Here is a 52,249-nt window from a genome sequence, read left to right on the forward strand (position 1 = left end):
CGCCCCGGGCGCCCGGGGGTCCGGCGGGGCGGGCCCGGGTCACCGTGACCGCGCTCGCCGACGAGCGGGAGCTGCTGCTGCGGGTCGCGGACACGGGCGCGGGCATCGGCCCGGAGGCGGCGGACGAGGTGTTCCGGCGCGGCTGGTCGACGCACGGGTCGGGGCGCGGGCTCGGCCTGGCGCTGGTGCGGCAGGCGGCGTACCGCAACGGGGGCACGGTGGAGCTGGACGCGGGTCCGGACGGCGGCGCGCGGTTCACCGTACGGCTGCCGCTCGGGGACCGGACGGCGGCGGGGGTTCGGGCGAAGGAGGTCACGGCATGATCCGGGTCCTGGTGGTGGAGGACGATCCGGTGGCCGCCGACGCCCACCAGATGTACGTCGAGCGGGTGGAGGGCTTCACCGTGACCGCGGTGGCGCACACCCGGGCGGCGGCGGTGCGGGCGCTGGAGCGGACCCCGGTGGACCTGCTGCTGCTCGATCTCTATCTGCCCGACGGCCACGGGCTCGGGCTGCTGCGCTCGCTGCGCGCCTCCGGCCACGGGGCGGACGTGATCGCGGTGACCTCGGCGCGGGACCTCGCGGTGGTGCGGGAGGGGGTGTCGCTGGGCGTCGTGCAGTACGTGCTGAAGCCGTTCACGTACCCCACGCTGCGGGACCGGCTGGTGCGGTACGCGGAGTTCCGGGGGGCCGCCGGGGAGGCGAGCGGGCAGGAGGAGGTGGACCGGGCGCTGGGGGCGCTGCGGGTCGCGCATCCGGCCGCGCTCCCCAAGGGGCTCAGCGGCCCGACGCTGGAGGCCGTGACCGGGGTGCTGAAGGAGTCGCCGGAAGGGGTGACGGCGGCCGCCGCCGGGGAGCGGCTCGGCATCTCGCGGATCACGGCCCGGCGGTATCTGGAGCACCTCGTGACCGTCGGCAGCGCCGCGAGGCGTCCGCATTACGGTCAGGTCGGCCGACCGGAGCTGCACTACCGCTGGCTCGCCTCGGGGCGCTGACCGGGCGCGGCGGATGTGGCCGACAAGCGCTTGCCGGTCGGTTTCACGCCTCAGCCGCGCCGCTGCGGGGGAGCAAAAGAAAGCGCTGGTGGGGCGGTGTTCGCGTACCGCCCGCCCGGTTCGCAGCTGGAGGTTCCTACGAAGCGTGATCTGTGGGGAACGTACCGTAGCCACGGCGGAAATGGGCTCCTACGGTGGGCCCGTGCACCCCACCCCGCCATTCAACGCCCCCGCCGCGCGCCGTCTCCGCGAGGCTCTGGGGATGGCTCCCGGCCATGTCGCCTACGGGCTCGCCGCCCAGTACGGACTCCGGATCAGCGCAGAGACCGTCATCGCCTGGGAGCGCGGCCTCGCGACGCCCGGGGAACGCGAGCTGACCGCCCTCGCCGGCGTCCTCTGGTGCGCGCCCGGGGAGTTGCTGGCAGCCGCCGCCACCCTGCGCGAGCACCGGATGACCCGGGAGCTGAGCGTGGACGAACTGGCCCGCCGGCTGGGCATGACCGGCGCCTCGTACCTGCGGATGGAGGAGTCGGGACGCTGGCGGGGCAACGAGAAGCAGTCGGCGGCCCTGTGCCGGGCGCTGGAGCTGACCGCCGCGCAGTTCCTGACGGCGACGGGCCGCGACGAGGAGCTGGCGGAGCTGCTGAGCAGCGCGGTCACCACGCGCTGGCAGGCGTACGTCCGTCCGGTCGCCAAGGTCGTCCCGCTGGACCGGGGGCTGATCCAGGACGTGCTGGAGCAGCTGCACGCCGACTACCAGGCCCTGATGGTCTCCACGCTGAGCTGGAGCAGCACGGGCCAGGAACGCGCCGGGTCGACGGGCGACGCGGGCCGGGCGTTCCTGGCCCGGGTGGTGGAGCAGTTCTGGCGGACCGCCGGAGTGTGACCCCGCACGGGCCGCCCGTGCGGCCCGTGCGGCCCGTGCGGTTCCGGGAGGGCGCGGGTCCGCCGGAACGGCCGCCGGAGGGCCGGATCCGCCTCGCGCGGTTCCGGCGCGTGCGGGGTTCCGGCGGCCGCGGGTCCTAGAAGACCGACTCCGCCTCGTACATCCGCTCGGCGGGCACCCGCTTCAGCTGGGTGACGGCCTCGGCGAGCGGGACCATGGCGATGTCGTTGCCGCGCAGGGCGGTCATCCGGCCGAAGTCGCCGCGGTGCACGGCCTCCACGGCGTGCCAGCCGAAGCGGGTGGCGAGCACCCGGTCGTACGCGGTCGGCGTGCCGCCGCGCTGGACGTGGCCGAGAATGACCGGCCGGGCCTCCTTGCCGAGCCGGGTCTCCAGCTCGATGGCCAGGCGGTTGCCGATGCCCTGGAAGCGCTCGTGGCCGTACTGGTCGATCTCGCCCTTGGCGTACGGCATGGAGCCCTCCGCCGGGTGCGCGCCCTCGGCGACGCAGATGACGGCGAACTTCTTGCCGCGCGCGAACCGTTCCTCGACCATCTTGACCAGGTCGTCGACCTGGAAGGGGCGCTCGGGCAGGCAGATGCCGTGGGCGCCGCCGGCCATGCCGGACTCCAGCGCGATCCATCCCGCGTGCCGGCCCATGACCTCGACGACCATCACGCGCTGGTGGGACTCGGCGGTGGTCTTGAGACGGTCTATGGCCTCCGTGGCGACGCCCACCGCCGTGTCGAACCCGAAGGTCCGGTCGGTGGAGGAGATGTCGTTGTCGATGGTCTTCGGGACGCCGACGACCGGCATGCCCGCGTCGGAGAGCATGCGGGCCGCGGTGAGCGTGCCCTCGCCGCCGATCGGGATGAGCGCGTCGATGCCGTAACGGCGGGACAGCTCCTCGCAGTTCTCGGCGGCCTCGCGCAGCCGGTCGCGCTCCAGGCGGGCCGAGCCGAGGATGGTGCCGCCGCGGGCGAGGATGCCGCTGACCGCGTTGAGGTCGAGGGGGCGGAAGTGGCCGTCGAGCAGCCCCTTGAAGCCGTCCTCGAAGCCGATGACCTCGTCGCCGTGGCCGACCACGGCCCGGTGGACGACCGACCGGATCACTGCGTTCAGGCCGGGGCAGTCGCCGCCCGCGGTGAGAATTCCGATGCGCATCGAGGTGTGTCTCCTGCTCGCTAGTCGCGCTTTTCCGGGAGACCGACCGTGGCGGCCTCCGTGCCCTGAACCAGGACGATTGTCCCACGCCCGGCACGGGCCCCGCGCTTTCGGCGGCCTCCGGAGGGTAGGAGGCCCTCCCGGACGGGGATACGCGTCCCCGCCGGGGCGGGGCCTCCGGCGGGCGGCATAGCGCCCCTCGCAGGTATCGTCAAGAGGCAATGCAGGCCCATGCCGCACCCGGCGGATCACCGGCGGGCACGGGGGCGTCACCGCACGTCCGGACGCCCACGGGTCGCGGCACCGAACACAAGGACGGGAGAGCACGCGTGGCGCGCAGTGTGTACGTGACCGGGATCGACCGGGGGGACGGCCGGCAGGTCGTCGAGCTGGGAGTCATGGAGCTTCTGACGCGTCAGGTGGACCGGGTCGGCGTCTTCCGTCCGCTGGTCCACGACGGACCCGACCGGCTCTACGAACTGCTGCGGGCCCGCTACCGGCTCTCCCAGAGCCCGGCCTCCGTCTACGGCCTGGACTACCACGAGGCCTCCGCCGTGCAGGCGGAGAAGGGCACGGACGAACTGGTCTCGCGGCTCGTCGAGCGCTTCCACCGGGTGGCCCGCGAGTACGAGGTGGTCCTGGTCCTGGGCAGCGACTTCGCCGCCACCCAGCTCCCGGACGAACTGGCGCTGAACGCCCGGCTGGCGAACGAGTTCGGGGCCTCGGTGATCGCGGTGGTCGGCGGCAAGGGGCAGACCGCGGAGTCCGTCCGCGCCGAGACCCGTAACGCGTACCGCGCCTACGCGGGCCTCGGCTGCGACGTGCTGGCCATGGTGGTGAACCGGGTCGCCGCCGAGGACCGGGCGACGATCGCGGAGCGGCTCGCGGCCCGGCTGCCGGTGCCCGTCTCCGTCCTGCCGGACGACCCGGCGCTCTCGGCGCCCACGGTCGCCCAGATCACCGCGGCGCTGGACGGCACGGTGCTGCTCGGCGACGACTCGGGGCTCGCGCGCGACGCGCTGGACTTCGTGTTCGGCGGGGCCATGCTGCCCAACCTGCTGAACGCGCTGACGCCCGGCTGCCTGGTGGTCACCCCCGGGGACCGGGCGGACCTGGTGGTGGGTTCGCTGGCCGCGCACAGCGCGGGCACCCCGCCCATCGCGGGCGTGCTGCTGACCCTGAACGAGCGCCCCGGCGAGGAGATACTCACGCTGGCCGCCCGGCTCGCACCGGGGACCCCGGTGGTGTCGGTGGCCGGCGGCTCCTTCCCCACCGCCGGCGAACTCTTCGCCCTCGAAGGGAAGTTGAACGCGGCGACGCCCCGCAAGGCGGAGACCGCCCTCGGTCTGTTCGAGCGCCATGTCGACACCGGCGCCCTCCTCGACCGGATCTCGGTGGCCCGCAGCGGACGCGTCACACCGATGATGTTCGAGCACGAGCTGCTGGAGCAGGCCCGCTCCGACCGCAAGCGCGTGGTGCTGCCGGAGGGCACCGAGGAACGGGTGCTGCGGGCCGCCGACGTGCTGCTGCGCCGGGACGTCTGCGACCTCACGCTCCTCGGCGACGTGGACGTGATCCGCAAGAAGGCCGCCGACCTCGGCATCGACCTCGCGGACACGCAGCTGATCGACCCGCACACCTCGGAGCTGCGGGGCGCCTTCGCCGAGCGGTACGCCGAACTGCGCGCGCACCGGGGGGTCACCGTGGAGCTGGCGCACGACGTGGTGGCGGACGTGAACTACTTCGGCACGCTGATGGTGCAGGAGGGCCTGGCCGACGGGATGGTGTCCGGGTCGGTGCACTCCACCGCGGCCACCATCCGCCCGGCGTTCGAGATCATCAAGACCAAGCCCGACGCGAGGATCGTGTCCTCCGTCTTCTTCATGTGCCTGGCCGACAAGGTCCTCGTCTACGGCGACTGCGCCGTCAACCCGGACCCGAACGCCGAGCAGCTCGCGGACATCGCGGTGCAGTCGGCGGTCACGGCGGCCCGGTTCGGCGTGGAGCCCCGGATCGCGATGCTGTCGTACTCCACCGGGACCTCCGGCTCCGGCGCCGACGTCGACAAGGTGCGCGAGGCCACCGAGCGGGTGCGGGCGGAGCGGCCCGAACTGCGGGTGGAGGGGCCGATCCAGTACGACGCGGCGGTCGAGCCGACGGTCGCGGCCACGAAGCTGCCGGACTCGGAGGTGGCGGGCCAGGCCACCGTGCTGATCTTCCCGGACCTGAACACCGGCAACAACACCTACAAGGCCGTGCAGCGCTCGGCGGGCGCGGTGGCGGTCGGCCCGGTGCTCCAGGGGCTGCGCAAGCCGGTCAACGACCTGTCGCGCGGCGCGCTCGTCCAGGACATCGTCAACACGGTGGCGATCACGGCGATCCAGGCGCAGGGCGAGGAGCGCCCCGCATGACGCCCCCCACTCCCCCGGCCACCCCCTCCGGAAACGAAAGCACGGCAGCCCCTGTGGAACCGCACCGCGTCCTCGTCCTCAACTCCGGCTCCTCGTCGGTGAAGTACCAGCTCCTCGACATGCGCGACCGCTCCCGGCTCGCCTCGGGCCTGGTCGAGCGGATCGGCGAGGAGACCTCGCGCCTGGCACACACGCCGTCGGCCGGCGGCGGCGCCGAGCCCCGGGAGCGTACGGGCCGGATCCCGGACCACGACGCGGCGCTCAAGGCGGCTGCCGAGGAGCTGGCGGCGGACGGCCTGGGCCTCGACTCCCCCGAACTCGCCGCGATCGGGCACCGGGTGGTGCACGGCGGGCTGAGGTTCAGCGCGCCGACCGTGATCACCGACGAGGTGCTGGAGGAGATCGAGCGCCTCGTGCCGGTCGCGCCGCTGCACAACCCGGCCAACATCACGGGCATCGTCACGGCGCGGGCGCTGCGGCCCGACCTGCCGCAGGTCGCGGTGTTCGACACGGCGTTCCACACGACGATGCCGGAGGCGGCGGCGCGGTACGCGATCGACGTGGAGACCGCCGACGCGCACCGCATCCGCCGCTACGGATTCCACGGCACCTCGCACGCGTACGTCTCCCGGAAGACGGCCGAGCTGCTGGGCCGGGCCCCCGAGGACGTGAACGTCATCGTGCTGCACCTGGGCAACGGGGCGTCCGCCTCGGCGGTCGCGGGCGGCCGGTGCGTGGACACCTCCATGGGGCTGACACCCCTGGAGGGGCTCGTGATGGGGACGCGCTCCGGGGACATCGACCCGGCGGTCACCTTCCACCTGAAGCGGGTGGCGGGCATGTCGGCCGACGAGATCGACGTCCTGCTGAACCAGAGGAGCGGGCTGGTCGGGCTCTGCGGCGACAACGACATGCGGGTGATCCGCCGCCGGATCGACGAGGGCGACGAGCGGGCGGCGCTCGCCTTCGACATCTACATCCACCGGCTGAAGAAGTACATCGGCGCCTATACGGCGGTGCTCGGCCGGGTGGACGCGGTGGCGTTCACGGCGGGGGTCGGGGAGAACGCGGCCCCGGTGCGGGAAGCTGCCGTCGCGGGCCTGGAGGAGCTGGGCATGGCGGTGGACGCCTCGCTCAACGCCGTACGGTCCACGGAGCCGCGGCTGATCTCGCCGGAGTACGCCCGGGTGGCGGTCGCCGTGGTGCCGACGGACGAGGAGCTGGAGATCGCCGAGCAGACGTTCGCGCTCGTCGGGGACCGCGGCCCACGGTTCGGACAGGTCGACAACTGAGCACCCCCGCGCCCCTTTGTATCTTCCACCAGCCGGAATATTCCGCAGCGAAACAAACCGATAGGATCCGCCTCATGCGCCGTTCCAAAATCGTCTGCACCCTCGGTCCCGCCGTCGACTCCCATGAGCAGCTCGTCGCTCTGATCGAGGCCGGCATGAGCGTGGCCCGTTTCAACTTCAGTCACGGCACCCACGAGGAACACCAGGGCCGTTACGACCGCGTCCGCAAGGCGGCCGCCGAGACTGGCCGCGCGGTGGGCGTGCTCGCCGACCTCCAGGGCCCCAAGATCCGGCTGGCGAAGTTCGCCGAGGGCCCGGTCGAGCTGGTCCGCGGGGACGAGTTCACCATCACCTCCGAGGACGTCCCCGGCGACAAGTCGATCTGCGGCACGACCTACAAGGGTCTGCCCGGCGACGTCGTCAAGGGCGACCCGATCCTGATCAACGACGGCAACGTCGAACTGAAGGTCGTCGCGGTCGAGGGCCCCCGGGTGAGGACCATCGTCATCGAGGGCGGTGTCATCTCCGACCACAAGGGCATCAACCTGCCCGGCGCGGCGGTCAACGTCCCGGCCCTGTCCGGGAAGGACGTCGAGGACCTGCGCTTCGCGCTGCGGATGGGCTGCGACCTGGTCGCCCTCTCCTTCGTCCGCGACGCCGACGACGTCAAGGACGTCCACAAGGTGATGGACGAGGAGGGCCGCCGGGTCCCCGTCATCGCCAAGGTGGAGAAGCCGCAGGCGGTCGAGCACATGGAGGGCGTCGTCGCGGCGTTCGACGGTGTGATGGTGGCCCGCGGCGACCTGGCCGTGGAGTATCCGCTGGAGAAGGTCCCGATGGTGCAGAAGCGCCTGGTGGAGCTGTGCCGGCGCAACGCCAAGCCGGTGATCGTGGCGACCCAGATGATGGAGTCGATGATCACCAACTCGCGCCCGACCCGCGCCGAGGCGTCCGACGTCGCCAACGCGATCCTGGACGGCGCGGACGCGGTCATGCTCTCCGCCGAGTCCTCGGTGGGCGCGTACCCGATCGAGACGGTCAAGACGATGGCGAAGATCGTCGTCGCCGCGGAGGAGGAGCTGCTCTCCAAGGGCCTCCAGCCGCTGGTCCCCGGCAAGAAGCCCCGTACGCAGGGCGGTTCGGTGGCCCGCGCGGCCTGCGAGATCGCGGACTTCCTGGACGGCAAGGCCCTGGTCGCCTTCACCCAGTCCGGCGACACCGCCCGCCGCCTCTCCCGCTACCGCACGGCCCAGCCGATCCTGGCCTTCACCACGGACGAGGGCACCCGCAACCAGCTCGCCCTGAGCTGGGGCGTCGAGTCGCACGTGGTCCCGCACGCGGACAACACCGACGCCATGGTCGACCTGGTCGACGCGGAGCTGCTGAAGCTGAACCGCTACAACGACGGCGACACGATGGTCATCACCGCCGGCTCGCCCCCCGGCATCCCCGGCACCACCAACATGGTCCGGGTGCACCACCTGGGCGGCGGCGAGCGGGACTGACCCGCACCCGCGCCACCGCATGACCGTGGGCCGTACTCCCGGTGAGGAGTACGGCCCACGGTGCTGTGCGGCTCCCGGACGGGTTCGGGGGCGGCTGGGGGTGCGGGTCAGGGTGTCCGCTCCCTAGGCCCCGTCGAGGTAGTTCTTCAGTCCCGGAACGGTGAGCGTGCCGCCGAACTGGCCGGCCTGGACCACCTTCACCGCGGTGAAGACGGCGAAGGGGACGTTCAGCGGCGGCGGGGTCTCGGGGCTGAAGGTGACCGGGATGAGGCCGAAGAGATTGCCCTTCAGCTCCTCCGTGTACATCGTCACCTCGCCGTCGCGGATCTCCGACGTCGAGCCGGGGCGCGACTTCACATGGCCCGTCGTGCCCGCGGGGCCGACGGTCAGCTGGTGCAGGTCCTTGATGTCGATGGAACTGGCGGTGAACTTCAGCACCTTCTTGATGCTGCCGTCCGCCTTCCTCACCTCGACGATGCCGTGGTAGTCCAGGCCGTTGAGGGTGAGCCGCGTCGACTCCAGGATCCACGGGTCGGACGGGAGCAGCGGGATGCCGGGCTCCAGTTCGGCCGCGGCGAGCGCGTCCGGGTCGGGCTCGGGGCACGGGAAGCGGGGTTTGGCGCCGTCCGGGATGTCCTCGTCCTTCTTGGGGTCGAGTCCCTTGACGTCCTCGTCGAGCTCCTCAACGTCCTTGCCCGCCTTCCCGGCTGCCTCGCGGATGGCGTCGGCCGTCTTGTCGGACGTCTCCTTCGCGCGGTCCGCGGCGTCCCCGGCCGGGTCCTTCGGCTCGTCGGACGGCTTCGGGGTCCCGGTCGTGGGGCTCGGGGACGGGCTCGCCGGCTCCTGGGTCCCGGCCTCGTCGTCCGGCCCGTCGAAGAGGTCCCTGAGCGCGTCGCCGACCCCGAGCGGGTCCAGCGGGTTCTTCGACCTGGTGGGCGTCGGGGTCGCGGAGGGCGACGCCGCGGGCGCCTCCCCGGCGGACCGCGCCGACTTGTCCGCCTCGGGCGCGGGGTCCTCGTCGGGGCCGGGGGCGGAGCCGCCGGCCGAGGGCTTCGGAGCCGCCTCGTCGCCCTTGCCTGAGGCGTCGTCCTTCTCGTCCTTCGCCGTGGCCGACGGGGACGGGGTGGCCTCGGGCGACTCGGACGCGCTCGGCTCGTCGGACCGGGTGACGCACGGTCCGGGCGCGAACGGGATGTCGGCGCGGTCGTCGGCCAGGGCCAGCTTGGGCGTCAGGCCCATGCCCACGAAGACCGCCGTCGGCATCGCCGCGAGCGCCAGCGCCTTCTTGCCGCTGGGCAGGTGCAACTTGGTCAGCAGCGACTTCCTGGGGGCCGCGTGACGAGGGCCCTTGCGCTCGCGGAGGTCGTCGCCGGGGTGGGCGTTCGTCAGCTGTCCGTCGTCACCCCGCACGATGCCTCCCGCCGTCGGCGTCGGCTGCCAGGTCGTACCCGGAGCCCTGCTGCTGCGGTACGGCCGCTGCCTGGAGCTCGCCCTCGGGACGCTCCGCGTCCGGAACCTCGGCGACCGGGGCCTTCCCGTCCGCGTCCACCGGCTCGCCCGGGGCCCAGGAAATGGACAGGGCTCCGCCGAGGAGGGCGAAGACGAATCCGATGACGAAGCCGCCGATGTTGGCGACCGGGATGGAGATCAGCGCGAGCAGGATGGCCGCGACTCCGGCGAAGACCCGCACGATGCTGTGGTACCACATCGTCAGACCCAGCGTGATGAGCAGGACCCCGATGATCAGGGACCCGGCGCCGGCCGTGGTGGACATGGCCAGGGTCATGTTGCCGAGCTTCATGCTGGCGTACGGGAAGTAGGCGATGGGAATCCCACCGGCCATGGTGAACAGTCCGGCCCAGAACGGCCGGTGGCCCCGCCACGCGCGGAAGCGTCGCCGAAGGACGCGGATGTAGTGCTCGTTCTGCCCTGTGGACTCGGGGCTCATGGAAAACAGCTCCCTGGAACCGGTACTGCCGTGAGATGGGGAGGGTGGGTGGCCGGAAAGCCCCGCGGGGACGATCCGGCCACCCCGGCCGGAGTGCTAGAAGCACTCCTTGACGCCCGTGTGCAGCCTCAGCTTCAGGTCGCTGAGCTTGAAGGTGCCGGCGGTGGTCGCCCACGCCGTCTGCTCGACCTTGGTCAGGACGGCGTGGTCGGCGCGCTGCGCGAAGCCGGCCTCGTTGGCCTGGGTGCCGGGCTGGATGCCTATCCCGTTCGGCCGGTCCTTCTTCTTCAGCTCGCCGGCCGCGACACCGATGTCGATGTTCGTGAACTCGGCGTCGGCGTCCAACTCGGAGACGTCCAGGTAGAGGTTGGTCGCCTTGACCGGATTCTTCGGGTTGGTCCCGGCGTTCAGCTCAAGGCTGATGCTCTTGCCGATGAACGGAACCTTCGGCGTGACCACCGACTGGCACATGTTGGTGATCGTCGCGCTGCTGAAGCCCGACACCGCGACCGCGTGCGCCGCCTTCTTGCCTTCGAGGTCCTTACCGACCGCGACACTGCCGTACTGGACGAAGTCCTCGCCCTCCAGCCTGTCGGTGCTGACCTTGAAGCTCTGCCCCGACACGCTGAACGACGCGGCGAGCGCGCCCTGTGCGAGGCCGACGCCCACCGCCGCCGTGGCGACGACGCTCGGCACCATGACCAGAGCGAACCGCTTCCATCTCGTCCCACCGCGAACCTGGGAACTCATACTTGCTCCTTCTTCTCGGACGTACATCTCCGGCCGGGCTTCGTGCCCGTCCTGGGATGGGAGAAGTGCTACGTCCTCGGGAAGGAGAGCGCCCCGTATCGGAGACGTGTCCCGCATCCGATCCACCGGCGTTCACCCCCGAGCGACAACCACTGGCCACACGTTCCGCGCGGCCGGCCGGACAGGCCCCGCCCGTGGGCGGGAACCCCCCTGTCCGCGGTCGGCGCCACTGCCGCCGACCACTCGGTGGGGACCCAACAGCCCCTCAGCCACCGGCTGGAGACCGGACTGGAGGTATTGGACCGAGCGTGGCCGATCGTGGTCCATTCACGGCCGTGACACAAGGGGGATCGTTACTGGCTAGTAACGGCCCGATAACCACAGGACGACAGGGCGGCATCACACGGCGACACAGGGTGGCACGAAAGGGACATCGGAATCGCGGGAAACTCCATGGAAACGGGACAGAGCCCCCAACCCGCCTTACTGCGAGTAACAGCTTGCATCTTTGTCAAGATTTGGTAAAGCGAAGGCTTCGCGGGCACTTCTTTGGCGTCAGGACGGCAAAACGGCCGCGCCACCCGGAGGGCGGTGCGGCCGTCTTGTCACATCGGAACAATCGGGCGCGTCCGGAGCGGACGGCGGGCGGTGCTCAGAACAGGACGCGGGCCAGCGCGGTGCGCGCCGAGGTGACCCTGGGGTCCTCCGGACCGATCACCTCGAAAAGCTCCAGGAGTCGCAGCCGGGCGGTGTTCCGGTCGTCCCCGGCCGTGCGGCGGACCGCCTCGACGAGCCGGCCGAAGGCGTCCTCGACATGGCCGCCGACCAGGTCGAGATCGGCGGCGGCGATCTGGGCGTTCACATCGCCCGGGTGGTCCGCGGCCTCCTTGCGGACCGCCTGCGGGTCCATGCCCTGGACGCGGCCGAGCAACTCCGCCTGGGCCAGGCCGAGCTTGGCCTCCGGGTTGCCCGGGTCGTCGGCGAGGACGTTCTTGTACGCCTGGACCGCGCCGCCGAAGTCATTGGCGTCGAGCGCGGACGCGGCGGCCTCCAGCGCGGCGTCGTACGGGCCGGCCGGCGCCTCGGCGGGAGACGCGTCCGCGGGGGCGGCGTCCGGGTCGACGGCGATCCCGGTCAGCCCGAAGCGCTCCTCGCCGACCTGGATCAGCTGGTCCAGCGTCTCGCGGATCTGGGCCTCGGGGGCCGCGCCCTGGAACAGCGGGAGGGCCTGCCCGGCGACGACGGCGAAGACCGCCGGGATGCCCTGGATGCCGAACTGCTGCATCAGCATCTGGTTCGCGTCGACATCGACCTTGGCCAGCAGGAAGCGGCCGTTGTACTCGACGGCCAGGCGCTCCAGCAGGGGGCCCAGCTGCTTGCACGGCTCGCACCACTCGGCCCAGAAGTCGATGACGACGGGGACCTCGGCGGAGCGCTGGAGGACATCGCGCTCGAAACCGGCTTCGTCGACGTCGATCACCAGGGCGGTGGGCGCGACGGCTCCGGCGCCTCCGGTACGGGCGGCCGCCGCGCGGGCCTGCTCCGCCTTGGCCTTGGCCTCACCGGCCGCCTTGACGGCGGCGAGGTCGACAACGCCGCTCATGGACATGTTCCTAGGCTGCATACGTACATCCTCCCCCCTGAGCACACCGTTCCGGAAAGCGAGTGCGAGAACCGGACCGGCCCGAGCGCCCCCACCGGCGTGCGGGAGCGGACGGGCCGAGGCGGCCCCGGCTCCCCGAAGCGCCCGTGGGGCCCGGAGGAACCGGTCGGGCCCCTGAAAGACCCTGGCTGGAACTGACCGGACCCCGAAAGGCCCGGGTGGACCTTCCGGATCCCCATCCGGCCGGTCCGTGCGGCTCCGGGTCCCCACCCGGCGCCTGGGATCTCCGTGGGGATCCCGGTGGCTGTCGCTCGTTCGTTCCGTGGCGCAGGGGGCGATCCGGCCGCCTTCCTTACGCTACGACCCGTAGCGTAACTGCCGATCACCCCGCCCGGACAGGTGATCCCGGTGATCTGTCTCACGGAGACCGGGGCACAACCGTTCGGCCTACCGGCCGGTATGGTCACCGCATCATGAACGACAGCGACCCCCGAGCCACCCGCACAGGACGTCCGCGGAGCACCGCGGCCGATGCCGCGATCCTCGAAGCGACGCGGGCTTCCCTGGTCGATCTCGGCTGGTCGAAGCTGACGATGAGCGATGTGGCGAACCGGGCCGGGGTCGCGAAGACGACCCTCTACCGGCGCTGGGCGGGCAAGAACGAGCTGGTCGTGGACGCGGTCGCCGTCCTCTTCGACGAGCTGGAACTGCCCGACCGGGGCAGCCTGGCCGCCGACGTGCAGGGCGTCGTGCTCCAGTTCGCCGCCCTGCTGGAGCGACCGGAGGCCCGTACGGCGCTGATGGCGGTGGTCGCCGAGTCCACCCGCGACGACTCGCTGCGCCTGCGGATCCGCTCGGCGATCGTGGACCGGCAGAAGCGGCTGGTGCTGCTGGGCCGGGAACGCGCGCAGGCCCGCGGTGAGCTGCGGTACGAGGACGACTCCTCGGCCGCCGCGCGCAACGCGGACCTGATCTTCGACGTGATCGCCGGAGCCGTGGTGCACCGCACCCTGGTGAGCGCGGAGCCGGTGGACTCCGCGTGGGCGAGCGGCTTCACCTCGCTGCTCCTGCTGGGGCTGGCGGGCGCGCAGGCCGGATAGCCGGGCCCGGCCCCGGAGGCGCGTCGCCCCCGGCACCCCGGCGGGAAGCCGGGGCACCGGGGGCGGCGGTCCCTCAGAAGCCCGGCGGCTCGGTGTAGACGCCCCACTCGTCGCGCAGCACTCCGCAGATCTCGCCGAGCGTGGCCTCGGCCCGGACCGCGTCGAGCATCGGCGCGATCATGTTGGAGCCGTCGCGGGCGGCGGCGAGCATCGCGTCCAGCGCGGCGGCGACCTTCGCGTCGTCGCGGGCGGCCTTGCGGTCGGCGAGCTGGCTGACCTGGTCGCGCTCGACCTCGTGGCTGACCCGGAGGATCTCCAGGTCGCCGGTGACCGAGCCGTGGTGGACGTTGACGCCGACGACCCGCTTGTCGCCCTTCTCCAGGGCCCGCTGGTACTGGAACGCGGACTCGGCGATCTCGCCGGTGAACCAGCCGTCCTCGATGCCGCGCAGGATGCCGGAGGTGATCGGCCCGATGGGGTGCTGCCCGTCGGGGTGGGCCCGGGTGCCGCGCTCCTTGATCTGGTCGAAGATCTTCTCGGCCTCGGCCTCGATCCGGTCGGTGAGCTGCTCGACGTACCAGGAGCCGCCCAGCGGGTCGGCCACGTTGGCGACGCCGGTCTCCTCCATCAGCACCTGCTGGGTGCGCAGGGCGATCTCGGCGGCCTGCTCGGAGGGGAGCGCGAGGGTCTCGTCGAGGGCGTTGGTGTGCAGCGAGTTGGTGCCGCCGAGGACGGCGGAGAGCGCCTCGACCGCGGTGCGCACCACGTTGTTGTACGGCTGCTGCGCGGTGAGGGAGACCCCGGCGGTCTGGGTGTGGAAGCGGAGCCACTGCGCCTTGTCGGTCTTCGCGCCGTACGTCTCCTTCATCCAGCGGGCCCAGATGCGGCGGGCGGCGCGGAACTTGGCGATCTCCTCGAAGAAGTCCAGGTGGGCGTCGAAGAAGAAGGAGAGTCCGGGGGCGAAGGTGTCGACGTCCAGACCGCGCGAGAGGCCCAGCTCCACGTAGCCGAAGCCGTCGGCCAGCGTGTACGCCAGCTCCTGCGCGGCCGTCGCCCCGGCCTCGCGGATGTGGTAGCCGGAGACGGAGAGCGGCTTGTAGGCGGGGATGGAGGCGGCGCAGTGCTCCATCAGGTCGCCGATGAGGCGCAGGTGGGGCTCGGGCTGGAACAGCCACTCCTTCTGCGCGATGTACTCCTTGAAGATGTCGGTCTGGAGCGTGCCGTTGAGCACGCCCGGATCGACGCCCTGGCGTTCGGCGGCGACCAGGTACATGCAGAAGACGGGCACGGCCGGGCCGCTGATCGTCATCGACGTGGTGACGTCGCCGAGGGGGATGTCCCCGAAGAGGACCTCCATGTCGGCGGCGGAGTCGATGGCGACCCCGCAGTGGCCGACCTCGCCGAGCGAGCGCGGGTCGTCGGAGTCCCGGCCCATCAGCGTCGGCATGTCGAAGGCGACGCTGAGGCCGCCGCCCCCCGCCGCGAGGATCATCTTGTAGCGCTCGTTGGTCTGCTGGGCGTTGCCGAAGCCGGCGAACTGGCGGATCGTCCAGGTGCGGCCCCGGTAGCCGGTGGGGTGCAGCCCGCGGGTGAAGGGGTACTCCCCCGGCCAGCCGATCCGCTCGAATCCCTCGTACGTGTCACCGGGGCGTGGCCCGTACACGGGCTCGACCGGATCGCCGGAGAGCGTGGTGAAGTCCGCGTTCCGCTTGCGGGCCTTGTCGTAGCGGGCCTGCCAGCGGAGGCGGCCTTCCTCGATCGCGTCAGCGTCCATGCTTCGAATTTACTAGGACGTCCTAGTAAATGTCGATGGCAAACCGCCCGGCGCTTCGCGCGCGGGGCGGTTCGGGCCGGTCCGGCAGTCCCGGGGCTCAGACCTTGGCGGTGACCGGTGCGGGGTCGGTGACCAGGGCGCGGGCCTCCCGGCTGACCTTCGGCTCGACGAAGAACGAGGCGAAGGGGATGCAGCCGGCGGCCAGCACCCACAGGAGCTTGCCGAAGGGCCACTTCGCCTTGGAGCCGAGATCGAACGCGAAGACGACGTAGACGATGAACAGCACGCCGTGGATCTGCGAGATCAGCATGGTGTCGCCGGTCTCGAAGCCGTACTTCGCGATGATCGCCACGGTGAAGACGAGCAGCCAGATGGCGGTGACGTAGGCCATCACCCGGTAGCGGGTGAGCACGTTCTGTTTCATGGCTACGAGCGTAACGGGACGACCGGCGCGATCTTCGCGCGACCCCGGCCTCACCGGAGGCCCGCGTTCACTTCTCCTCGAAGTCCTGGGCCGCCACCCGCAGCGGACGCAGCATGGCGAAGATCTCGGCGCACTCCTCGGCGTCGTACACCCCGAGCCCGAAGTCGATCGCGACCAGGTCCCGGGTGGCCGCCTCGACGACGTCGCGGCCCTTGCCGGTGATGGACGCCAGCGTGCCGCGGCCGTCGTTGGGGTTCGGCCGCTTGTCGACGAGCCCGGACCTGACCAGCCGGTCCACGGTGTTGGTGACCGAGGTGGGATGCACCATCAGCCGCTCCCCGATCTTGGACATCGGCAGCTCACCGGCCTTGGAGAAGGCGAGCAGCACCAGCGCCTCGTACCGGGCGAAGGTCAGCCCGTACGGCTTGACGACGGCGTCGACCTCGGCGAGCAGGATCTGCTGGGCCCGCATGATCGAGGTGATCGCCCCCATCGAGGGCACGGGTCCCCAGCGCTGCTGCCAGAGCTCGTCGGCGCGGGCGATGGGATCGAAGGGAAGACTGAGCGGCTTCGGCACGGCACCGACCTTACCGACTGGTCACATGCCGGTCAGCCCCGTCTCGTCCTTCGGTATCGGACATCCGTCCGGGGGCTGTCCCGCGGACCTCGGCGACCAGCAGGAGCGTGCAGACGGTACCGATGATTCCGGATCCGGCGACCACCTGGTGGACCGGGAAGAACTCGGCCGCGAGCCCCGCCAGCGCCATCCCGAGGCCCTGGACGGTCATCAGCCCGGCGGTGAGCAGCGTCATGGCCCGGCCGCGCAGCTCCTGGGGCACGGCGTCGACGAACCACTGGTCGAGCCCGATCACATAGGCGGCGCCGGCGCCGGCCAGGGCGAGGGCCGCCAGGGCGAGCGGCAGCCCGGGGCGGACCGCGTACACCAGTAGCGGGAGGAGACCGGCGGCGGCGACCGGCAGGACGATCCGGGAGCGGTTACGGGGGCTGAGCGCGGAGCCCACGAACAGCTCGGCCCCGATGTGCCCGACGGCCATCGCGCAGAGCAGCAGCCCGAGCGCGGCCGGCGAGGCCCCGATCGCGTCGGCGTACGGGGCGGCGAGCGCCTCCGGGGCCACCACGAACATCGCCGGCAGCCAGAACAGCAGCATCAGCGCCCGGACCCGGCGGTCGCCCAGCACCAGACGGGCCCCGGAGAGCGACTCCTTCAGCAGCGTCCCGCCGCCCTCGCCGGCGCCGGCACGGGCCGGGCGGTCGCGGGTCCCGAAGCGGAGCAGCGCGGCCGAGCACAGGAAGGTCACCACGGTGACGGTGATGGCACCGCGCGGCGACAGCACGGTGAGCAGCACCCCGCCGGCGCCGAACCCGATGAGCATCGCGCTCTGCGAGACGATCCGCAGCAGGGAGCGGCCCAGGACGTAGAGGTCGCCCTCGCCGAGGATGTCGGTGAGGGCCGCCATCCGGGTCCCGGTGAAGACCGGAGCGATGGCGGCGACCAGGCAGCGCAGGGCGAGGAGCCCGGCGACCGGGGTGGCGGGCACCAGCATCACGGCGACGCAGGCCGCGCAGAGCAGGTCGCAGACGACCAGGACGCGGCGGGCCGGGTAGCGGTCGGCGACCCCGGCGAACAGCGTCCCGCCGATCAGGTACGGGAGCAGCCCCAGCGCGAACGTCAGCGCGCTGAGCAGCGGGGATCCGGTGAGGTCGTAGACGAGCACGGTGAGCGCCAGCTCGCTGACCACGACGCCGAGCAGCGAGAGCAGGTGGGCGGCGAAGACGGCCCGGAACTCGGTGACGGCGAAGACGGCCCGGTAGCCGCGCGGTGGGGCGCCGGGATCCGGGGCGTCGAGGCCGGGCGCGGCGGCCTCCCGGAGCGTGGGCCCGGGGCCCGGGTCGCGGTGGGCGGCACGCTCCGGGGACCGGGCCGGGACCGGCGCCGCCTGGGCGGGCGGGGTACGGGGTGTGTCCGCCGGGGCGGGGCTGTCGGTCTCCATGGGACGAGCCTGGGGCCGGGGCGCGGCCGGCTCTAGACTTTCGGCTGGAGACGAATGTCCGGCGCGAGGGGAGGAGGGGCATGCCGTTCCGGCTGCACTTCGGCGAGAGCGATCTGCTGCGCTGCCGGTTCGCCCTGTCACCGCTGTTCGAGACCCAGGAAGCGGTGCGCACCCTGCACCGCACCGGCCGCCACGGGTACCACCTGCCGTGGCTCCGGCGGATCCGGGAGGCGTCCGAGGCGCTGGACCTGGAGCCGTTGTGGCTGCTGATGCCGTCCGGCGGCCACAACCCGGACTTCATCTGCCCGCCGCCGATCGGGCCGCTCGCGACGTTCGAGGAGGAGATCGCGGCCGTCCGGGCGGTCGATCCGGAGGTGGCGCGGGCCGACATGGCGCAGGCGCTGGCGGACCGGCCCGGCGGGGCCGCGTCGGCGGCGGGCCGGCGGCTGCTGGCCGATCCGGCGCGGGCCGTGCGGGAGCTCGCCGATCTGCTGGAGCGGGCCTGGCAGGCGCTGATCGAGCCGTACTGGCCCCGCCTGCGGGCGCTGCTGGAGGCGGACATCGCCTACCACTCGCGGCGGCTCGCGGACAGCGGGCTCGAACAGCTGCTGGGCGAACTGAACCCGCGGCTGAGCTGGCAGGGCGCGACGCTCACGGTGGCCGGGACCCAGGGCGACCACGAGCGGGTGCTGGGCGGGCAGGGGCTGGTCCTGATGCCGAGCGTCTTCGTCTGGCCGGAGGTCGTGGGCGGCCACGAGGAGCCGTGGCGGCCGGGGCTGATCTACCCGGCGCGCGGCATCGGCGGGCTGTGGAGCCAGTCCGCCGAGCGGACCCCGGGGACCCTCGCCCGGCTGCTGGGCCAGGTCCGGGCCGATGTGCTGTGCGCGCTGGACGAACCGGCCGGGACGAGCGTGCTGGCGCACCGGCTGGGCCTCGCCCCCTCGTCCGTGTCGGCCCATCTCTCCGTGCTGCGCGGGGCGGGACTGCTGACCTCGCGGCGCTATGGACACCAGGTGCTGTACGAGCGCACCCCGCTGGGGATCGCGCTGGCCGCCGCGGACTGACGGAGACGGCGCCGAGCGGCTCGGGGCGGCGGGGGGGCTTCGGCCGCCCCGGGACCGGCACGCCCCGGGGCGTCGCGGCGTACGGGTCACGGACGGTGTCGCACCGCCACGCTCCGTGACCGCTGTGTCACGATTGCCCCACCTCCCTGTGCTCCGTGTCCGTGCGTCACCACCGTCCGAGGGGTCTGGATGTCCGGCCGCAGAATCGTCCCCCGCGCTCTCCCCCGCACGCTCCCCGTCCTGGCCGCCGTCTGGCTGGTGACCGTTCTCACCGCGGGCTGCTCGACACCGGAACCGCGCGTCACCCGCAGCGCCGAGGCGGCGGACGAACTCGTCCGGGGAGAGCCCGCCCCGAGCGCGGCCTCCCCGTACTGGGTCGACCCGAACAGCGACGCGGCCCGCCAGGTGCGCGCCTGGGAGAAGGAGGGGCGCGACGCCGAGGCGAAGATCCTGCGGCGCATCTCCGGCCGGCCGGTGGCCGACTGGCCCGCGTGGGACGACCCGGCCCCCGGGATCCGGGCCGCCGTGAAGTCCGCCGCCCGCACGGACAAGACCGTCCTGCTGGTGGCGTACAACATCCCGCACCGGGACTGCGGGCTCTACTCCGCGGGCGGCGCGAAGGACGCGGACGCCTACCGTTCCTGGATCGGCGAGTTCGCCGCCGCCATCAAGAACGCCCCGGCGACCGTGATCCTGGAGCCGGACGCCCTCCCCCACATCACGGACGGCTGCACCCCGGCCGAGCACCACGCGGAGCGCTACCAGCTCCTCTCCGAGGCGGTCGACGCGCTCAAGGCCCTGCCCAAGACCCGGGTCTACCTGGACGCGGGCAACCCGGACTGGATCGACGAGCCGTCCAAGATGGCGCAGCCGCTGCGGCAGGCCGGCATCGACCGGGCCGACGGATTCTCGCTGAACGTCTCCAACTTCCAGTCGAACGCGAGCGTGAGGACGTACGCGAAGCGGCTCTCCGACGCCGTGGGCGGCGCGCACTTCGTGATCGACACCAGCCGCAACGGCAACGGCCCCCTGTCCGGGGGCCGTGACGAGGCCTGGTGCAATCCGCCGGGCCGGGGGCTCGGCACGCCGCCCACCACCGACACCGGCGACGACCGGCTCGACGCCTATCTGTGGATCAAGCGGCCGGGCGACTCCGACGGCACCTGCCGGGGCGGCCCGCCGGCCGGCGACTGGTGGCCGGAGTACGCGCTCGGCCTGGCGAGGCGCGCCGCCTCCTGACCCGGCCGCGGCGCTCCCCCGGGCTCACGCGACCTTGACCCACTTCGCCTCGGAGGGAACGCCGTCGGTGTCGGTGACGAACAGCATGTACCAGCCGGGCGGCACCAGCGTGGGGTCGTCCGGCACGTTCAGGCTCACCTTGCCGTCGCCCTTCTCCAGGCCCAGCTCGATGGAGCGCTGCTCCACGTCGGTGGTGTGGGTGACGGCGCTCGGCCGCATCAGCCGGGCGGTGGCGATCCGGTCCGCGTCCGCGCTCCCGTAGGTGACCGTCGTGCCCCGCTCGGCGTTCTCGGGGCCGTCGCCGATGACCGGGCGCTCGTCCTTGCCGCGGTGCAGGGCGGGCGGGGTGTAGACCTCCATGCGCTGCTCGAACTTGCCGAGCTTGGTGTTGTCCTTGTCGCCGTAGAGCGAGTCGGAGCCGAAGGTCGCCACCCGCCCGTCGGGCAGCAGCAGCGCCTCGGAGTGGTAGTTGCGCCCCACCGTCGGCTCGGCCGCCTCCTTGAAGGTGTTGGTCTTCGGGTCGTAGGACTGCGCCTTCAGGATGTTGCTGGCCCCGCGGCCCCGGTAGTCCTCGGATCCGCCGCTGGTGAAGACGGTGTCGTCGGGCATGATCACGCTGTTCAGGTAGCGGGTGCCCTGCGGCAGGTCGGGACCGGGCTCGAAGGCCGGGTTGTCCTGCGCCAGGTCGATGACCGCCGTGCGGGCGGTGGACTTCTTGGACTCGCCGACCCCGCCGCCGCCCAGCACCATCACCTTCTGGTCCTGCACCGGCGGCAGCATCAGCGAGGCCGCCGTCTCCAACTGGTCGGTGTCGGTCAGTCCGGGCACCTGGGTGAACGTGTTCTTCTTGATGTCCCAGATGCCGGGCTCGCGCCCCTTGTCCGCGGGGCCGTAACCGGCGTTGGCTCCCGGGTAGAAGAGCTTGCCGCCCTTGGTCAGGAAGAGCGCCGGGTAGGTCGGGAAGTAGTGGAAGGGGCCCTTGGACCACTTCTTCGTCTTCGGGTCGTAGATCTCGTTGTCGCCCGGGAGGATCGCGCCGACGTCGTCGAGGCCGGAGACGGAGAGCACCCGGCCGTCCTCCAGGCCGACGAGCGTCGGATACCAGCGGGCCTCCTTCATCGGGTCGACCTTGATGTACTTCTCGGCCGTCGGGTCGAACTCGTAGGCGGCGCGGATCCCCTGGAAGTCCTGCTTGTCCATGGTGATCTTCTCGGCGAGGCCGTAGGAGTTGTCGGCGGCCTTGCCCTTCAGCCCGACGATCTCGTACTGGGCGGCGTCCGTCGCCACCGCGTCGGGTCCCTCGTCCACCGCCTCCACGAAGACCCGCTGCTCGGAGGCGGTCACCTTGGTCTTCCACGGCTTCATCCGGCCGCTCTCGAAGTAGTCGACCTCGAACTCGCGCTTGGCCTTGGGGACGATGACGTCGAACTTGGCCACGTACTCGGCGCCGGAGGGCGAGCGGAAGACGGTGCCTTTCTTGAGCTTCAGCGGCTTGTCCGGATTCTCGTTCTTGACCCGCATACCGCCGCCGGCCCGCTTCACCTTGTCGTCGAGCACCTCGTAGCGGGCGGTGCCCCCCGCGATCAGGAGGCGGCCGTCGGGGAGCTGGGCGTGGCCGCCGCAGAAGAAGTCCTCGGGGGTGGGGATCTTCTGGAAGGTGTTCTCGGCCGGGTCCCAGAGCACGGTGTCGAAGGTGCCTTCGTCGAAGTGCGCCTGGTCGTTGCCGGAGCCGGCGACGATCAGCACCTTGCCGGTGTGCAGGAGCGCCGCGTGGATCGCGTTGGTGCGGTACTCCTTCGGGATGTCCACCCGGTCCCAGGAGCCGTACTCCGCCTTGTACTCCGGCTGGTCGATCTTGTACGCGTGGTACCTGTCCTCGGCGAAGGACAGGGCCGCGGGAGCGTTCAGCCCGGCGAGCAGCACCACCGCGCCGCCTCCCAGGAGCGTCTTCCTCATCTGCTTCGAGGGCCGGTAGGCCATGGGTCAGTTCCCTCCTGCGGTGGTGGTGGCGGTGGTGCCGGCGCTCGCCGCGGTGGGCGCCGTCGGGGCGGGGCCGGCGGCATAGGCCGGTTCGGGCTGCGGGGGCGCCGGGACGGGGACGGCGCGGGCGGCCTCGGCGCGCCGGTCCTGCCGGACGGTCCAGGCCCAGATGGCGACCGGGCCGAGGGAGACGGCCAGCCCGAGCACCGCCCAGGTCCGCATCGCCGCGTGGGTGTGGTCCAGATACACCGACGCCGCGAGCGAGGAGAGCAGGACCGCCGCCCAGAAGAGGTGGATACGGAAGGTGAGCAGCCGGTCCGGGGACGCCTGGCCGCCCTTGGGCGTGACGACGAACCGGCCGTCGGCGCGGAGCACGGCCGAGCCCAGCGACTTCAGGTAGATCGGGGCGGAGAGCGCGGACATGGCCATGCCGGCGAGGCCGCCGGAGCCCTCGGGCTCGTGCGGGGAGACGTTGTGCCGGCGGTTCCAGAGGTAGAGCCCGATCTGGAGGGCGGCGGCGTCGCTGTAGAGCATCAGCCAGATGGAGGCGGAGACCTGGGTGCCGGACGCCCCGAACCAGAGGAACAGCACGCAGCTGCCCACGCCGAGCAGCCAGTTGACCGCGGTCATCGGGTAGTAGACGAGCATCAGCGTGTAGCTGAGGAGGCGGCCGGGGGGCACCCGGAACAGCGCCTTGCCGTACTGCTTGAACAGCGTCTCGTACGTGCCCCGGGACCAGCGCAGCTGCTGGGTGAAGAAGTCCGTCCAGGAGGCGGGGCCCTCGCCCACGGCGAGCACGTCGGGGGTGTAGACGGACCGCCAGTGGCGCCCGGTGCGCGGGTTGCGGCGGCGGTGGATCTCGAAGCCGGTGGCCATGTCCTCGGTGATCGAGTCGTACAGGCCGCCGACCTGCCGCAGCGCGGCGATGCGTACGACGTTGTTGGTGCCGACGAACATCGGGGCGCCGTAGCGGTTGCCCGCGCGCTGGATCAGGGCGTGGAAGAGGAACTGCTGCGATTCGGCGGCCTTGGTGACGGCCGAGTCGTAGTTCCCGTAGACCTGCGGCCCGACGACGAAGGCGACGTCCGGGTCGCGGAAGTAGCCCATCATCCGTTCCAGGAAGTTGGGCGTCGGCACGTGGTCGGTGTCGACGGAGGCGAAGAAGTCGTAGTCGCCGCCGTGCAGGGCGATCCAGGCGTTGTAGTTGCCGTGCTTCGTCCTCGCCCGGTGGACGCCCTTGTCGCGGTTCCACTCGGGGACCCCGCGCCGGGTGAAGTGGTGGACGCCCAGTTCGGCGCAGAGCATCCGGGCCCCGGGGTCGTCGCCCTCGTCGAGCAGCCAGACGTCCAGCGGGCCGGAGTGCCGCAGACGTACGGCGCCCTTGAGGGTGGCGCGGACCATGGAGAGCGGTTCCTTGCCGGGGACGTACGTGGTCAGGAAGGCGACCCTGGTGCCGGGCTCGGGCGTCACCGGGACGGGGTCGCGCGCGACGAGCGTGGCGTGCGCGATGGAGACCACGTTGACCAGCATGAACAGCTCGATCAGGGCGATCGACACCAGCATCACGGTGTCGGCGACGACCAGCCAGCGCTCCCCGTTCTCCCGCTCGGTCCAGTGCGTGGGCCAGACCAGGTACAGCAGCAGGACGCCCGTGAGCACCGGGGCGAGGGTCATCAGGAGGACGGCTCTTATTCGGTGCTTCTCCGTCGAGAGCAGGCTCTTGTACCGCACCCGGTACCCCGTCGGCTCCGGCTCCGTGAGCGGACCCGCGAGCCGGCTGTAGGTGTCGTAGTCGTAGCCCTCCGACCGCACCGTGCCTCCCACTGTCGAACGGGTTGATATCCCCACAGAAGGGGACAGCTAACGGCGTGTCGACTTGGCGGGTCCGAGTGAGCGGTTTTTGGTCCGGAGCCGGAAAAACCCCCGACCGTGTGGTGCCGGGGGCTTTTCGGGTGAACGGGGAAGGGGTCCGCGCGGACGGTGCGTCAGGAGGTCACGATGCCCCGAGGTACCGCTCCACGGTCTCGACCTTGGAGGTCAGGCCGTCGGTGACGCCGGGCCGGATGTCGGCCTTCAGCACCAGGGAGACGCGCCCGGCGCGGGCCTCGACGGCGGCCACGGCGCGCTTGACGACGTCCATGACCTCGTCCCACTCGCCCTCGATGGAGGTGAACATGGCGTCGGTGCGGTTGGGGAGCCCGGACTCGCGCACGACCCGCACGGCGTCGGCGACGTACTCCCCGACGTCCTCGCCGACACCGAGGGGGGAGACGGAGAACGCGACGATCATGCGCTGACCGTGCCCTCGCGGCGGGCGCGGGCGGCGATGACGCCGTCGGCCTCGTACTTCTTGAGCAGCTTGTCGCCGTAGAGCCCGCCGAAGGGGATGACCGCGAGGAAGAAGAAGAGCGCCACGCGCTTGAGCGGCCACTTGGCCTTCGTCCACACGTCCAGCAGGAACACGGCGTAGATCACGAAGAGCGCACCGTGGAGCATGCCGAGCGGCATCATCAGGAAGTCGATGTCCGAGACCCGGCTGAGGACCGAGCCGAAGAGGATCAGGGCGGGGAAGGACAGCGCCTCGGGAATCGAGATGAGGCGCAGCCGGTGCAGGGCGGAAGCGGTCTTGATGTCCACAGGGGCACCTTCGGTGGGAGGGTCGCGTGGGCTTGTGAACAGACGCACAAGCCGCCCCCATTGTGGCATCGCGCCGGGGCGGTCACGGCGGCGGGGGCCGACCCGGTCCGCCGGGGCGCGTATCGCCGCATAACAGGCCCGGTCCGCGCGCGCATCAGGGACGTAACGGTTGCGGAGCCTCTGGCCCGGGCGCGGCGCGGACGGCTACCGTCGTCGCGTGGCGATGTTCCGACTTCAAGGCAGCAAGACGCTCGCCGTCGACCTGACGGGCGATGCCGTCAGGGCGAAGAACGGCTCGATGGTCGCGTACGACGGCCGGATGTCCTTCAAGAAGATGTCCGGCGGCGGTGAGGGAATCCGCGGCATGGTGACCCGCCGGCTGACCGGCGAGCAGCTCACGGTGATGGAGGTGTCCGGGCAGGGCACCTGCTACTTCGCCGACCGGGCGAGCGAGATCAACCTGGTCGCGCTGCACGGCGACACGCTGTACGTGGAGGCGAGCAACCTGCTGGCCACCGACGCCGGGCTGCGCACCGGCACGACGTTCACCGGGCTGCGCGGCGGGGCGAGCGGCAACGGCCTGTTCACCACCACGGTGGAGGGCACCGGACAGGCGGCGATCATGTCGGACGGCACGGCGGTGCTGCTGCGGGTGTCGCCGCGGTATCCGCTGATGGTCGACCCCGGCGCGTACATCGCCCACCAGGGCCGGCTGCAGCAGAGCTTCCAGGCGGGGGTGAACTTCCGGACGCTGATGGGCGAGGGCTCCGGCGAGGCGTTCCAGATCCGCTTCGAGGGCGAGGGGCTGGTCTACGTGCAGCCCAGCGAGCGCAACACCGTCGGAGGCGATGTCTGATGCCGTTCCGGGAGATCAACTCCAAGATGGTCGAGGCCACCCTGGCCCCGGGCCAGAAGCTGTTCAGCCAGCGCGGCGCGATGCTGGCGTACCGGGGCGAGGTGTCCTTCACCCCGAACATCCAGGGCGGCCAGGGCGGCGTCGCGTCGATGATCGGCCGCCGGGTGGCGGGCGAGGCGGCACCGCTGATGACGGTCGAGGGATCGGGCACGGTGATGTTCGGCCACGGCGGCCACCACATCCAGGTGATCGAGCTGGCGGGCGACACCCTGTACGTGGAGGCGGACCGGCTGCTGGCGTTCGACGGGACGCTCCGGCAGGGCACGATGTTCATGGGCTCGCAGGGCGGGGTGATGGGCATGGTGCGCGGCCAGGTGACCGGCCAGGGCCTGTTCACCACCACCCTCACGGGGCACGGCGCGGTCGCGGTGATGGCGCACGGCGGGGTGATCGAGCTGCCGATCGCGCCGGGCCGGGACGTCCACGTGGACCCGCAGGCGTACGTCGCCCACCACGGGGAGGTCCGCAACAAGCTGTCCACGGCGGTCGGCTGGCGGGACATGGTGGGGCGGGGCTCCGGCGAGGCGTTCCAGCTGGAGCTGAGCGGCAGTGGTGCGGTGTACGTCCAGGCGTCGGAGGAGAAGCTGTGAGCACGCCCGTGGTCCTCGACCCGACGACGCTGCCGTCGGACGACAACGTCAACTCCTACACCTTCTGCGTGGAGCTCAAGGGGAGCCGGTGGTTCCTCCAGAAGGGCAAGATGATCGCCTACTACGGGCAGATCCAGTTCGACGGCATCGGGCACGGCCGGTTCGAGCGGCTGGTGCGTTCCAGTTTCCACTCGCCGCTGCACGCGAGCGACTGGGTGGTGGCCGAGGGCAGCGGCAAGATGCTGCTGGCGGACCGGGCGTTCGACGTGAACTCCTTCGACCTGGAGGACGGGAACCTCACCATCCGGTCCGGGAACCTGCTGGCCTACCAGCCGACGATGGCGCTGAAGCAGTCGATCGTGCCGGGGTTCGTGACGCTGATCGGCACCGGGAAGTTCGTGGCCGCGTCGAACGGCCCGGTGGTGTTCATGGAGCCGCCGCTGCGGGTGGACCCGCAGGCGCTGGTGGGCTGGGCCGACTGCCCCTCCCCGTGTCACCACTACGACCACGGGTACATGACCGGCGTGATGGGCGGCATCCGGTCACTCACCGGGATCGGCGGGACATCGGGAGAGGAGCACCAGTTCGAGTTCGTCGGGGCGGGCACGGTGCTGCTCCAGTCGAGCGAGGCGCTGATGGCGGAGCAGGCGGCGGGCGCGGTCCCGAACGAGCCGGGCGTTCCGGGCGGCGGGGGTCAACCCGGGTCCGCTCCGCGCATGCCCGGCCAGCTGGGGGACCTCCAGCGTCGCTTCGGTTGGTGAGCGGTAGTCTGCGGAGTGTGACGTCGAACGCCTGCGCCCAGCCGTCGGTGCTCGTCGACGGGCCCGTACGCACTCCCGCCGGCCGGGGGTGCCGGTCGTCACACCCCTCAATTTCGTCCGGCTTTCAACTTCTTAGGTAGAATCCATATATGGAGACCGAGACGGCCACCCGCTGGCTGAGCGACACGGAGCAGTGCGCCTGGCGCACCCACCTGGACGTCAGCAGGCTGCTGATGCACCAACTGGAGAAGGACCTCCAGCCGTTCGGCCTGACCATGAACGACTACGAGATCCTGGTCAACCTCTCCGAATCGGACGACCAGCGCATGCGGATGAGCGACCTCGCCGCAGCCACCCTCCAGTCCAAGAGCCGGCTCTCCCACCAGATCACCCGGATGGAGACCGCCGGGCTGGTCCGCCGCACCCACTGCGAATCGGACCGGCGCGGACTGTTCGCGGTCCTCACCGAGCACGGCGCGGAGACCATGCGCAAGGTCGCCCCGCACCACGTCGCCTCGGTGCGGCAGCACTTCATGGACCTGCTGTCCCCGGAGGCGCTCGCCGACCTGCACGCCGCGCTGACCCCGATCGCGGAACACCTGCGCGGCAAGCGCGGCAAGCTGTAGGCCCCGGGGCCGTCAGGCGGAGCGGGGCAGCCACAGCCGGAAGGCCGCACCGCCCTCGGCCGCCGCGTGCACCGTCAGCGTCCCGCCGTGGCGCGCGGCGACGTCCCGGGCGATGGCCAGCCCCAGCCCCGCGCCGCCGTCGTCCCGGCTGCGGGCGTCGTCGAGCCGGACGAACCGTTCGAAGATCCGTTCCCGCTCGTCCTCGGGAACGCCCGCCCCGTCGTCCCTGACCTCCACGCGTACGCCGCCCCCGTCGGCCGCCACCGACACCGCGACGCGTCCGTCGGCGTGCCGCTGGGCGTTGTCCAGCAGATTGCCGACCACCCGGGACAGCTGCCCCCGCGACCCGCTCACCTCGAACGCGCCGTCCTCCGGCGCCTCGACGCTCACCGCGATCCGGTCCCCGGTCCGCTGCGAGACCTCCTCCCGGACCAGCGCGCCCAGCTCCACCGTCGCGCTCCCGGGCTTCTCCCCCGCGTCCAGCCGGGCCAGCAGCAGCAGATCCGCCGCCAGCACCTGGAGCCGTACGGTGTCGGCGACCGCGCCCGGGAGGTCCAGCAGCTCCGGGTGGGCCTCGGCGACCTCCAGCTGGGTGCGCAGCGAGGCGATCGGGGAGCGCAGCTCGTGCGAGGCGTCCGCGACGAACCTGCGCTGCCGCTCCACGGACGCCTCCAGGACCGTCAGCGTCTCGTTGGTCGTCCGGGCCAGCGCCGCGATCTCGTCGCGCGAACCGGGCTCGGGCACCCGGCGGGCCAGGTCCTCGGAGGCGGTGATCGCCGCCAGCTCGCGGCGGATGCCCTCGACCGGCCGCAGGGCCCGCCGGGTCACCAGCCAGGTCACCCCGGCGACGACCACCAGAAGCAGCGGCAGCCCGGTCAGCATCGCCCCGCGCACCGTGTTCACCGCCTCCTGCTCGGCGGCCAGCGGCGCCCCCGCGTACACGGTCAGGGTGACGCCCTCGGGGGTGGTCGCCTCGACCGCGGCGAAACGGTAGTCGGCGGTGGTGCCGTCGACGGTGGCGGTGCCCTCGGAGAAGTCCGGGTCGTCGGAGGAGACCTCGCCCCGGCCGGGGCGGGCGCCGTCGTCGCCGTCCTCGTCCCCGTCGTCGTCATCGTCGCCGGGCGAGGGGGAGGCCCCCGCCGGGGCCGAGGAAACCGGGGTGACGCCGCTCGTGCCGGTGCCGGTGACGGCCCGCAGGTCCTTGGAGACGAGGACGACGCGGCCCTCCTCGTCGGTCACCTGGACCGGGTGGTCCTCCTCGTCGTCCAGCTCCACCTCGGCGTACGGGGTGCCCGTGGCCAGCTCCCCAGCCACCTCGCGGGCCGCCACCTCGGCCTGGAGGTCCGCCTGGTCGATCAGGTTGGCCCGCAGGACCAGGAGCACGGCGAGACCGGCCGCCACCAGGGCGACGGCGACGACGAGGGTGGCCCCGAGGGCGGCCCTGGCCCGTACGGACCTCACTTCGCCTCCAGCCGGTAGCCCGCGCCGCGCACGGTGCGGATGGCACTCGCGCCGAGCTTGCGGCGCAGGGTGGAGATGTAGACCTCGACGATGTTCGGATCGCCGTCGTACGCGAAGTCCCAGACGTGCTCCAGGATCTCCGCCTTGCTGACGACCTGGCCCGCGCGCAGGGCGAGCTGCTCCAGCACCGCGAACTCCTTGGCGGTGAGCGTGATCTCGTCCTCGCCGCGGATCACCCGGCGGGCGGCGGTGTCGACGCGCAGGGCGCCGACGGTCAGGACGGGCGCGGCGGTGCCGGCCCCCCGGCGGCGCAGCAGGGCGCGGACCCGGGCGACGAGGACGACGTAGCTGAAGGGTTTGGTCAGGTAGTCGTCGGCGCCGGTGTCCAGGCCCTCGGCCTCGTCGTACTCGCCGTCCTTGGCGGTCAGCATGAGGATCGGCACCTCGTGCCCGGCCGCGCGCAGGTTCGAGCAGACGCGGTAGCCGTTCATGCCGGGCAGCATGATGTCGAGGATCACCAGGTCGTAGGCGCCCTCGCTCGCCCGGTGCAGCCCCTCCAGGCCGTCGTGCACGACATCCACGGCGAAACCCTCGGCGGTCAGCCCCCTGGCCAGGGACACCGCGAGGCGCTTCTCGTCCTCCACGATCAACAGGCGCATGCGCACAGCCTCGCAAACCCGACCTGAAGGCGCCTTCAGGTGGCTTCAGGTTGCGTTCAGCAACGTCCCGGCAGTGTGGGTCACGTCGAACAGCAGCAGCACTCGGGAGGAACCCTCATGAAGCGCAACGTCACCATCGCGGCGATCACCGCGGCCGTGCTCATCGGCGGCACCACCGCCGCCACCGTCGCCTTCGCGGACGACGGTGACCGCCGGGGCGGCACTTCCGCGCAGCAGCCGGCCGGCACGGACCGCGACGACCGCGACGACCGCGACGACCGCGATGACGACCGGTCCCCCGCCGGTGCGGAGGCCCCCCGGACGGACGGCGGCGCGAAGACCGCCAAGATCACCCTCGACCAGGCCGTCGCCGCCGCCCTGAAGAACGTCCCGGGCACGGTCACCGGGGCCGAGCTGGACGATGACGACGACGACCGCGGACGCGCGGTCTGGGAGCTGGACGTCCGCGGCTCCGACAAGAAGTGGCACGACGTGACGGTGGACGCCGCCAACGGCAAGGTCCTGAAGACCCGCGACGACGACAACGACGACCGCGACCGCCACGCCCCCCGCTCCTCCACCGTCACCCTGGACCGGGCGGTGGACGCGGCGCTGAAGACCGCGCCGGGCAGCGTCACCTCGATCGACCTGGACGACGATGACGACGACCGGGGCGACGTCCTGCGCTGGGACGTCGAGATCACGGGCAAGGACGGCGAGCAGCACGAGCTGCACGTCGACGCCAGGACGGGCGAGGTCACCGTGGACCGCGACGACGACGGCGACGACGACCGTGACGACCGCGCGGACGACCGGGACGACCACGGCGACGACCGGGACGGCGACGACGGCTGACGGGCGCGCGGGACCGGTCCCGACCGGCCCCGCGCGTGCTGAGGCCCCCGGAACGGCGTCCACGCCGCCCCGGGGGCCTCAGCACGCCCTCAGGAGCTTCCCGTCAGCCCCGCCACCAGCTCGTCCGCCGCGGCGTACGGATCCAGGGACCCCGCCACGATGCGCCCGGCCAGCGCGTGCAGCCTGCGGTCGCCGCGCAGATCGGCGATCCTCTCGCGGAGCGCGGTGACGGCGATCGTCTCGACCTCGCGCGCGGCGCGGGCGGTCCGGCGCTCGGCCAGCACGCCGTGCTCCTCCATCCAGGCCCGGTGCTTCTCCAGCGCCTCGACGACCTCGTCCGTGCCCTGGCCCCGGGCCGCGACCGTCTTCACGATCGGGGGGCGCCAGTCGCCGGGGCCCCGCGCCTCCCCCAGGCCGAGCATGTGGTTCAGCTCCCGGGCGGTGGCGTCCGCGCCGTCCCGGTCCGCCTTGTTGACCACGTAGACGTCGCCGATCTCCAGGATCCCGGCCTTGGCCGCCTGGATGCCGTCGCCCATGCCCGGGGCGAGCAGCACGACGGAGGTGTCGGCCTGGGAGGCGATCTCCACCTCGGACTGGCCGACGCCGACCGTCTCGACGAGGACCACGTCGCAGCCCGCCGCGTCCAGCACCCGGATCGCCTGCGGCGCGGACCAGGCGAGGCCGCCCAGGTGGCCCCGGGTCGCCATCGAGCGGATGTAGACGCCCGGGTCGGAGACGTGGTCCGCCATCCGGATCCGGTCGCCGAGCAGCGCCCCGCCGGAGAACGGCGAGGACGGGTCGACGGCGAGGACGCCGACCCGCTTCCCCGCCCGGCGGTAGGCGGAGACCAGGGCCGAGGTGGAGGTGGACTTGCCGACGCCGGGCGAGCCCGTGAGCCCGACGACGTAGGCGTGGCCGGCCAGCGGCGCCAGCGCGGCCATCACCTCCCGCAGCTGCGGGGACGCTCCCTCCACCAGCGAGATCAGCCGGGCCACCGCACGCGGCCTGCCTGCTCGCGCCTGCTCGACCAGCGTGGGGACGTCCACGTCCACGTTCACCGCTCCGTATCTCTCGCTCTGCCCCGGGGCCCGTGCGGGCCCGGAATCCGTACGCGTACTACTTGCCCGGAACGCGGATGATCAGCGCGTCGCCCTGACCCCCGCCGCCGCACAGCGCGGCCGCGCCGGTGCCGCCGCCGCGCCGCTTCAGCTCCAGGGCCAGGTGCAGGACGATCCGGGCGCCGGACATCCCGATGGGGTGGCCGAGCGCGATGGCGCCGCCGTTGACGTTGACCTTCTCCGAGGTGACGCCCAGGTCCTTCATGGACTGGACGGCGACGGCCGCGAACGCCTCGTTGATCTCGATCAGGTCGAGGTCCTCGACGCCGAGGCCGTCCTTCTTCAGGGCGTGCCGGATGGCGTTGGAGGGCTGTGACTGGAGGGAGTTGTCGGGGCCCGCGACGTTTCCGTGGGCGCCGATCTCGGCGATCCAGTCGAGGCCCAGCTCCTCCGCCTTGGCCCTGCTCATCACGACGACCGCGGCGGCGCCGTCGGAGATCTGCGAGGAGGTGCCGGCGGTGATCGTGCCGTCCTTGGCGAAGGCCGGGCGCAGCTTGCCGAGGGTCTCCTCGGTCGTCTCGGCGCGGATCCCCTCGTCCTGGGAGAAGAGGACCGGGTCGCCCTTGCGCTGCGGGATCTCGACCGGGGTGATCTCGGCCTCGAAGAGACCGTTCTTCCGGGCGGCGGCGGCCCGCTGGTGGGACTGCGCGCCGATCGCGTCCTGGGAGGCGCGGTCGAGACCGAGGCGGCCGTTGTGCTTCTCGGTGGACTCTCCCATCGGGATGTTCTCGTACGCGTCGGTGAGACCGTCGTACGCCATCGCGTCCAGCATCTCGATCGCGCCGTACTTGTGGCCCTCACGGGACTTGGGGAGCAGGTGCGGGGCGTTGGTCATGGACTCCTGACCGCCCGCGACCACCACGTCGAACTCCCCGGCGCGGATGAGCTGGTCGGCCAGCGCGATGGCGTCGAGTCCGGACAGGCACACCTTGTTGACGGTGAGCGCGGGGACGTTCATCGGGATGCCGGCCTTGACCGCGGCCTGCCGGGCGGGCATCTGGCCGGCGCCGGCCGTGAGCACCTGACCCATGATCACGTACTGGACCTGGTCGCCGCCGATGCCGGCCCGGTCCAGGGCGGCCTTGATGGCGAAGCCGCCGAGGTCGGCGCCGGAGAAGCTCTTGAGGGAGCCGAGCAGGCGGCCCATGGGCGTCCGGGCGCCCGCGACGATCACTGAGGTGGTGGTACCGGTCGTTGCTGGCATGGGCACGGCCCCTTGGGATCGGATGTGAACGAGGGTTTACCTGAATGTACTGAGAGCCATCGCGCCCGTCATCCGGCAACCGGTGTGACGGCGCGCACGTTGCGTAACCGTGGCGGGAGCGGCGCACGGGCTCCATGCTGATTCCATGCTGACGCGAATCGATCACATCGGGATCGCCTGTTTCGACCTGGACAAGACCGTCGAGTTCTACCGTGCCACGTACGGCTTCGAGGTGTACCACTCGGAGATCAACGAGGAGCAGGGCGTCCGGGAGGCGATGCTCCGGATCAACGGGACCTCGGACGGCGGGGCCTCCTACCTCCAACTGCTGGAACCCACCCGGGAGGACTCCGCCGTGGGCAAGTGGCTGGCCAAGAACGGGGAGGGCGTGCACCACATCGCCTTCGGCACCGAGGACGTGGACGGGGAGGCCGCGGACATCCGCGAGAAGGGCGTGCGGGTGCTGTACGACGAGCCCAGGAAGGGGTCGATGGGGTCCCGGATCACGTTCCTGCACCCCAAGGACTGCCACGGCGTCCTCACCGAACTGGTCACGAGCGGGACGGAGCACTGACCACCGCATACCCGGCCCGGTAGAGTGGGCGGTTCCGGGCCGGGGCCGGGTCGGGGCCGCACCACGTCCTCGTCGTTTGTCTGTCACCATTCCCCGGGGACCGCTCTCCGGCGAGCAGCGCCGGAGAGTCACGACCAGGGTTGGGGTCTTCCCCCGCTCAGTGGGGCACCCCCTGCTCGAACGAAGTTGAGAGCTTGGGGACGAGTTGAGAGCTCGGGGAAGGATGGGACCGCGCAGTGCGGGGCTACGAACGCCAGGAGAGCCACCGGGCTGAAGACGACCATCTCTCGCGGTTCGAAGCCGAGATGGACCGGCTGAGGACCGACCGGGAGAAGGCTGTCCAGCACGCCGAGGACCTCGGATACCAGGTCGAGGTCTTGCGTGCGAAGCTGCACGAGGCCCGGCGCAATCTCGCGACCCGTCCCGCCTACGACAGCGCGGACATCGGCTACCAGGCCGAGCAGATGCTGCGGAACGCGCAGGTCCAGGCCGAGCAGATGCGCAGCGACGCCGAGCGCGAGCTGCGCGAGGCGCGCGCCCAGACGCAGCGGATCCTCCAGGAGCACGCCGAGCACCAGGCGCGTCTTCAGGCCGAGTTGCACACCGAGGCCGTCCAGCGCAGGCAGCGGCTCGACCAGGAGCTCGCGGAACGCCGGCAGACCGTCGAGTCGCACGTCAACGAGAACGTCGCCTGGGCCGAACAGCTGCGCGCCCGCACCGAGTCGCAGGCCCGCCGGCTGCTGGAGGAGTCCCGCGCCGAGGCCGAACAGGCGCTGGCCGCCGCCCGCGACGAGGCCGCCCGGCTGGCGGAGGAGACCCGCCGGCGCACCGGCTCGGAGGCCGAGAGCGCCAGGACCGAGGCCGAAGCGATCCTGCTGCGCGCCCGCAAGGACGCCGAGCGGCTCCTGGGGGCCGCCTCCGCCCAGGCGCAGGAGGCCACCAGCCACGCGGAACAGCTGCGCTCCAGCACGGCCGCGGAGACCGACCAGACCCGGCAGCAGACCGCCGAGCTGAACCGGTCCGCCGAGCAGCGCCTCTCGGAGGCCGAGACCCGGCTGCGCGAGTCCCGCCTGGAGGCGGAGAAGCTCCTCTCCGAGGCGAAGGACGCCGCCGCCAAGCAGTTGGCCGCCGCCGAGTCGCAGAACGAACAGCGCACCCGTACGGCCAAGTCGGAGATCGCCCGGCTGGTCGGCGAGGCCACCAAGAGCACCGAGGCGCTGAAGGAAGAGGCCGAGCAGGCGCTGGTGGACGCCCGCGCCGAGGCGGAGCGGCTGGTCGCCGAGGCGGGCGAGAAGGCCCGTACGGCCGCCGCCGAGGACGCCGCAGCCCAGCTGGCGAAGGCGGCCCGCAGCGCCGAGGAGGTGCTCACCAAGGCCTCCGAGGACGCCAGGTCGACGACGCGGGCGGCGGGCGAGGAGGCCGAGCGGATCCGCCGCGAGGCGGAGGCCGAGGCGGACCGGCTGCGCGGCGAGGCCGCCGAGCAGGCCGACGAGCTCAAGGGCGCGGCCAAGGACGACACCAAGGAGTACCGGGCCAAGACGGTCGAGCTCCAGGAGGAGGCCCGCCGGCTGCGCGGCGAGGCCGAGACGCTGCGCTCCGAGGCGGTCGCCGAGGGCGAGCGGATCCGGGGCGAGGCCCGCCGCGAGGCGGTCCAGCAGCTGGAGGAGGGCGCCCGCACCGCCGAGGAGCTGCTCACCGAGGCCCGCTCCGACGCGGACGAGCTGCGCACCAAGGCGAACGGCGAGAGCGAGCGCATCCGCGCCGAGGCCGCCGAGCGGGCCGCGGCCCTGCGCAAGCAGGCCGAGGAGACGCTGGAGCGCACCCGGGCCGAGGCCGACAGGCTGCGGGCCGAGGCCGAGGAGCAGGCGGAGGCCGTCACGGAGGCGGCCGAGCGGGCCGCGACCGAGCTGCGCGAGGAGACCGAGCGCGCCGTCGCCGCCCGGCAGGCCGAGGCCGCCGACGAGCTGACCCGGCTGGGCACCGAGGCCGAGTCCCGGCTCGCCGCCGCCGAGGAGGCGCTCGGCGAGGCCCGCGCCGAGGCCGAGCGGATCCGCCGCGAGACGAACGAGGAGGCGGACCGGCAGCGCGCGGAGGCCGCCGAGCGCGCGCGGACGCTGACCGAGCAGGCCGGGGCGGAGGCCGAGCGGCTGCGCGACGAGGCCGCGGCCGACGCCGCCCAGTCCCGTGCCGAGGGCGAGAACGTCGCCGTACGGCTGCGGAGCGAGGCCACCGCCGAGGCGGAGCGGCTCAAGTCCGAGGCGCAGGAGAGCGCCGACCGGGTGCGCGCGGAGGCCGCGGCCGCCGCCGAGCGGGTCGCGACCGAGGCGGCCGAGGCGCTGACCGCCGCCCAGGAGGAGGCCACGCGGCGCCGCCGGGAGGCCGAGGAGATCCTCGGCGCGGCCCGGACCGAGGCGGAGCAGGAGCGCGAGCGGGCCCGCGAGCAGAGCGAGGAGCTGCTCGCCTCCGCGCGCAAGCGGGTCGAGGAGGCCCAGGCCGAGGCGGACCGGCTGGTCGAGGAGGCGGACGCCCGGGCGACCGAGCTGGTCGCGGCGGCCGAGCAGACGGCCCAGCAGGTACGGGACTCCGTCGCCGGTCTCCAGGAGCAGGCCGAGGAGGAGGTCGCCGGGCTGCGTTCGACGGCGGAGCACGTCGCGGAGCGCACCCGGAACGAGGCCCAGGAGGAGGCGGACCGGGTCCGCTCCGACGCGCACGCGGAGCGGGAGCGGGCCTCCGAGGACGCGATCCGGCTGCGGAGCGAGGCCAACGAGGAGGCGGCCCGTCTCCGGCAGGAGGCCCAAGAGGAGGCCGAGGCCGCGAAGGGGCTGGCCGAGCGGACGGTCTCCGACGCGATCGGCGAGTCGGAGCGGCTGCGCGCGGACACCTCCGAGTACAGCCAGCGGATGCGCACCGAGGCCTCCGACGCGCTGGCGTCGGCGGAGCAGGACGCGTCGAAGGCCCGCGCCGAGGCCCGCCAGGACGCCAACCGGATCCGTTCGGAGGCTGCGGCCCAGTCGGACCGGCTGATGGCCGAGGCGGCCAACGAGAGCGAACGCGTCCGCAACGAGGCGGCCCAGGCCTCGGAGCAGCTCGTCGTCGAGGCCACCACGGAGGCCAACCGCCGCCGGGCCGAGTCCACCGAGCAGGCGGACCGGATGCTCGCCGAGGCGACCGGCGAGTCCGAGCGGCTGCGCGCGGAGGCGGCCGAGCTGCTGGGCTCCGCGCAGGAGCAGGCCGCCCGCACCCACGAGGAGGCGGCACGGCTGCACGCGGAGGCCGAGTCGGCGTCCGAGGAGATGCGCTCGGAGGCCCGCCAGGAGGCGGACCGGCTGCTGGACGAGGCCCGCGAGGCGGCGGCCAAGCGCCGGGCGGACGCGGCCGAACAGGCGGACCAGCTCATCAACAAGGCGCGGGAAGAGGCGCTGCGTACGGCCACCGAGGCCGAGGGGCAGGCCGACACGATGGTCGGCGCGGCCCGCAAGGAGGCCGTGCGCATCACCTCGGAGGCGACCGTCGAGGGCAACACCCTGGTCGAGCGCGCCCGTACCGACGCGGACGAACTGCTGGTCGGGGCACGGCGCGACGCGACGGCGATCCGGGAGCGGGCCGAGGAGCTGCGGGCCCGGCTGGAGAGCGAGATCGAGGAGCTGCACGAGCGGGCCCGCCGGGAGACGTCCGAGCAGATGAAGACCGCCGGCGAGCGTGTCGACAACCTGATGAAGGCGGCGACCGAGCAGCGCGACGAGGCCGAGGCGAAGGCCAAGGAGCTGATGGCGGAGGCCAATTCGGAGGCGAGCAAGGTCCGTATCGCCGCGGTGAAACGGGCCGAGTCGCTGCTGAAGGAGGCCGAGACGAAGAAGGCCGGGCTGATCCGCGAGGCGGAGAAGCTGCGGGCCGACGCCGAGGCCGAGGCCAAACAGACCGTCGACGAGGGCAAGCGCGAGCTGGACGTCCTGGTGCGCAGGCGCGAGGACATCAATGCGGAGATCTCCCGTGTCCAGGACGTGCTGGAGGCGTTGGAGTCTTTCGAGGCTCCGACCGGGGGCGGGAAACCGGCCGGCGGTTCCGCGGGGGGCGCCAAGGCTCCGGCGGCGGCGGGCACGCGGTCGGGGGGCAAGTCGTCCGAGCGGTGACCGATCCGCGATGTGCCGTGCTTCGTCATGGACATTCAAACCTTCGAGTGGCAAGCACTCGGGGGGTCAGCCACTCAAAAGGGGTGTCATTCTCCAGATCAAACCGGCATCTTCACGCTGACACGCCGCCATGGCCCCTAGGATTCCCTCTATCACCTCACCGGTCTCATTCGACAGGAACCTCATGAGTGACCCTTCCTCCCCCTTCGGCTTCGAGCTCGTGCGACGAGGCTACGACCGCGGTCAGGTGGACGACCGCATCACCAAGCTCGTCGCCGACCGTGACAGTGCCCTGGCCCGAATCACCTCTCTGGAAAAGCGCATCGAGGAGCTGCACCTCGAAACGCAGAACGCCCAGGCCCAGGTAAACGACGCCGAGCCGTCGTACGCCGGTCTCGGCGCCCGTGTCGAGAAGATTCTCCGCCTCGCCGAGGAGGAGGCCAAGGACCTGCGCGAGGAGGCCCGTCGGGCGGCCGAGCAGCACCGTGAGCTCGCCGAGTCGGCGGCCCAGCAGGTGCGCAACGACGCCGAGTCGTTCGCCGCCGAGCGCAAGGCGAAGGCCGAGGACGAGGGCGTCCGCATCGTCGAGAAGGCCCAGGGCGAGGCGAACACGCTCCGCTCCGACGCCCAGAAGGACGCCCAGCAGAAGCGCGAGGAGGCCGACGCCCTCTTCGAGGAGACCCGCGCCAAGGCCGCCCAGGCCGCGGCCGACTTCGAGACCAACCTCGCCAAGCGCCGCGAGCAGTCGGAGCGCGACCTCGCGTCCCGCCAGGCCAAGGCCGAGAAGCGTCTCGCCGAGATCGAGCACCGCGCCGAGCAGCTCCGCCTGGAGGCCGAGAAGCTCCGCACGGACGCCGAGCGCCGGGCCCGCCAGACGGTGGAGACCGCGCAGCGTCAGGCCGAGGACATCGTCGCCGACGCCAACGCCAAGGCCGACCGGATCCGCAGCGAGTCGGAGCGCGAGCTCGCGGCACTCACCAACCGCCGCGACTCGATCAACGCTCAGCTGACCAACGTCCGCGAGATGCTGGCGACGCTGACCGGCGCCGCCGTGGCCGCCGCCGGCTCCCCGGTGGAGGACGAGCCCGCGACCCGCGGTGTCCCGGCCCAGCAGACCCGCTGACCCCGGCGCGCGCAGTACCCCCGTGTGCGCCCGGTTCCGCCTTTGTGGTGGCGCCGGGCGCTCGGGCGATCTAGCGTGAACGCATGATCGAGCTCGAGGGACTCACGAAACGTTTCGGCAGTAAGATCGCCGTCGATCATTTGTCGTGTCAGATCAGACCGGGCATCGTGACCGGCTTCCTCGGCCCGAACGGAGCGGGCAAGTCCACCACGATGCGGATGATGCTCGATCTCGACAACCCGACCAGCGGTACGGTGCGCATCGACGGCAAGCACTACCGCGAACTCCAGGAACCGCTGAAGTACATCGGGGCGCTCCTCGACGCCAAGGCGATGCACGGCGGCCGCAGCGCGTACAACAACCTGCTGTGCCTGGCGCAGAGCAACCGCATCCCGAGCAGCAGGGTCGACGAGGTTCTCGACATGGTCGGCCTGACCGCGGTGGCGAAGAAGAAGTCCAAGGGGTTCTCCCTCGGTATGGGCCAGCGGCTCGGCATCGCGTCCGCGCTGCTCGGCGACCCCGAGATCCTGATGTTCGACGAGCCGGTCAACGGACTGGACCCCGAGGGCATCCACTGGATCCGCAATCTGATGAAGGCGCTCGCGGCCGAGGGCCGGACGATCTTCGTCTCGTCCCACCTGATGAGCGAAATGGCCCTGACCGCCGACCACTTGATCGTGATCGGGCAGGGCAAGCTGCTCGCCGACACCTCGATGGCGGACTTCATCCACGAGAACTCCCGCAGTTACGCGCGGCTGCGCTCCCCGCAGCAGGAGCGGCTGCGCGACGTGCTGCACCAGGAGGGCTTCACCGCCGTCGAGACGGCGGGCGGCGTCCTGGAGATCGACGGCGCCACCACCGAGGAGCTGGGCGAGCTGGCCGCCCGGCACCAGGTGGTGCTGCACGAGCTGAGTTCCCAGCGGGCCTCGCTGGAGGAGGCGTTCATGCAGATGACCGCCGGTTCGGTGGAGTACCACGCCCATTCGGAACGGGACTTGGCGGTCGAACCACCCGCGGTGGGAGCCGGCTGGGGCGAGAACTGGAACAAGCCCGGCAGCACCGACCGCACCGGCACCGACGGCAAGGGGGCGTGACGACCATGGCATCGGTACCCGCGGTTCTCACCTCGGAATGGACCAAGATCCGGTCGGTCTCCTCGACCACCTGGACGCTCGTCGCCGCGTTCGCCGTCACGGTCGTGATGGGCGCGGCGCTGAGCGCCCTGCTGAACGCCACGTTCGACGACCTCTCGGAGGCGGAGCAGGCCACGTTCGACCCGACGTTCGTCAGCTTCTCCGGGACTGTTCTCGGCCAGCTCGCGATGGTCGTGTTCGGGGTGCTCGTCGTCGGCACCGAGTACAGCTCCGGCATGATCCGCACCTCGCTGGCGGCCGTGCCCCAGCGCGGGACGTTCCTCCTCAGCAAGATCACGGTGGCCGGTGCGCTGGCCCTCGTCGTGGGACTGCTCACCAGCTTCGTCTCGTTCTTCCTCAGCCAGGCCATGCTCGGCGACCGGGGCACCGACATCGGCGCGGAGAACGTGCTGCGCGCGGTGGTCGGCGGCGGGCTCTACATGGGGCTGATCGCGATCTTCTCCATGGGCGTGGCGGCGATGCTGCGCAGTTCCATGCTGTCGCTCGGCATCCTGATGCCGTTCTTCTTCCTGGTCTCGCAGATCCTCGCGGCGGTGCCGGGCGCCAAGAGCGTCGCCCGCTACTTCCCCGACCAGGCCGGTTCCAAGATCATGCAGGTCGTCCCGGACGCGCTGAACAGCGACCCGGCGCCCTACGGCCCCTGGGCCGGGCTCGGGATCATGGTGCTCTGGGTGCTGGCGGCGGTGCTCGGCGGCTACCTCGTCCTGAAGAACCGGGACGCGTGAGGGGCGGGCCCGGGCAGCTGTCCTGATCCGTGTGACGGCCCGGTGGCGGGCTGTGCACAACTTGGCCGGAACCGTCAGCGCCTGGTTATCCTCCTAACTCTTACGGGGGTGTGCGGCCGGGTGGCCCGTGCCCCGACGACAGAGTGAGTCGATGGGGCTGGAGCATGATCGAGGCAGTCGGCCTGACCAAGCGCTACGGCGCGAAGACGGCCGTGGACGACCTTTCCTTCCAGGTGCGGCCGGGGGCGGTCACCGGGTTCCTCGGTCCCAACGGGTCGGGCAAGTCCACGACCATGCGCATGATCCTCGGCCTGGACCGCCCCACCGCGGGTCACGTCACGATCGGCGGCCACCCCTACCGCGACCTCCCCAACGCCCCGCGCCAGGTGGGCGCGCTGCTGGACGCCAAGGGCGTGCACGGCGGACGCAGCGCCCGCAACCACCTGCTGTCCCTGGCCCAGCTCGCCGGCATCCCGGCCGCCCGGGTCGACGAGGTGCTGGGCGTCGTCGGCCTCCAGGACGTCGCCAAGCAGCGTTCCAGGGGCTTCTCGCTCGGCATGGGCCAGCGGCTCGGGATCGCGGCGGCGCTGCTCGGTGATCCGCAGGTGCTGCTGTTCGACGAGCCGGTCAACGGTCTCGACCCGGAGGGCATCCACTGGGTCCGCAATCTGATGAAGATGCTGGCCGCCGAGGGCCGTACGGTCTTCGTCTCGTCGCACCTGATGAGCGAGATGGCCCTCACCGCCGACCACCTGATCGTGATCGGGCGCGGCCGGCTGCTCTCCGACATGAGCGTCACCGACTTCATCTCCGCGAACTCCGCCGACTTCGCCCGGGTCCGGGTGCCGGACGACGGCCCCGGGGAGCGGCGGAAGCTGACGGCCTCGCTCATCGAGGCGGGCGGCCGGGTCATGACGGAGCCCGGCGGGGCGCTGCGGGTCACCGGGCTGCCGCTGCCGAGGATCAGCGACCTGGCCCACGGCTGCGGCGTACGGCTCTGGGAGCTGTCGCCGCACCAGGCGTCGCTGGAGGAGGCGTACATGCGCCTCACCCAGGGCCTGGTGGACTACCGCTCGACGGACGACGCCAAGGCGGGGCTCGTGGAACCGCTCCCCCAGGACCCGTACGGGAGCGCCGACGGCTTCGCCTCGCCCGAGCCGGTGGAGGTGCCGCAGGAGGGCTGGTACGCCCCGCCACCGCCCGTTCCGGGCCGGGCCCCCGCTGCCGCGCCCGCCCCTTCCCCGGCCGCCACCGCCGGGCCCGCCCCGGCCGCCGACGCGGTGGTCGGGCCCTCCTCGGCCGCCGCGGTGGCCGAGCCCTCTTCCGCCGCCGCGGCCGGAGAGCAGACGAGCAAGGACCTCCGATGACGACGCCGGCCACCCCCCGCCACCAGCAGGGACCGGACGCCGGCCTGCTGGGCTCCTACGAGTCGCCGATCCCGATCCGGCCCGCCACCCTCGGGGACGCGGTCGCCTCGGAGTGGACCAAGATCCGCTCCGTGCGCGCGACGGTCTGGACGCTCGGCGTGATGGTCGCGCTGATGCTGACGGTCGGGCTGGGCACCGCGCTGCTGCTCGCCGCGGACAGCAGCGGCGGCATGCCGGACGAGCCGGTCCTGGCCCTGGGCTTCTTCGGGGTGCTGCTGGGCTCGATCTGCGTGATCACGCTCGGGGTGCTGACCATCGGCTCCGAGTACGGCACCGGCATGATCCGTACGACGCTGACGGCGTGCCCGAGCCGGGGCCGGGTGCTCGCGGCGAAGGCGATCGTCTTCGCCGCGCTGGCCTTCGCCGTCACGACGGTGACCGCCGCGGTCGTGGCGGCGCTCCAGACCCTGATCCTGGGCGGTGCTCCCGCGTCGGCCGACGACTGGCTGCGCGGCACGGTCGGGGTCGGGCTCTACCTCGCCGCCCTCGGTCTGCTGTCGCTCGGGGTCGGCGCGATCGTGCGGCACTCGGCGGGCGCGATCACCATCATGATCGGCGTGGTGCTGCTGCCCCTGGTCCTCGCGCTGTTCATGTTCGCCGACCGGCTGCGGGGCGTTCAGCGCTTCCTGATCGAGTACTCGATCCCCAACCAGATCGGCGCGCTGTACGGCACGACGATGACGGAGAGCGGCCCGTCCGGCTGGGAGCCGCTGCTGCTGATGCTGGTCCTGGCGGCCGCGGTGCTGGGCGGGGCGGTCGCGATACTGAACCGGCGCGACGTCTGAGGGACCGCGCCGGCCGTGCGGCCGGTCGCCTCAGTGGCGCGGAGCGTTCCGGGACCGCTGCACCCTGGTGGTGCGGCGGTCCTTCGCGTTCCAGCAGGCCTTGTGCCAGTGCCGGCGGTCGTCGATGCCGCCGAACTCGGGCCAGGTCACCAGGTGCGGGACTCCGGAGGGGATCTCCTGGTCGCAGCCGGGGCAGCGGTACCGCTTGCCCTGGGCGCTCGCGCCGCTGACCGGGCGCACTGACCACTCCTCGCCCTGCCAGCTCTCGGTGGCCCCTCCCCCGCCGTACCTGCCGGGCGCCGGGCCGGGGTGCTCGTCGGGACTCTCGCCGCCACGGGGGCGGTTACGGCGCGGGGACACGGGACACCTCACGGGGCGGATCGGACACGTTTCGTCCCAGCGTAGAGGCTGCCGTCGGGGGCGGCGGCCGGGCTGTCCGGCGGCCCTGTCCGGCAGTGGGGTGAGTTAGCGGAAAATCGCAACAACTTCTTCCGGGACCGTGCCTTTGGCACGTGTCAGACGTTGTTGCCGGTGGGGGAGAAACGCGTCGGCCGCAAGGAGGCAATAGGCGATGCGCATCGGAACGTTCGTTCTGGCAGCCCAGTTCCCTGGACAGGGACCGGGTGAGGCCCTGCACCGGGCCGTCCGGTCCACCGAGGCCGCGGAGGAGAGCGGCCTCGACTCGGTCTGGCTGGCCGAGCACCACTTCGTGCCGTACGGGGTCTGCCCGTCCGCGACCACCCTGGCGGCGCTCCTGCTGGGCCGCACCCGCAGAATCCGGGTCGGCACCGCGGTCAGCGTGCTGCCCAACCACCACCCGGTCGCGCTCGCCGAGCAGGCCGCGCTGCTCCATCTGACCAGCGGCGGGCGCTTCTCGCTGGGGGTCGGGCGGGGTGGCCCCTGGGTGGACCTGGAGGTCTTCGGCGGCGGTCTCGACGCGTACGAGAACGGCTTCCCCGAGGCGCTCGGCCTGGTGCTCGACTGGCTGCGGGAGCCGTGCGTCGCGGGGCGCGGCGAGCGGTTCGGCTTCCGTGAGGTGGCGGTGGTGCCGCGCGCCGACGAGTTGCTGGAGGGCCCGGCGGACCCGGGAGAGGGTGGAGCGGGACCCGAGGTCGTCGTGGCGTGCACCTCGCCGAAAAGCGTGCGGCTCGCGGCCCGGCGGGCGCTGCCGATGCTGCTGGGCATGCACTGCGGGGACGAGGAGAAGGCGGAGATGGTCGCCCTGTGGCGTACGGCCGCCCGGGAGGCCGGCCATCCGCCCGAGGTGGTGGAGGGGGCCGCTCATGTGTCCGCCGGGGTGGCCCAGATCGGGGACGGCGCCGGGGAGGCCACGGAGATGCTGGTGAAGTCGATGCCCGGCTGGCTGCGCCAGGGGCTCGACGCCCATGTCACGGTCGACGGCCGGCAGCGCGTGATGCGGGACCCGGTCGCGTACACGGAACTGCTGTGCGGGCTGCATCCGGTGGGCCCGCCGCGGCTGGCGGCCGACCGGCTGGCCGCCACCGCCGAACGGACCGGGATCACGCGCTTCGCCCTCCTGGTGGAGGGGTCGGGCGATCTCGCGGCGACGGAGGAGAACGTCCGGCGGCTGGGCGCCGACGTGCTGCCGCTGCTCGTCTGACCTGCCGGTGGCGGTGGCCGCTCGGCGCCGTCCGCCGGCCGGGGTCGGTGGGACAAGTGGTGCGGTGGTGCGGGAGCTGCCGCCCCGGAGCCAGTTGCACCTCCCGCGGCCCGGGACGGCAGCAGAAGCGTTCAGCAGTCCCGGAGTTCGGGCGACTGGTTGAGCAACTGGCCCCTCACCGAGGTGAACTTGGCCAGTCGGTCGTCGACCGAGGCGTCCAGCGGGAACACCGCGACGCGGTGGCAGTTCTGGAATGCGATGCGCACTCCGAAGTGCCGCTGGAGCGCGCCGCGTATCGCATCACTCGCGAGCGCGCGCAGCAGCTGACCACGTGCCTGCTCGTCCGGCGGCGGCGTCTGGTTGTCGGCGAACTGTCCGCCGTCGACCTTCAGCTGAGCCACCAGCGAGCTGATCATCTCCCATGCGAAGGGCAGGGAGGTCCGGACGCAGTCGACGAAGTCGGCTTCGTCGACCTCGCCTCGCTCGGCCTGTTCCAACAGCGCCGGTGAGACGTCGAGCGACATGGGTTCTCCTCTCGCGACCCCGGGCGATGGCCGGGGCCCTACGGGCAGGGAAGGGGGGCGGCGACGACGCAGCGTGCACGGACGGCGACCTCCTGCTTACACGGTAAGCGCGCGGTCGGGGCCGCACCAGGAGATTGGGAACACAACCGGCCAATAACGAAGGGGCGCAAAGAGGGGCAAGCCCGCATCGGCGCCTCGCGGTGTGCACCGAGTGACGGGGGGCGGCGGGTGGGGAAATCGCGTCGAGCCCCCGTCGTCGAGTAGCGTTGCCGACCATGCGTCTCGTCATCGCCCGTTGCTCCGTGGACTACGCGGGCCGGCTCACAGCCCACCTGCCCTCCGCCCCCCGACTGATCCTGGTGAAGGCGGACGGAAGCGTCTCCATCCACGCCGACGACCGGGCGTACAAACCGCTCAACTGGATGTCCCCGCCGTGCACCCTGAAGGAGGGCGCCGACGGTGAGGCAGGCGTCTGGACCGTGGTGAACAAGGCGGGCGAAAAACTGATCATCACCATGGAGGAAGTCCTCCACGACTCGTCGTACGAGCTGGGCGTCGACCCCGGTCTCATCAAGGACGGGGTGGAAGCGCACCTCCAGGAGCTGCTCGCGGACCGGATCGAGATCCTCGGCGAGGGGCACACCCTGATCCGCCGCGAATACCCCACCGCCATCGGGCCGGTGGACATCCTCTGCCGGGACGCGAACGGGCAGACGGTGGCCGTGGAGCTGAAGCGGCGCGGTGACATCGACGGCGTGGAGCAGCTGACGCGCTATCTGGAGCTGCTGAACCGCGACCCGCACCTCGCGCCGGTCCGGGGCGTCTTCGCCGCCCAGGAGATCAAGCCGCAGGCCCGGGTGCTGGCGACGGACCGCGGCATCGGCTGCCTGGTCCTGGACTACGACGCCATGCGGGGCATCGAGGACGACAAGCTGCGGCTGTTCTGACCGTCGGGCACATCCGACCACCGGCGTCGAGGAGGGCCGGGTGGTTCACGCGGAAGCGTGAACCACCCGGCCCTTCTCCGTCCCGCCGTTGCTCAGACGGCCGTTTCGGTGTCCGCGACGGGATCCGGGACGCTCGCCGACTCGACGGGGTCGCCGACCGGTTCCACCGGGCCGCTGGCGGAGGAGGAGCCCTCCGGCGGCCCCGGGGGCTCCTCGGTGGGCGTCTCGGTCGGCGGGGTCGTCGGCGTCTCGGTGGGCGGGGTCGTCGGCGGGGTGGTGGGCGGCGTCGTCGGCGGCTTGGTGGGCCCGGTGGGCCCGCCGCTCGGCGTCGGGTCGCTCGGGGAGCTGCTCCCGTCGTCGGTCGGGCCGTCCGTTCCCGGCGTCGCACCGGTCGACGTGGAGGAGCTCGGGGACGGGGAGCCGGAGGTGCTCGGGCTCGCCGACTCCGAGGCGCTCGGGGTCGCGGACGCCTCGCCGCCGGAGGTCTCCCCGGCCGGGACGGAGCCGTCCTCGGACTCCTGGGGCGGTACGCCGTCGTCGGTCGGGTCCTCGGTGGCCGTCTGCTCGGTGGTGACGTTGCGGCTGCCCGGCTCGTCGCCGTCGCCCGCGGTGACGCCGAGGGTGACGACGGTGCCGAGCACCGCGACCAGCACGGCGCCCGCGCCCGCGGCGGCCAGGTTGCGCCGGGCGCCGCCCAGGACGGCCCGGCCCGTCCCCTTGCGCGCGGCGGGGCCGGGCGGCAGCGGGGCGACAACCGTGGGCGCCTCCCCGGCCGGCTGCCGCAGGAACACCGGGGCGCCCGGGAAGCCGCCGGGCGGTGTGCCCGGACCCTCCTGGCGCACCATGGGCACCTCGTCGCCCGACGCGGTGCGGCCGAGGGGGGCGAAGTCGCCGGAGCGGTCCGCGACCAGGGCGAGCGCGCGGCGTCCGGCCACGGCACCGGACCTGTCGGCGAGGGCGCCGCGCATCCCGATCGAGGTCTCCAGCTCGGTCCTGGCCCGGTCCGGATTGCCGGTGCAGAGCGCGAGGACACCCAACTCGTGGTGGAAGTAGGCCTCCTCGGCGACCTCGCCGGCGATCCTGGCGGCCTCCTGGCCGATCCTGAGGGCCCGCTCCCAGGCTCCCCAGCCCAGCCCCGCCGCGAAGGCCGGGGAGGCGCTGCGGGCCAGCAGGACGGCCGCGCTGGCCGCTCCCGCCTCGTCGCCCGGGACCAGCCGTGCCAGCGAGGCGACGATCGCGTCCGACTCGGCGACGGCCCGTTCCGGGGTGACCGAGGGGTGCGAGGCCCACCAGGCGTAGTGCTGGGCGGCGGTACGGGCGTGGGCGGCGGCGTCGTCCTCGTAACCGGCCGCCGCGAGCTGGGCGAGGACTCCGGCGGCGAGGCGGTAGCGGGGGCCGGCCGGGGAGAGCAGGCCGCAGCCCGCGAGCTCGCCGAGCGCGGCGTCCGCGTGGGTGTCGCCCACGAGGGCCGGCAGATGGGCCTGGTGGGGCACCTCGCCGCCGAGGGCGACGGCGAAGCGCAGGGTGGCGCGGGCCGCCTCGCTGAGCCGGGAGGCGAGCAGCACGGCGGGCGCGGCGCCCTCGCCGAGGCTCGGCAGCGGGACGTCGAGGGCTTCGGCGGCGGGCACCGCGGGGGCCGGCGGCGCGTCGTCCGCGCGTGGCTCGAAGTAGTCGTACTCGTCGAAGGCTTCGGGGCCGGCGCGCAGCCGGTCGCGCTGCACGAGGAGCGATCCGGCCTGGACGAAGCGGAGCGGCAGGCCCTCGGACTCGAACCAGAGGTCGCCCGCCCAGTTCCGCTCCTCCTCCGTGAGGGGGCGCTCGACGACCTTCTCCAGCAGGGCCAGCGAGGCGCCGCGGCCGAGTCCGGCGAGGAGTACCTCCTCGAGGTGGGCCTCGGCCACGGGGGTGGTGGTGTCGGGGGTGGCGGCGAGCAGGAAGGCGCACTCGGGGGTGGCGGCGAGCAGCTCGTCGAGGGCCGCGCCGCCGATCTCCAGGTCGTCGATGGTGACGACGGCGCCGATGGACCGGACGAGCGCGAGCAGTTCGTCGCGGTCGGGGCGGTGGCTCGGGGCCTTGTGGACGGTGTCGAAGAGGGCGTGCAGCAGATCGGCGCCGGTGCGGCCCCGGCCGTTGAGCCGGACGACTCCGTCGGGGGCCAGCTCCGCGCAGTCCGCGGCGACGGCGTCGAGCAGCGCGGTGCGGCCGGACCCGGCCTGGCCGGTGAGGCGGACGCTGCGCCCGCGCGCCAGCAGGCGGACCAGGCGTTCGCGCTCCTCCTCGCGTTCCAGGAGCGGCAGTTGCGGGGCGGGCGGTCCCGCGGGCACCGGGGGCGCTCCGGCGCGTTCGTGGTCGGCGCGTTCGGCGGGGGTGCGGCGCACCGGGGCGTCGGGTTCCGAGCCGGGCGGGCAGGCCTCGACCTCGCTGCCGTCGACGGGGTTGACCGTGAGCAGCAGGTCGCCGACGGTCAGCTGGACGACGCGGACCTGCTGCGGTGTACCGGGGCCGAAGTCGGCGCCGCCGGACTCGCGGGACGGCCGGCGCTGGCCGGGCTCGCCGCCGGAGCGGTCGTGGCCCTGTCCGTACTCATCGGGTGCCCGGTGTGTCGGGTCCATCGCAAAGTCCCCCAGACGCGTCGTGCGCGGTTGCCCCTCCCGGCCTCACACGCGCCTCGCTGTCGCTTCCGGTCCGGTGTCCGCCCATGGGTTCGTTGTCATTCGGCGGACGGCCGAACCCTAGACCTTGGCACAGTATTCACGAACCGCCGGGGTGCCGGGCCGTCCATGACGTCACGTTCCGGTGAGGATTGCGTGACTTCTTCCGCCGGGTGCGGTCCGTCCGGCCCTCCGGGCCCCGGCGGACGGCGCCCCGCCCCGTCCGGATCGCCCGGCGGGCCGCCGCGCGCTCGCCCGTCAGACGCGCGGCAGCGACTCCGCGGCGATGCCGCCCTCGATGGCCAGGATGCGGTGCAGCCGGGTGGCCACCAGGAGGCGCTGCATCTGCGGTGGCACGCCGCGCAGCACGAGGCGGCGTCCGGCCCGTCCCGCCCGGCGGTGGGCTCCCATGATGACGCCGAGTCCGGTGGCGTCCCAGGAGTCCAGCTCGGTCAGGTCCAGCACGAGGTCGCCGACTCCGTCGTCCACGGCCGAGTGCAGGACCGTACGGGCGTCCGCCGCGCTTCGGACGTCGAGGCGGCCCCCGACGACCAGCTCGGCGTGGTCGCCCCTGATGTGCATATGCGCTCCCCGGTCATGCTCCGTAGAAGGTCCGTCTGTCTGCTCTGCCGTCGGCTGCCCGTTCCGCCGCCGGCCCTGTCGTGGGCCCCGCCTCCGCCACGCGGGGCCCTGTCCCCTGCCACCACTGACTGTCCCGACGACAGGGAAGTTGCCGTCTGTAAGCGAACCGATATCGAATTCACTCGGTGGAGTGACTCCGGTTCGGCGAGGATCACCACCCGCCGGGTAGGATCCCCCGGCTTCCGCGGCCCGGACGGTGGCGGTCCGGCGGGCCGGGGAGCCGGGTCCGGTCAGTACGTGTAGAAGCCCTGCCCGCTCTTGCGCCCGATGTCACCTGCGTCGACCATCCGGCGCATCAGCTCCGGGGCGGCGAACTTCTCGTCCTGCGACTCGGTGTAGATGTTGCCGGTGGCGTGCAGGAGGATGTCGACGCCGGTCAGGTCCGCGGTGGCGAGGGGCCCCATGGCGTGGCCGAAGCCCAGCTTGCAGGCGATGTCGATGTCCTCGGCCGAGGCGACGCCCGACTCGTACAGCTTGGCGGCCTCGACGACGAGCGCCGAGATCAGCCGGGTGGTGACGAAGCCCGCCACGTCGCGGTTGACGACGATGCAGGTCTTGCCGACCGACTCGGCGAACTCCCGGGCGGTGGCGAGGGTTTCGTCACTGGTCTTGTAGCCGCGCACCAGCTCGCAGAGCTGCATCATCGGGACCGGCGAGAAGAAGTGCACGCCGACGACGCGCTCCGGACGCTCCGTCACGGCCGCGATCTTGGTGATCGGGATGGCGGAGGTGTTGGACGCCAGGACCGTGTGCTCGCCGACGACCTTGTCCAGGGTCCGGAAGATCTCGTGCTTGACTTCCAGCTTCTCGAAGACGGCCTCCACGACGACGTCCGCGTCGGCGACGGCGTCGAGGTCGGTGGTGGTGGTGATGCGGCCGAGCGCGGCCTCGGCGTCGGCCGCGTCCAGCTTGCCCTTGGAGACGAACTTGTCGTACGAGGCCTTGATGCCGTCCCGGCCCCGGGTCAGCGCGGCGTCGGTGACGTCCCGCAGCACGACGTCCCAGCCCGCCTGGGCGGAGACCTGCGCGATCCCGGATCCCATGAGTCCGGCCCCGATGACGGCGAGCTTCCTGGCCACGTTCGCACCCCTTGGTTTCTGTTCGCCCGTGCGCAATTGTTCACGGCGGTTCACATGCTCTCCGGCGGAGGTTAGTACCCGTCGGGCGCGCTGGGGCGGTGAAGAGATGCGCGTCACGTCTCAGATGACGGACATCACACCGGGACGCGTCATTCGGCTCCGCGCCGCGCGTAGTTGAGGACCCGGTCGCCGAGCAGCCCCTCGATGTCGTCGAGGACGCCGAGGGCGTCGTGGGAGACCTCGACGGCCTTGCGGCCCTTCATCATCTCCTGGCTGACGTAGCCGACGAGGGCGTGCTCGATCCAGGCGATCTGGCCGCCGACGAGGAGCGGCAGCGGGTCGTCCTCGCTCGCGCCGGTGTCCTCGCGGAGGGTGGCGACGACGGTCTGGAGCACCTCCTGCTGGAGGTACCAGAGGCGGGCCTTGAGGGTGGGGGCGTCCTCGATGACGCGCATGAAGTCGGCGAAGCCGTCCATCAGCCCGAACTCCGGGGAGACGGCGACGACGGCGGCGCGCACCTCGCGCAGGACGGCCTCGGCGGCCGACTCGCCCGGGTCGCGGGCGCGGACGTAGCGGGCGACGCGCTGGGTGACGTGCTTCATCCGGTCGAGGAAGAGGTCCTCCTTGGCCGGGAAGTAGTTGTAGACGGTGTTGACGGAGACGTCGGCCAGTTCGGCGATCTCGGCGACGGTCACCGTGACGAAGCCGTGCTGGAGGAACAGCCCGGTCGCCATGTCCGAGATGCGCTGCTTGGCCTGGCGCTTCTTGCGTTCCCTGAGTCCCTCAGCCATGCCTCCATCGTAGGACGCGCCAAACGATCATGGTGTCGCTGAATTATTGGAGTCATTGCAATTTTGGGCGTGCTCTGTTTTTCTGGCCCCATGACCGTCATCAGCACCTCCGGGCTGGCCCGGACCTTCACGACGCCGAGCGGCCCGGTGGAAGCCGTCCGCTCCATCGACCTGACCATCCACCCCGGGGAGATCGTCGGCCTCCTGGGCCCCAACGGCGCGGGCAAGACGACCACGCTGCGCATGCTCACGACGCTCCTCGCCCCGACCGGCGGCGCCGCCACCGTGGCCGGCCACGACCTGCTCACCGATCCCGCGGCCGTCCGGGCGGTCTGCGGGTACGTCGCCCAGTCCGGCGGCGTCGACCCGCATCTGACCGTCCGGGAGGAGCTCGTCACCCAGGGCAGGCTGTACCGGCTGAGCCGGACGGAGGCCGCCGCGCGCGCCGGGGAACTGGCCGAACGGCTCGGCCTGGACGGGCTGCTCGACCGGAAGGCGGCGACCCTCTCCGGAGGGCAGCGGCGGCGGCTCGACATCGCCATGGGCCTCACCCACCGGCCGGCCGTGCTCTTCCTGGACGAGCCCACCACCGGCCTGGACCCGGGCAGCCGGGCCGACCTGTGGGAGCTGGTGCGGAGCCTGCGCGACGAGTCCGGCACCACCGTCGTCCTGACCACGCACTACCTCGACGAGGCCGACGCGCTGGCGGACCGGCTGATCCTCGTCGACGGCGGCACGGTGGTCGCGGAGGGGACCCCGGCCGAGCTGAAGACCCGGTACGCCGGCTCCCCCGACGCCTCCCTCCAGGACGCGTTCCTGGCCGCCACCGGCCGTCCCGTCACCCCCGCCGACGCCGCCCCCGCAGCCGTATAGGACCCCCGTGATCTTCCACGACACCGCGATCGTCTTCGGGCGGTACGCCCGGCAGACCCTGCGCTCCCGCTTCCAGATCTTCTTCGGGATGCTGATGCCGCTGCTCTACCTCCTCTTCTTCGGTCCGCTGCTGCGGGACCTGCCGCTCGGCTCCCCCGCCGGCTCCTGGCAGATCCTGGTACCCGGCCTGCTCCTCCAACTCAGCCTGTTCGGAGCGTCCTTCGCCGGTTTC

The 52,249-nt window shown here is 72.4% G+C and carries 47 protein-coding genes and 1 pseudogene; 25 read left to right on the plus strand and 23 right to left on the minus strand.

The window, feature by feature from the left end; genetic code table 11:
- From DTB53_RS30715 to DTB53_RS30725, 3 genes are all read left to right on the plus strand, one after another.
- On the plus strand, nucleotides 1–323 hold a 323-nt coding region (locus DTB53_RS30715; RefSeq protein ID WP_256656858.1), incomplete at its 5' end, for a sensor histidine kinase.
- Nucleotides 320–994, plus strand: coding sequence for a response regulator (locus DTB53_RS30720; RefSeq protein ID WP_003966193.1), 675 nt, complete (start codon nucleotides 320–322; stop codon nucleotides 992–994). The genes DTB53_RS30715 and DTB53_RS30720, both read left to right, overlap by 4 nt.
- 181 nt (nucleotides 995–1,175) lie before the next feature.
- Entirely contained in the window at nucleotides 1,176–1,880 is a 705-nt protein-coding gene (locus DTB53_RS30725; RefSeq protein ID WP_012378986.1) for a helix-turn-helix domain-containing protein, read from the plus strand.
- Between the two features lie 136 nt (nucleotides 1,881–2,016).
- On the opposite strand, the gene DTB53_RS30730 is transcribed toward DTB53_RS30725, so the two are convergent.
- Nucleotides 2,017–3,042, minus strand: coding sequence for an ATP-dependent 6-phosphofructokinase (locus DTB53_RS30730; protein ID WP_003966195.1), 1,026 nt, complete (start codon nucleotides 3,040–3,042; stop codon nucleotides 2,017–2,019).
- Between the two features lie 329 nt (nucleotides 3,043–3,371).
- Here DTB53_RS30730 and pta point away from each other — a divergent pair, with 329 nt between their 5' ends.
- From pta to pyk, 3 genes are all read left to right on the plus strand, one after another.
- The gene (pta, locus tag DTB53_RS30735; RefSeq protein WP_003966197.1) at nucleotides 3,372–5,453 is read left to right on the plus strand and encodes a phosphate acetyltransferase; all 2,082 of its coding nucleotides are present in this window, start codon (nucleotides 3,372–3,374) and stop codon (nucleotides 5,451–5,453) included.
- 53 nt (nucleotides 5,454–5,506) lie between these two features.
- Nucleotides 5,507–6,745, plus strand: coding sequence for an acetate kinase (locus DTB53_RS30740; RefSeq protein WP_012378987.1), 1,239 nt, complete (start codon nucleotides 5,507–5,509; stop codon nucleotides 6,743–6,745).
- A gap of 74 nt (nucleotides 6,746–6,819) precedes the next feature.
- Nucleotides 6,820–8,250, plus strand: coding sequence for a pyruvate kinase (pyk, locus tag DTB53_RS30745; protein WP_003966199.1), 1,431 nt, complete (start codon nucleotides 6,820–6,822; stop codon nucleotides 8,248–8,250).
- Between the two features lie 123 nt (nucleotides 8,251–8,373).
- On the opposite strand, the gene DTB53_RS30750 is transcribed toward pyk, so the two are convergent.
- The 4 genes from DTB53_RS30750 to DTB53_RS30770 all read right to left on the minus strand — a co-directional run bounded on the left by DTB53_RS30750 (nucleotide 8,374) and on the right by DTB53_RS30770 (nucleotide 12,572).
- On the minus strand, nucleotides 8,374–9,660 hold the full coding sequence (locus DTB53_RS30750) for a hypothetical protein (protein WP_003966200.1): 1,287 nt from the start codon (nucleotides 9,658–9,660) through the stop codon (nucleotides 8,374–8,376).
- Nucleotides 9,650–10,198 carry a DUF6114 domain-containing protein gene (locus DTB53_RS30755; protein WP_012378988.1) on the minus strand — a complete coding sequence of 183 codons (549 nt, stop codon included), beginning with the start codon at nucleotides 10,196–10,198 and terminating at the stop codon, nucleotides 9,650–9,652. The genes DTB53_RS30750 and DTB53_RS30755 overlap by 11 nt, the downstream gene beginning before the upstream one ends.
- Before the next feature lie 96 nt (nucleotides 10,199–10,294).
- Nucleotides 10,295–10,948: a DUF6230 family protein gene (locus DTB53_RS30760; protein WP_003966202.1), complete on the minus strand. Its 654-nt coding sequence runs from the start codon at nucleotides 10,946–10,948 to the stop codon at nucleotides 10,295–10,297.
- A 652-nt stretch (nucleotides 10,949–11,600) separates the two neighbouring features.
- Nucleotides 11,601–12,572: a tetratricopeptide repeat protein gene (locus tag DTB53_RS30770; protein ID WP_012378990.1), complete on the minus strand. Its 972-nt coding sequence runs from the start codon at nucleotides 12,570–12,572 to the stop codon at nucleotides 11,601–11,603.
- 452 nt (nucleotides 12,573–13,024) lie between these two features.
- Between DTB53_RS30770 and DTB53_RS30775 the strand changes: the two genes are divergently transcribed.
- Nucleotides 13,025–13,651: a TetR/AcrR family transcriptional regulator gene (locus tag DTB53_RS30775; RefSeq protein ID WP_003966205.1), complete on the plus strand. Its 627-nt coding sequence runs from the start codon at nucleotides 13,025–13,027 to the stop codon at nucleotides 13,649–13,651.
- A 73-nt stretch (nucleotides 13,652–13,724) separates the two neighbouring features.
- Here DTB53_RS30775 and icmA read toward each other — a convergent pair whose 3' ends face one another.
- The 4 genes from icmA to DTB53_RS30795 form a co-directional block, all read right to left on the minus strand.
- The gene (gene icmA / locus DTB53_RS30780; RefSeq protein ID WP_012378991.1) at nucleotides 13,725–15,425 is read right to left on the minus strand and encodes a coenzyme B12-dependent isobutyryl-CoA mutase large subunit; all 1,701 of its coding nucleotides are present in this window, start codon (nucleotides 15,423–15,425) and stop codon (nucleotides 13,725–13,727) included.
- Nucleotides 15,426–15,522: 97 nt separating this feature from the next.
- Complete coding sequence (locus tag DTB53_RS30785; protein WP_012378992.1) at nucleotides 15,523–15,849, minus strand: DUF3817 domain-containing protein; 327 nt, start codon at nucleotides 15,847–15,849, stop codon at nucleotides 15,523–15,525.
- A gap of 67 nt (nucleotides 15,850–15,916) precedes the next feature.
- A complete protein-coding gene (locus DTB53_RS30790; RefSeq protein ID WP_003966208.1) occupies nucleotides 15,917–16,426 on the minus strand; it encodes a MarR family winged helix-turn-helix transcriptional regulator in 510 nt (169 codons plus the stop codon).
- Nucleotides 16,427–16,436: 10 nt separating this feature from the next.
- Complete coding sequence (locus DTB53_RS30795) at nucleotides 16,437–17,861, minus strand: MFS transporter (protein ID WP_012378993.1); 1,425 nt, start codon at nucleotides 17,859–17,861, stop codon at nucleotides 16,437–16,439.
- Nucleotides 17,862–17,941: 80 nt separating this feature from the next.
- Here DTB53_RS30795 and DTB53_RS30800 point away from each other — a divergent pair, with 80 nt between their 5' ends.
- Together DTB53_RS30800 and DTB53_RS30805 are read left to right on the plus strand one after the other, a co-directional pair.
- Complete coding sequence (locus tag DTB53_RS30800; RefSeq protein ID WP_012378994.1) at nucleotides 17,942–18,925, plus strand: ArsR/SmtB family transcription factor; 984 nt, start codon at nucleotides 17,942–17,944, stop codon at nucleotides 18,923–18,925.
- Between the two features lie 189 nt (nucleotides 18,926–19,114).
- Nucleotides 19,115–20,164, plus strand: a complete 1,050-nt coding sequence (locus DTB53_RS30805) for a glycoside hydrolase family 6 protein (protein WP_012378995.1) — start codon at nucleotides 19,115–19,117, stop codon at nucleotides 20,162–20,164.
- A gap of 24 nt (nucleotides 20,165–20,188) precedes the next feature.
- Here the strand turns inward: DTB53_RS30805 and glxA are convergent, their stop codons facing one another.
- The 4 genes from glxA to DTB53_RS30825 all read right to left on the minus strand — a co-directional run bounded on the left by glxA (nucleotide 20,189) and on the right by DTB53_RS30825 (nucleotide 24,781).
- Nucleotides 20,189–22,144, minus strand: coding sequence for a radical copper oxidase GlxA (gene glxA, locus DTB53_RS30810; RefSeq protein WP_012378996.1), 1,956 nt, complete (start codon nucleotides 22,142–22,144; stop codon nucleotides 20,189–20,191).
- 3 nt (nucleotides 22,145–22,147) lie between these two features.
- Nucleotides 22,148–23,956, minus strand: a complete 1,809-nt coding sequence (locus DTB53_RS30815) for a glycosyltransferase family 2 protein (RefSeq protein ID WP_172595311.1) — start codon at nucleotides 23,954–23,956, stop codon at nucleotides 22,148–22,150.
- 181 nt (nucleotides 23,957–24,137) lie between these two features.
- The gene (locus tag DTB53_RS30820; protein WP_012378998.1) at nucleotides 24,138–24,434 is read right to left on the minus strand and encodes an MTH1187 family thiamine-binding protein; all 297 of its coding nucleotides are present in this window, start codon (nucleotides 24,432–24,434) and stop codon (nucleotides 24,138–24,140) included.
- Complete coding sequence (locus DTB53_RS30825; protein WP_012378999.1) at nucleotides 24,431–24,781, minus strand: DUF3817 domain-containing protein; 351 nt, start codon at nucleotides 24,779–24,781, stop codon at nucleotides 24,431–24,433. The genes DTB53_RS30820 and DTB53_RS30825 overlap by 4 nt, the downstream gene beginning before the upstream one ends.
- A 223-nt stretch (nucleotides 24,782–25,004) precedes the next feature.
- On the opposite strand from DTB53_RS30825, the gene DTB53_RS30830 reads away from it, so the two are divergent.
- From DTB53_RS30830 to DTB53_RS30845, 4 genes are all read left to right on the plus strand, one after another.
- Complete coding sequence (locus DTB53_RS30830) at nucleotides 25,005–25,637, plus strand: AIM24 family protein (protein ID WP_003966216.1); 633 nt, start codon at nucleotides 25,005–25,007, stop codon at nucleotides 25,635–25,637.
- Nucleotides 25,637–26,287, plus strand: a complete 651-nt coding sequence (locus tag DTB53_RS30835; RefSeq protein WP_003966217.1) for an AIM24 family protein — start codon at nucleotides 25,637–25,639, stop codon at nucleotides 26,285–26,287. The genes DTB53_RS30830 and DTB53_RS30835 overlap by 1 nt, the downstream gene beginning before the upstream one ends.
- Nucleotides 26,284–27,048 (plus strand): AIM24 family protein, encoded by a 765-nt coding sequence (locus DTB53_RS30840; RefSeq protein WP_003966218.1) that lies wholly within the window; start codon nucleotides 26,284–26,286, stop codon nucleotides 27,046–27,048. Before DTB53_RS30835 ends, DTB53_RS30840 begins: the two co-directional genes overlap by 4 nt.
- Before the next feature lie 149 nt (nucleotides 27,049–27,197).
- On the plus strand, nucleotides 27,198–27,674 hold the full coding sequence (locus DTB53_RS30845) for a MarR family winged helix-turn-helix transcriptional regulator (protein WP_003966219.1): 477 nt from the start codon (nucleotides 27,198–27,200) through the stop codon (nucleotides 27,672–27,674).
- Between the two features lie 12 nt (nucleotides 27,675–27,686).
- On the opposite strand, the gene DTB53_RS30850 is transcribed toward DTB53_RS30845, so the two are convergent.
- Nucleotides 27,687–29,135, minus strand: coding sequence for a sensor histidine kinase (locus DTB53_RS30850; protein WP_012379000.1), 1,449 nt, complete (start codon nucleotides 29,133–29,135; stop codon nucleotides 27,687–27,689).
- Entirely contained in the window at nucleotides 29,132–29,794 is a 663-nt protein-coding gene (locus DTB53_RS30855) for a response regulator transcription factor (protein ID WP_003966221.1), read from the minus strand. The genes DTB53_RS30850 and DTB53_RS30855 overlap by 4 nt, the downstream gene beginning before the upstream one ends.
- 117 nt (nucleotides 29,795–29,911) lie before the next feature.
- Here DTB53_RS30855 and DTB53_RS30860 point away from each other — a divergent pair, with 117 nt between their 5' ends.
- Nucleotides 29,912–30,649, plus strand: coding sequence for a PepSY domain-containing protein (locus tag DTB53_RS30860; RefSeq protein ID WP_012379001.1), 738 nt, complete (start codon nucleotides 29,912–29,914; stop codon nucleotides 30,647–30,649).
- A gap of 89 nt (nucleotides 30,650–30,738) precedes the next feature.
- Here DTB53_RS30860 and meaB read toward each other — a convergent pair whose 3' ends face one another.
- Complete coding sequence (gene meaB / locus DTB53_RS30865) at nucleotides 30,739–31,707, minus strand: methylmalonyl Co-A mutase-associated GTPase MeaB (RefSeq protein WP_172595312.1); 969 nt, start codon at nucleotides 31,705–31,707, stop codon at nucleotides 30,739–30,741.
- 58 nt (nucleotides 31,708–31,765) lie between these two features.
- Nucleotides 31,766–32,941 carry an acetyl-CoA C-acetyltransferase gene (locus tag DTB53_RS30870; RefSeq protein WP_032773889.1) on the minus strand — a complete coding sequence of 392 codons (1,176 nt, stop codon included), beginning with the start codon at nucleotides 32,939–32,941 and terminating at the stop codon, nucleotides 31,766–31,768.
- A 175-nt stretch (nucleotides 32,942–33,116) separates the two neighbouring features.
- On the opposite strand from DTB53_RS30870, the gene mce reads away from it, so the two are divergent.
- The 7 genes from mce to DTB53_RS30905 all read left to right on the plus strand — a co-directional run bounded on the left by mce (nucleotide 33,117) and on the right by DTB53_RS30905 (nucleotide 42,889).
- Nucleotides 33,117–33,545 carry a methylmalonyl-CoA epimerase gene (gene mce / locus DTB53_RS30875; protein ID WP_003966225.1) on the plus strand — a complete coding sequence of 143 codons (429 nt, stop codon included), beginning with the start codon at nucleotides 33,117–33,119 and terminating at the stop codon, nucleotides 33,543–33,545.
- 236 nt (nucleotides 33,546–33,781) lie between these two features.
- Nucleotides 33,782–37,675, plus strand: coding sequence for a polarized growth protein Scy (gene scy, locus DTB53_RS30880; protein WP_012379003.1), 3,894 nt, complete (start codon nucleotides 33,782–33,784; stop codon nucleotides 37,673–37,675).
- A 184-nt stretch (nucleotides 37,676–37,859) separates the two neighbouring features.
- Nucleotides 37,860–38,798 (plus strand): coiled-coil domain-containing protein, encoded by a 939-nt coding sequence (locus DTB53_RS30885; protein WP_003966227.1) that lies wholly within the window; start codon nucleotides 37,860–37,862, stop codon nucleotides 38,796–38,798.
- A gap of 83 nt (nucleotides 38,799–38,881) precedes the next feature.
- A complete protein-coding gene (locus tag DTB53_RS30890) occupies nucleotides 38,882–39,892 on the plus strand; it encodes an ABC transporter ATP-binding protein (protein ID WP_012379004.1) in 1,011 nt (336 codons plus the stop codon).
- 5 nt (nucleotides 39,893–39,897) lie between these two features.
- Nucleotides 39,898–40,677, plus strand: coding sequence for an ABC transporter permease (locus DTB53_RS30895; protein WP_003966229.1), 780 nt, complete (start codon nucleotides 39,898–39,900; stop codon nucleotides 40,675–40,677).
- A 164-nt stretch (nucleotides 40,678–40,841) separates the two neighbouring features.
- Entirely contained in the window at nucleotides 40,842–42,044 is a 1,203-nt protein-coding gene (locus tag DTB53_RS30900; RefSeq protein WP_012379006.1) for an ABC transporter ATP-binding protein, read from the plus strand.
- Nucleotides 42,041–42,889, plus strand: a complete 849-nt coding sequence (locus DTB53_RS30905) for an ABC transporter permease subunit (protein ID WP_012379007.1) — start codon at nucleotides 42,041–42,043, stop codon at nucleotides 42,887–42,889. Before DTB53_RS30900 ends, DTB53_RS30905 begins: the two co-directional genes overlap by 4 nt.
- A gap of 30 nt (nucleotides 42,890–42,919) precedes the next feature.
- Here the strand turns inward: DTB53_RS30905 and DTB53_RS30910 are convergent, their stop codons facing one another.
- Nucleotides 42,920–43,249, minus strand: a complete 330-nt coding sequence (locus tag DTB53_RS30910) for an Rv1322 family protein (RefSeq protein WP_003966232.1) — start codon at nucleotides 43,247–43,249, stop codon at nucleotides 42,920–42,922.
- A gap of 211 nt (nucleotides 43,250–43,460) precedes the next feature.
- Here DTB53_RS30910 and DTB53_RS30915 point away from each other — a divergent pair, with 211 nt between their 5' ends.
- The gene (locus DTB53_RS30915) at nucleotides 43,461–44,510 is read left to right on the plus strand and encodes an LLM class flavin-dependent oxidoreductase (protein WP_012379008.1); all 1,050 of its coding nucleotides are present in this window, start codon (nucleotides 43,461–43,463) and stop codon (nucleotides 44,508–44,510) included.
- Nucleotides 44,511–44,641: 131 nt separating this feature from the next.
- Here DTB53_RS30915 and DTB53_RS30920 read toward each other — a convergent pair whose 3' ends face one another.
- Nucleotides 44,642–45,034, minus strand: a complete 393-nt coding sequence (locus tag DTB53_RS30920) for an SCO5389 family protein (RefSeq protein ID WP_003966234.1) — start codon at nucleotides 45,032–45,034, stop codon at nucleotides 44,642–44,644.
- 275 nt (nucleotides 45,035–45,309) lie between these two features.
- Between DTB53_RS30920 and nucS the strand changes: the two genes are divergently transcribed.
- Entirely contained in the window at nucleotides 45,310–45,981 is a 672-nt protein-coding gene (gene nucS, locus DTB53_RS30925) for an endonuclease NucS (protein WP_003966235.1), read from the plus strand.
- 92 nt (nucleotides 45,982–46,073) lie between these two features.
- Here the strand turns inward: nucS and DTB53_RS30930 are convergent, their stop codons facing one another.
- The 4 genes from DTB53_RS30930 to DTB53_RS30945 form a co-directional block, all read right to left on the minus strand.
- Nucleotides 46,074–48,593, minus strand: coding sequence for an ATP-binding protein (locus tag DTB53_RS30930; RefSeq protein ID WP_012379009.1), 2,520 nt, complete (start codon nucleotides 48,591–48,593; stop codon nucleotides 46,074–46,076).
- Nucleotides 48,594–48,890: 297 nt separating this feature from the next.
- On the minus strand, nucleotides 48,891–49,214 hold the full coding sequence (locus DTB53_RS30935; RefSeq protein ID WP_003966237.1) for an STAS domain-containing protein: 324 nt from the start codon (nucleotides 49,212–49,214) through the stop codon (nucleotides 48,891–48,893).
- Nucleotides 49,215–49,504: 290 nt separating this feature from the next.
- Nucleotides 49,505–50,353, minus strand: coding sequence for a 3-hydroxyacyl-CoA dehydrogenase family protein (locus tag DTB53_RS30940; protein WP_012379010.1), 849 nt, complete (start codon nucleotides 50,351–50,353; stop codon nucleotides 49,505–49,507).
- A 149-nt stretch (nucleotides 50,354–50,502) separates the two neighbouring features.
- Nucleotides 50,503–51,144: a TetR/AcrR family transcriptional regulator gene (locus DTB53_RS30945; RefSeq protein ID WP_003966239.1), complete on the minus strand. Its 642-nt coding sequence runs from the start codon at nucleotides 51,142–51,144 to the stop codon at nucleotides 50,503–50,505.
- Nucleotides 51,145–51,234: 90 nt separating this feature from the next.
- Between DTB53_RS30945 and DTB53_RS30950 the strand changes: the two genes are divergently transcribed.
- Both DTB53_RS30950 and DTB53_RS30955 read left to right on the plus strand, forming a co-directional pair.
- Nucleotides 51,235–52,017, plus strand: coding sequence for an ABC transporter ATP-binding protein (locus tag DTB53_RS30950; protein WP_012379011.1), 783 nt, complete (start codon nucleotides 51,235–51,237; stop codon nucleotides 52,015–52,017).
- Nucleotides 52,018–52,024: 7 nt separating this feature from the next.
- A pseudogene (locus tag DTB53_RS30955) lies at nucleotides 52,025–52,249 on the plus strand (ABC transporter permease); the annotation flags it as partial.

The organism is Streptomyces griseus, assembly GCF_900460065.1.
Lineage (GTDB): Bacteria > Actinomycetota > Actinomycetes > Streptomycetales > Streptomycetaceae > Streptomyces > Streptomyces griseus.

Bases quoted from the DNA above. Each gene is read 5' to 3' on its own strand.
- DTB53_RS30720 (WP_003966193.1), top strand. From the start codon at position 320: ATGATCCGGGTCCTGGTGGTGGAGGACGATCCGGTGGCCGCCGACGCC.
- DTB53_RS30725 (WP_012378986.1), top strand. From the start codon at position 1,176: ATGGGCTCCTACGGTGGGCCCGTGCACCCCACCCCGCCATTCAACGCC.
- DTB53_RS30730 (WP_003966195.1), bottom strand. From the start codon at position 3,042: ATGCGCATCGGAATTCTCACCGCGGGCGGCGACTGCCCCGGCCTGAAC.
- pyk (WP_003966199.1), top strand. From the start codon at position 6,820: ATGCGCCGTTCCAAAATCGTCTGCACCCTCGGTCCCGCCGTCGACTCC.
- DTB53_RS30755 (WP_012378988.1), bottom strand. From the start codon at position 10,198: ATGAGCCCCGAGTCCACAGGGCAGAACGAGCACTACATCCGCGTCCTT.
- DTB53_RS30760 (WP_003966202.1), bottom strand. From the start codon at position 10,948: ATGAGTTCCCAGGTTCGCGGTGGGACGAGATGGAAGCGGTTCGCTCTG.
- DTB53_RS30770 (WP_012378990.1), bottom strand. From the start codon at position 12,572: ATGCAGCCTAGGAACATGTCCATGAGCGGCGTTGTCGACCTCGCCGCC.
- DTB53_RS30775 (WP_003966205.1), top strand. From the start codon at position 13,025: ATGAACGACAGCGACCCCCGAGCCACCCGCACAGGACGTCCGCGGAGC.
- icmA (WP_012378991.1), bottom strand. From the start codon at position 15,425: ATGGACGCTGACGCGATCGAGGAAGGCCGCCTCCGCTGGCAGGCCCGC.
- DTB53_RS30785 (WP_012378992.1), bottom strand. From the start codon at position 15,849: ATGAAACAGAACGTGCTCACCCGCTACCGGGTGATGGCCTACGTCACC.
- DTB53_RS30795 (WP_012378993.1), bottom strand. From the start codon at position 17,861: ATGGAGACCGACAGCCCCGCCCCGGCGGACACACCCCGTACCCCGCCC.
- DTB53_RS30800 (WP_012378994.1), top strand. From the start codon at position 17,942: ATGCCGTTCCGGCTGCACTTCGGCGAGAGCGATCTGCTGCGCTGCCGG.
- DTB53_RS30805 (WP_012378995.1), top strand. From the start codon at position 19,115: ATGTCCGGCCGCAGAATCGTCCCCCGCGCTCTCCCCCGCACGCTCCCC.
- glxA (WP_012378996.1), bottom strand. From the start codon at position 22,144: ATGGCCTACCGGCCCTCGAAGCAGATGAGGAAGACGCTCCTGGGAGGC.
- DTB53_RS30820 (WP_012378998.1), bottom strand. From the start codon at position 24,434: ATGATCGTCGCGTTCTCCGTCTCCCCCCTCGGTGTCGGCGAGGACGTC.
- DTB53_RS30830 (WP_003966216.1), top strand. From the start codon at position 25,005: ATGTTCCGACTTCAAGGCAGCAAGACGCTCGCCGTCGACCTGACGGGC.
- DTB53_RS30835 (WP_003966217.1), top strand. From the start codon at position 25,637: ATGCCGTTCCGGGAGATCAACTCCAAGATGGTCGAGGCCACCCTGGCC.
- DTB53_RS30845 (WP_003966219.1), top strand. From the start codon at position 27,198: ATGGAGACCGAGACGGCCACCCGCTGGCTGAGCGACACGGAGCAGTGC.
- DTB53_RS30855 (WP_003966221.1), bottom strand. From the start codon at position 29,794: ATGCGCCTGTTGATCGTGGAGGACGAGAAGCGCCTCGCGGTGTCCCTG.
- DTB53_RS30860 (WP_012379001.1), top strand. From the start codon at position 29,912: ATGAAGCGCAACGTCACCATCGCGGCGATCACCGCGGCCGTGCTCATC.
- mce (WP_003966225.1), top strand. From the start codon at position 33,117: ATGCTGACGCGAATCGATCACATCGGGATCGCCTGTTTCGACCTGGAC.
- DTB53_RS30885 (WP_003966227.1), top strand. From the start codon at position 37,860: ATGAGTGACCCTTCCTCCCCCTTCGGCTTCGAGCTCGTGCGACGAGGC.
- DTB53_RS30890 (WP_012379004.1), top strand. From the start codon at position 38,882: ATGATCGAGCTCGAGGGACTCACGAAACGTTTCGGCAGTAAGATCGCC.
- DTB53_RS30895 (WP_003966229.1), top strand. From the start codon at position 39,898: ATGGCATCGGTACCCGCGGTTCTCACCTCGGAATGGACCAAGATCCGG.
- DTB53_RS30900 (WP_012379006.1), top strand. From the start codon at position 40,842: ATGATCGAGGCAGTCGGCCTGACCAAGCGCTACGGCGCGAAGACGGCC.
- DTB53_RS30905 (WP_012379007.1), top strand. From the start codon at position 42,041: ATGACGACGCCGGCCACCCCCCGCCACCAGCAGGGACCGGACGCCGGC.
- DTB53_RS30915 (WP_012379008.1), top strand. From the start codon at position 43,461: ATGCGCATCGGAACGTTCGTTCTGGCAGCCCAGTTCCCTGGACAGGGA.
- DTB53_RS30920 (WP_003966234.1), bottom strand. From the start codon at position 45,034: ATGTCGCTCGACGTCTCACCGGCGCTGTTGGAACAGGCCGAGCGAGGC.
- nucS (WP_003966235.1), top strand. From the start codon at position 45,310: ATGCGTCTCGTCATCGCCCGTTGCTCCGTGGACTACGCGGGCCGGCTC.
- DTB53_RS30930 (WP_012379009.1), bottom strand. From the start codon at position 48,593: ATGGACCCGACACACCGGGCACCCGATGAGTACGGACAGGGCCACGAC.
- DTB53_RS30935 (WP_003966237.1), bottom strand. From the start codon at position 49,214: ATGCACATCAGGGGCGACCACGCCGAGCTGGTCGTCGGGGGCCGCCTC.
- DTB53_RS30945 (WP_003966239.1), bottom strand. From the start codon at position 51,144: ATGGCTGAGGGACTCAGGGAACGCAAGAAGCGCCAGGCCAAGCAGCGC.
- DTB53_RS30950 (WP_012379011.1), top strand. From the start codon at position 51,235: ATGACCGTCATCAGCACCTCCGGGCTGGCCCGGACCTTCACGACGCCG.